A 56439-nucleotide genomic window follows, 5' to 3' on the forward strand; every position below is an offset into this window, starting at 1 on the left:
GCCGCCGCGATCGTTCATCGACGGTATCGGCACGCGGCCGCTGCGCGCCGCCGTGGCATGCCGGACGCCTGCAGCACGACGCGCGACACGCGCGTGCCGCGTGTGAGGACTTCAGAGAATGTAGCGGCTCAGGTCCGGGTCCTGCACCAGTTCGCCCAGGTGCGCATCGACGTAGGCGCGGTCGATGGTGACCTGGCTGCCGTCCTTGTCGGGGGCTTCGTAGCTGAGCGTATCGAGCAGCCGTTCGAGCACGGTGTGCAGCCGGCGGGCGCCGATGTTCTCCTGGCGCTCGTTGACCTGGGCGGCGATCTCGGCCAGCCGGTCGACGGCGTCGTCCGCGAACGCCAGCTGCACGCCCTCGGTGCGCAGCAGCTCGACGTACTGACGGGTCAGCGCGGCCTTCGGCTCGGTGAGGATGCGCACGAAATCGTCCTTGCTCAGGGCCGACAGCTCCACCCGGATCGGGAACCGGCCCTGCATCTCCGGGATCAGGTCGCTGGGCTTGGCGAGGTGGAACGCGCCCGAGGCGATGAACAGGATGTGGTCGGTGCGCACTGGGCCGTAGCGGGTGTTGACCGTCGAGCCTTCCACCAGCGGCAGCAGGTCGCGCTGCACGCCCTCGCGGCTGACGTCGGCGCCCATGCCCTCGCTGCGCTTGGCGACCTTGTCGATCTCGTCGATGAACACGATGCCGTGCTGTTCGCAGGCCTCGATCGCCGCCTCGCGCACGTCCTCCTCGTTGACCAGGCGCGCGGCCTCCTCCTCGACCAGCTGCGGACGCGCGGCCTTGATCGTCAGCTTGCGCGCCTGGGTCTTGCCGCCGCCGAGGTTGGCGAACATCTGCCGCAGCTGCTGGCCCATCTCCTCCATGCCGGGCGGGGTCATGATGTCGACGTGGCCCGGATTGGCGGACAGTTCGAGCTCGATCTCGCGCTCGTCGAGCTCGCCGGCGCGCAACTGGCGGCGCAGCTTCTGCCGCGTCTCCGACTCTCTCGACGACGGCTCGGCGCCGATGTCGACCGTGGCCTGGGTGCCGAACCCGAACGCGGGCGGGGATGTCTCGCGCCGCGGCAGCAGCGCATCGAGGATGCGGTCCTCGGCGCGCTCCTCGGCCTGGGTGCGCACCTTGCGCTTGGCCTGCTCGCGGTGCTGCTTGACCGCGGTGTCGGCCAGGTCGCGGATGATCTGCTCGACGTCCTTGCCCACGTAGCCGACCTCGGTGAAGCGCGTCGCCTCGACCTTGACGAAGGGCGCGTTGGCGAGCGTCGCCAGCCGGCGCGCGATCTCGGTCTTGCCCACGCCGGTCGGCCCGATCATCAGGATGTTCTTGGGCATTACCTCGTTGCGCAGTTCGTCGGCGAGCTGGGCACGACGCCAGCGGTTGCGCAGTGCGATCGCCACCGCGCGCTTGGCCGACTGCTGGCCGACGATATGGCGGTCGAGCTCCTGCACGATCTCGCGCGGGGTCATGGTGGACGAGGACTGGCTGGAGCTGGCGGGCATGGATCGGTTCCTGGAAGGCTGCGCCCGGTCCGCACGGGGTCGGATCCGGGCCTGTGGCGATGGCGGTCGGGAACGGTGCGCGACACGGCCGCAACCGACCACTTGCGCGGCCGGATGCGACGCGCGATCAGAGTTCCTCGACCACCACGTTGCGGTTGGTGTAGATGCAGATGTCGCCGGCGATGTTCAACGCCTCGGTGGCGATGGTGCACGCGTCGAGCGTGGTGTGGGCGAGCAGCGCGCGTGCCGCGGACAGCGCGTAGGAGCCGCCGGAGCCGATGGCGATCAGGCCGTCCTCGGGCTCGATCACGTCGCCCGTGCCGCTGATCACCAGCGAGGTGTCCTTGTCGGCGACGGCCAGCAGGGCCTCGAGCTTGCCGAAGCGGCGTTCGGTGCGCCAGTCCTTGGCCATTTCCACCGCGGCGCGCTGCAGCTGGCCGTGCTTCTCGAGCTTGGACTCGAACAGTTCGAACAGGGTGAACGCGTCGGCCGCGGCGCCGGCGAAGCCGGCCAGTACCTGGCCGTCCGTGCCCAGGCGCCGCACCTTGCGCGCGTTGCCCTTCATCACCGTGTGGCCGAGCGTCACCTGGCCGTCGCCGGCCACGGCGACCTTGCCATCGCGACGTACCGACAGGATGGTGGTGGCGTGGAACACGTTGGGGTTCTGGCTGGGGTCCATGCGGCCTCCGGGGCGGGAAACCACGAGATGAGGCCGTCCGCGCCCCGATCAACCCCTGCGCCTGCGCCGGGTCAGGCCCGGTGCGCCGCGCAGGAGAAACAGCCCCGCCGGGCATTGTGCAGGTGCACGTAGGCCACGGCGGGATCGTCGAACATGCGCGCGAGTTCGCGCGCCGCATCGACGCCGTCGCAGACCTCCGCGTCCACCATCCAGTGCCCGGCGGAGTAGGCGCGCAGCGACATCAGCCGGCGGGTCACGTAGGGCGGCACGACCCCGGGCGCCAGTTCCGCCCGCCGCGCATCCCGGCGGACGTAGATCGGCCCGCTGGCGCGGTAGGGCGTCTCCGCCGGCTGGTGCGCGTAGGGCAGCAGGAGCAGTTCGTCGCCGACGCGCGCATCGGCCAGGCTGACGCGGCAGGGAAAGCCGCTGTCGCGATCGGCGCGACAGCGCGCGAGGCCGCGCTGCGCGAGGGCATCTTCGTCCAGTTCGAACAGGGCGGCGAAGGGCGCGGGATCGATCCCGCACAGTCGAAAAGGCATGGCGCGACTCCGGTGGGAAAGCCGCAGCTTGCGCGCAGGATCGCCCCGGAACTCGCCGGATCCGGACATCGCATTGGGAACCGGGATCGTCGCCTGCGGCGCGGTACCGGCTAGTCGTCGCTGCGTCGCTTCGCACGCGGATGCGCGGCGTCGTACACCCGGGCCAGGTGCTGGAAATCGAGATGGGTGTAGATCTGGGTGGTGGCGATGTCGGCGTGTCCGAGCAGTTCCTGCACGCCGCGCAGGTCGCCGGAGGACTCCAGCACGTGGCTGGCGAACGAGTGCCGGAGCAGGTGCGGATGCACGCGCTTGAACAGGCCCTGCCGCTGCGCCAGCTGGCGCAGGCGCACCTGTACCGCGCGCGCCCCGATCGGCCCGCCGCCGCGGCCGGGGAACACCGGCGCGTCCTCGTCGCCCCCGCGCTCGACGCGCCACTCGCGCAGCGCGTTGCGCGCGTGCGAGCCGACCGGCACGATCCGCTGCCGCGCGCCCTTGCCCAGCACCGTGACCAGGCCTTCGTCGAGCTGCAGGTCGCGCCAGCGCAGCGCGCACAGTTCGGACAGGCGCAGCCCGGAGGAATAGAACAGCTCCAGCATCGCGCGGTCGCGCAGGCCCAGCGGCGCGGCGGTGTCGACTTCGACCAGGGTCTTGGCCTCGTCGGGGTCGAGCACCTGCGGCAGCTTGCGCGCCGCCTTCGGTGCGCGGATGCCGGCGGCCGGGTTCGCCGCCACGCGTCCATGCCGCAGCAGCCAGTGGTAAAAGCCGCGCACCGCCGACAGCCGCCGCTGCAGGCTCTTGGGCGACAGGCCACGGCGATGTTCGGACGCCACGAAGGCGCGCACGTCGGCCTCACCCAGGGCCAGGGGATCGAGCGCCGCATGCCCGCAGAACGCGGCGAGCGCGTCGAGGTCCCGTCGATAGCCGTCGAGCGTGTGCGGCGACATCCGCCGCTCGACCTGCAGGTGCGCGAGGTAGTCCGCGATCATCGCGTCGCCCGCGCCCGTGGTGCCGCCCGCGGATGCCGCGCGCGCCGTGACCGCGCGCACGCCACCCGACGCGGGCCGGCGCGACTCAGCCATCGAACCGGCGCAGCGCGACGTCGAACGCCTCGCCCATCATGCGCAGGAACAGCGTGCCCATGCCGGGATAGAAACGGTTGGCATCGCTGCTGCCCACGGCCACCAGGCCGGTGCCCTCGATCGCCAGCAGCGCGCTCGACTGCACCTCGTCCACGCGCGCGCCGTAGAGCAGCGCCTGCTTGTCCGGATGCAGGCGACCGCACAGCGGCTCGCCGCCCTTGAGCGCGTCCGCGAACGGCGACAGCACCGGGTCGTCGCGCTCGATCACCTGCAGCCAGGGTTCGCCGCCGAGCCCGTCCACCGGATGGAACAGCACGATGCGCACCAGGTCGCCGGCGAAATCCTCCTCCAGCGTCGCCGCCATCGCCCGCACCACCCCGGCGCGATCGGGCTGGCGCATCAGTGCCAGCGTCAGCTGGTGGGTGCGCACGGCGAGGCGTTCGTTCTCCTGCGAGATCGCGAACAGGTCGTGCAGGCGGCGCGAGAGTTCGCGGTTCTTGTCGCGCAGCACCTCGAGCTGGTAGCTCGCCAGCGATGCCGCGGGTCCGTCCTCGCGCGGTACCACCAGGCTCAGCGCCAGGTCCGGGAACTGCTGCAGGAACTTCGGCTGGCGTCGCAGCCAGGCCGCCACTTCATGGGCGCCGAGGCGCTCGGGATTGCTCATCCGGTCCATTCCCCTTCGAATACGAAAGCCGTCGGCCCCGCCATCGCGACCTGCGCCGCGTCGTCGGGCCAGGCGATGTGCAGCTCGCCGCCGGGCAGCGACACCGCGACCTCGCGCTCCACGCGCCCACGCCGGACCAGCACCGCCACCGCCGCGCACGCGCCGCTGCCGCAGGCCAGGGTCTCGCCCGCGCCGCGCTCGTACACGCGCAGCCGGATCCGCCCGCGGTCGATCACCTGCGCGAAGCCGATGTTCGCCGACTGCGGGAACAGGCCGCTGTCCTGCAGCGCCGGGCCCAGCGTGGCGACGGGCGCGGCCTCGATGTCGTCGACCTCGAGTACCGCGTGCGGGTTCCCCATCGACACCGCGCCGAAGCGCACGCGCCCGATGCCGGCCAGCGTCGCCTCGTAGTCGTCTGCCGCCGGCCCGTCGACCGCCAGCGGTACCTGGCCGGGCGCGAACCGCGGCACGCCCATGGCCACCCGGAAGCGCCCCTCGCCGAGCACGTCCACCGCATGGGTGCCGGCCGGACTGTCGAGCGCGAAACGCGCCTCGCCAGCGGCGCCATCGCGCACCAGCCAGGCCGCGACGCAGCGCGCGCCGTTGCCGCACTGGGACGACGGCGAGCCGTCCGCGTTCCAGATTCCGTACGCGGCCAGCGCGCCGGGCGTGCGCGCCGATTCGATGGTGAGGATCTGGTCGCAGCCCACGCCCGCGTGGCGGTCGGCCAGCGCGCGGCACAGCTCGGGCGACGGTGGCGGGGTGCCATCGCGCAGGTCGAGCAGCACGAAATCGTTGCCCGCGCCGTGCATCTTGCTGAAGCGCAGCCGCTCCTGCAGGGAGACGCGCTGGATCGGGTGCGGAGCGGTCACGGCCACGCGCTCAGCCGTCGCCGTCATCCGCGGCGGGAACCGGCTCCGGGTCGTCCTCGCCTTCCTGTCCGGCATCAGCGTCGTCGACGGCATCGGTCTCGATCACCGGGTCGACGTCTCCTTCGCTGCCGTCGACCGGATCCACGATCGGTGGCACCGGCTGGACGGCCGGGTCGACCGACCCTTCGGCGGGTGCCGTATCCGCCTCGAGGTCGGCCTCGACATCCGCGTCTTCGACGGGCGGGCGCACCAGCGGCCCCTTGTTGCCGCAGGCGGCGAGGTTGAGGGCGAGGATCAGCGCCAGCGGCGCGAACAGGAGCGGGAATCTGCGCATGGCGGCAGTGTAGCCCGGGCCACGCGCGAGGAGGAGCCTCGACAGCCGCCGCCTCAGTCGGCTTTCACCGACGCGCCCGCCGGCGGCGGCTCGGGCCGCCGCCAGAGCCAGGCGCCGACCGCCACCATGCAGCCGATCGGCAGCGCGATCATCCACCAGCGATGCCCGCCGCTGAGGGCCATCACCGCCACCAGGACGATCGCGGAGACCAGCATCATCGTGGTCGCCATCCACTTCGCGCGGCGGCTCACCGCGCCATGCGCTTCCCAGTCGCGGATCGCCGGGCCGAAGCGCGCATGCGCATGCAGGCGACGGTGGAGCCGCTCCGAACCGCGCGCGGCCGCCCACGCGGCGATGAGCACGAAGACCGTGGTCGGCATCACCGGCAGGAACGCGCCGACAACGCCGAGGCCGAGGCTGACGTAGGCCAGCAGCCACCAGGCCCAGCGATGGCGGGGGGTCGGACGCATCGGCGCATGATATCGGCGCCGCGTCGCGGCGCCGTGCGCGTGGCGCGGTGCACGCACGCCGGGCCTCAGGCGTGACCAGCGGCCCGGGATGTGCCCGCAACGCCGCCGGCCACCCTACCGCCCCCAGATGGCCGAACCCGGCTCCGCGGAGCGGCGGCGCCAGGCGTTACTTCACGCCCAGCTGGTCGAGCATGAACGCGTACATCTCCGCCTGCTCGCGGAAGCGGCGGAAGCGGCCCGACTTGCCGCCGTGCCCGGCCTCCATGTTGGTGCGGAACACGACCGGGCCATTGCCGGTATCCACGTCGCGCAGGCGCGCCACGTACTTGGCCGGCTCCCAGTACTGCACCTGCGAGTCCCACAGCCCGGTGCCGACGAACATCGCCGGATAGGCCTGGGCCTTGAGGTTGTCGTAGGGCGAGTACGACAGCATGTAGTCGTAGAACTGCCGCTGCTCCGGGTTCCCCCACTCGTCGTACTCGTTGGTCGTCAGCGGAATGCTGGCGTCGAGCATCGTGGTGACCACGTCGACGAACGGCACCTGCGACAGGATCACGCGGTAGCGGTCCGGCGCCATGTTCGACACCGCGCCCATCAGCAGCCCGCCGGCGCTGCCGCCGGCCGCGGCCACCCGGTCCTTTGCCGCATAGCCCTGCGCGACGAGGTGGTCGGTGACGTCGATGAAGTCGGTGAAGGTGTTGATCTTGTTGAGCAGCTTGCCGTCGTCGTACCAGCGCCGGCCCATTTCCTGGCCGCCGCGGATGTGCGCCAGCGCGTACACCATCCCGCGGTCGAGCAGGCTCACGGTGGTGACGCTGAAGCCCGGATCCATCGACATGCCGTAGCTGCCGTAGGCGTACTGCAGCATCGCCGCGGTGCCGTCGCGTTCGAAGCCCTTGCGGTAGACCAGCGAGACGGGAATCCGCTCGCCGTCGCGCGCGGTCGCCCAGACGCGTTCGGTCACGTACCGCGACGGGTCGTAGCCGAGCACCGGCTGCTGCTTGAGCAGGACCCGCTCGCCGGTGGCGGTGTCGAGTTCGTACGTGGTCGCCGGCGTCGTCAGCGAGGTATAGGTGTAGCGCAGCTTCGTGGTGTCCGGCTCGGTGTTGGCCGACAGGCCCATCGAATACGCCGGCTCGTCGGCCGCGACGTACTCGTCCTCGCGCCCGGGACGCAGGATGCGCACGCGCTCGAGCGCCTCGGACCGCTCGCCCAGCGCGACGAACCCGTCGAACAGTTCGAACGTCTCCAGCAGCACGTTCTCGTCGTGGGCGACGACGTCGGTCCAGTCCTTGCGCGAGGTCGAACCGCTCGGCGCCTGGACCAGCTTGAAGTTCTTCGCCCCGTCGGCATTGGTCAGGATCACCCAGCGGTCGTCGAGGTGGTCGGCCTGGTACTCCAGGTCGCGCTCGCGCCCGGCGAGCACGGTGAAGGCCTGCGGATCGGCGGCCGGCGCGTAGCGGATCTCGTCGGACACGGTGCTGCTCACGCCGATGACGATGTAGCGGTCGTCGCGGGTGCGGTCGATGCCCATGTAGAAGCTGTCGTCCGCCTCCTCGTAGACCACCACGTCCTGTGCCGGATCGGTGCCGATCACGTGACGCTTCACGCGCTTGGTCAGCAGCGTCTCCGGGTCGTTCTCGATGTAGAACACGGTGCGATTGTCGTCGGCGAACACCAGGTCGCCGGAGGTGCCGCGCAGCTCCTCCGGATACGCCTTGCCGGTGGCCAGGTCGCGGAACCGGAACGTGTACTGGCGGCGGCCGTTGGTATCGTCGGCCCAGGCCAGCATGGTGTTGTCCTGGCTGACCTCGTAGGCGCCGACGGCGTAATAGTCCTTGCCCTCGGCCAGGGCGTTGACGTCGAGCAGCACCTCCTCACCCGCGAAATCGCCGCGCTCGTTGGCCTGCTGGATCGCCAGCGCATCGACGCCCGGGCCGTCCTTGCGCCGGGCGTGGATCGGGTAGTCCTTGCCGGTCTCGTAGCGGGCGTAGTACCACCAGCCGCGCTCGCGCGCGGGAATCGAACTGTCGTCCTGCTTGATGCGGCCGACGATTTCCTCGTACAGCGCGTTCTCGAGCGGCTCCAGCGGCGCCATCACCTGGTCGGCGTAGGCGTTCTCGGCCTCGAGGTAGGCCAGCATCGCCTTGTCCTCGCGTTCGTCGTCGCGCAGCCAGTAGTACTCGTCGTTGCGTTCGGCCCCGTGGGGGGCTTTAACCACGTGCGGGCGCTTTTCGGCGTCGGGTGGCGTGGCGTCGGCGGCGGTGGTGGAAGCGGTGGAAAGCGTCATCAGGATCGTCGTCGCGAGAAGGAGTGCCGTCTTCATGGAATATCCCGGCGTGAATGGAAGGACGGGCGGCGGTCAGGGTGCGGGCGCGGGCGCGCCCGGTTCGCCGGCCAGCTGCTGCCAGAGGAAGGTCAGGTACAGCGCGTCCATGTGCGCCGCCTGGCGGTTGTCGGCTGCGCCGCCGTGGCCGCCCTCGATGTTCTCGTAGTAGCGCACGTCCTGCCCGGACTCGAGCATTTTCGCCATCATCTTGCGGGCGTGGCCGGGATGCACGCGGTCGTCGCGGGTCGAGGTCAACAGGATGGTCGGCGGATACTTCTGTTCCGGATCGAACAGGTGGTAGGGAGAGAACGTCCGGATGAACGCCCACTCCTCCGGCTTGTCGGGATCGCCGTACTCGGCCATCCACGACGCACCGGCGAGCAGCTTGTTGTAGCGCTGCATGTCGAGCAGCGGCACCTGGATCACCACCGCGCCGAACAGCTCCGGATATTGCACCAGCATGTTGCCCGTGAGCAGGCCGCCGTTGCTGCCGCCGCGGATGCCCAGGTGGGCGGGCGAAGTGATCTTGCGGTCGATCAGGTCCTGCGCGACCGCGGCGAAGTCCTCGTAGGCCTTGTGGCGGTTCGCCTTGAGCGCCGCCTGGTGCCAGCGCGGGCCGTACTCGCCGCCGCCGCGGATGTTGGCGACCGCGTAGGTGCCGCCCTTCTCCAGCCAGCCCTTGCCGACGCCGCCCGAATAGCCCGGCGTGAGCGAGATTTCGAAGCCGCCGTAGCCGTACAGCAGGGTCGGGTTGCGGCCGTCGGGTTTCGCGTCCTTCGGACGCACCAGGAAGTACGGGACCCGGGTGCCGTCCTTGGAGGTGGCGAAGTGCTGCTCGACCACGTGCTTCGAAGCATCGAAGAACGTCGGCATCGTCTTGAGGACTTCAGGCGCCGGCGCGTCGGGGGCCGCATCGCCGAGCATCAGCGTGGTCGGGGTCAGGTAGTCGGTAACGGTCAGCCACAGGGCATCCGACTCCTCATCGTCCACGGCCGAGGCGCTGACGGTGCCGAACTCGGGCAGGCCGGCCAGCGGCCGCCGCGCCCAGCCGTCCGCGCCGGGCGTGAGCACCCACAGCTTGCTCTTCACGTCCTCGAGCACATTGAGGACCAGGTGGTTGCGGGTCCACGAGGACCCGGCCAGCGAAGTGGTGTCCGTCGGCTCGAACAGCACCTGGAACTCGCGCTCGCCGGCCATGAACGCGTCGAAATCGGATGCCAGCAGCGAACCTGCCGGGTAGGTCCTGCCGGCCACCTCCCAGGGTTCGCGCAGCTCCAGCGTCAGCCACTGCCGGTGCACGCCCTTGTTTGCCGAATTCGGCGCATCGATCTTCGTCAGCGCGCCGTCGGCGGCGACCAGATACAGCTCGTCGTTGTAGAACGCGAGCGTGCGGCTGACGAAGTCACGCTCGAAACCGGGCGTATGGTCGTGCATCGCCGCGATGTACATGTCGTCCGGCTTGCCTTCGTACACCGGAACCGCCGACACCAGCGGCGTGCCACGCTGCCAGCGCTTGACCACGCGCGGATACCCCGACTCGGTCAGCGATCCGGGGCCGAAGTCGCTGTAGACATACACGGTGTCGGCATCGATCCAGGACAGCGCACCCTTGGCTTCCTCGCGGAAGAAGCCGCCTTCGACCCAGGACTTGTTCTCAAGGTCGAACTCCCGGGTCACATCGGCATCCGCGCCGCCGCGCGAGAGCGCGACCAGGCAGCGCCGGTAGTCCGGCCGCAGGCAGTCGGCGCCGTGCCAGATCCAGTTCTCGCCCTCGGCCTTGTTCAGTGCGTCGAGGTCGATCAGCACCTCCCACTGCGGCCTGGGCTTGCGGTACTCCTCCAGCGTCGTGCGCCGCCACAGGCCGCGCGGGTTCTGCTTGTCCTTCCAGAAGTTGTAGTACCACTCGCCCTGCTTGTAGACGCCGGGAATCTTGTCGTCGGAGTCGTAGATCGCGAGCAGTTCGGCCTCGAGCTGCGCGAACTGCGGGGTGCTGGCCAGTTCCGCCTCGGCCTTCGCATTCTGGGCCTTCACCCAGTCGAGGGCCTTCGCGTCTTCGACGCCTTCCAGCCACTGGTGCGGATCCGACACCACGTTCTCCTCGTTGCCATGGGCCGTGCCTGCGGACAGGCCGATCGCCAGCGCCAGCGCTGCCGCGGCGGGGAAGCATTTCGACATGCGGGACATCCGTCTGGAAAAAGTGCACGAACGCTAGCACACGCCTCGGCCCGGGCCCGAGTGCCGGAAGTCGAGCGGCTTGCGACCGGCAAGTGGAAAGCCCTCGTGGCGGCCCCAGCCGCGCAACGCACGTTTCAGGCACCGCGGATTCCGCCGACGATCGCGAGCATTTCCAGCACGCAAAGAAAAACCCCCAGCCGGAGCTGGGGGTTTTGGGTAAAGACCCTGGCGATGACCTACTCTCGCATGCGGATGCACACTACCATCGGCGCGTTTGCGTTTCACTTCCGAGTTCGGAATGGGATCGGGTGGTTCCACAAAGCTATTGTCACCAGGGAGACCGTGGAGGGTCGCCAGTCCCGCCGGCGGAATGATCCGCACGGACGAGCAGCGCTCACGCTCTCATTGGGTAGGGAAGTAGCGAACTGGTTTGGTCCGAACGTCCGCGACATGTCGCAGAGTCCAAGGCCACTTGAGGTTATATGGTCAAGCCGCACGGATCATTAGTACTGGTTAGCTCAACGCATTACTGCGCTTACACACCCAGCCTATCAACCACCTGGTCTTGATGGTTCCTTTAGGGGACTTGTGTCCCGGGAGATCTCATCTTGAGGCGCGCTTCCCGCTTAGATGCTTTCAGCGGTTATCGCTTCCGAACATAGCTACCCGGCAATGCCACTGGCGTGACAACCGGAACACCAGAGGTTCGTCCACTCCGGTCCTCTCGTACTAGGAGCAGCCCCTCTCAAATCTCCAACGCCCATGGCAGATAGGGACCGAACTGTCTCACGACGTTCTGAACCCAGCTCGCGTACCACTTTAAATGGCGAACAGCCATACCCTTGGGACCGACTACAGCCCCAGGATGTGATGAGCCGACATCGAGGTGCCAAACACCGCCGTCGCTATGGACGCTTGGGCGGTATCAGCCTGTTATCCCCGGAGTACCTTTTATCCGTTGAGCGATGGCCCTTCCATACAGAACCACCGGATCACTAAGTCCTACTTTCGTACCTGCTTGATCCGTCGATCTTGCAGTCAAGCACGCTTATGCCTTTGCACACAGTGCGCGATGTCCGACCGCGCTGAGCGTACCTTCGAGCTCCTCCGTTACTCTTTGGGAGGAGACCGCCCCAGTCAAACTACCCACCATACACGGTCCCCGACCCGGATTACGGGCCCAGGTTAGAACGTCAAGCACGACAGGGTGGTATTTCAAGGATGGCTCCACCCCAGCTAGCGCCAGGGTTTCACAGCCTCCCACCTATCCTACACAGACGAACTCAACGTTCAGTGTAAAGCTATAGTAAAGGTTCACGGGGTCTTTCCGTCTTGCCACGGGAACGCTGCATCTTCACAGCGATTTCAATTTCACTGAGTCTCGGGTGGAGACAGCGCCGCTGTCGTTACGCCATTCGTGCAGGTCGGAACTTACCCGACAAGGAATTTCGCTACCTTAGGACCGTTATAGTTACGGCCGCCGTTTACCGGGGCTTCGATCAAGAGCTTCGCCTTGCGGCTGACCCCATCAATTAACCTTCCGGCACCGGGCAGGCGTCACACCCTATACGTCCACTTTCGTGTTTGCAGAGTGCTGTGTTTTTGATAAACAGTCGCAGCGGCCTGGTCACTTCGGCCTCCCCCAGCTATTCACCAGAAGAGGCGCACCTTCTCCCGAAGTTACGGTGCTATTTTGCCTAGTTCCTTCACCCGAGTTCTCTCAAGCGCCTGAGAATTCTCATCCTACCCACCTGTGTCGGTTTACGGTACGGTCTGCGTAAGCTGAAGCTTAGGAGCTTTTCCTGGAAGCGTGATATCAGCAGCTTCGTCCTAATGGACTCGTCCTTAGTCTCAACGTTGCGCCCCCGGATTTGCCTAAGGGCACCGCCTCAACTCTCTCACCGGGACAACCAACGCCCGGCCTGCCTAACCTTCTCCGTCCCTCCATCGCACTTACGCGAGGTGCTGGAATATTAACCAGCTTCCCATCGACTACGCATTTCTGCCTCGCCTTAGGGGCCGACTCACCCTGCGTCGATTAACGTTGCGCAAGGAAACCTTGGGCTTTCGGCGTGCGGGCTTTTCACCCGCATTATCGTTACTCATGTCAGCATTCGCACTTCCGATACCTCCAGCAGACTTCTCAATCCACCTTCGCAGGCTTACGGAACGCTCCTCTACCGCGCATCACAAGTGATGCACCCCAAGCTTCGGTTCTGTGCTTAGCCCCGTTAAATCTTCCGCGCAGACCGACTCGACCAGTGAGCTATTACGCTTTCTTTAAAGGGTGGCTGCTTCTAAGCCAACCTCCTGGCTGTCTGTGCCTTTCCACATCGTTTCCCACTTAGCACAAAATTTGGGACCTTAGCTGTGGGTCTGGGTTGTTTCCCTTTTCACGACGGACGTTAGCACCCGCCGTGTGTCTCCCATGCAGTCCGTCTCGGTATTCGGAGTTTGCAATGGTTTGGTAAGTCGCAATGACCCCCTAGCCATGACAGTGCTCTACCCCCGAGAGGATTCACATGAGGCGCTACCTAAATAGCTTTCGAGGAGAACCAGCTATCTCCGGGTTCGATTAGCTTTTCACTCCTAATCACACCTCATCCCCTACCTTTGCAACGGGAGTGGGTTCGGGCCTCCAGTACCTGTTACGGTACCTTCACCCTGGGCATGACTAGATCACCCGGTTTCGGGTCTATTGCCTGCGACTATGCGCCCTTATCAGACTCGGTTTCCCTTCGCCTCCCCTATACGGTTAAGCTCGCCACAGACAATAAGTCGCTGACCCATTATACAAAAGGTACGCAGTCACCCCGAAGGGCTCCTACTGCTTGTACGCACACGGTTTCAGGGTCTATTTCACTCCCTTCACCAGGGTTCTTTTCGCCTTTCCCTCACGGTACTGGTTCACTATCGGTCGGTCAGGAGTATTTAGCCTTGGAGGATGGTCCCCCCATGTTCAGACAGGGTTTCTCGTGCCCCGCCCTACTCAATTTCATCGAAATGGCCCTTTCGCATACAGGGCTGTCACCTTCTATGGCCGGCCTTTCCAGGCCGTTTTGCTAAAACCAAATCGACTTTTGGGCTAGTCCCCGTTCGCTCGTCACTACTAAGGGAATCTCGGTTGATTTCTTTTCCTACGGTTACTTAGATATTTCAGTTCACCGCGTTCGCCTCCAGCAGCTATGTATTCACTGCAGGATACCCATTGCTGGGTGGGTTTCCCCATTCGGACATTGCCGGATCAAAGCTTGTTGCCAGCTCCCCGACACTTTTCGCAGGCTGCCACGTCCTTCATCGCCTCTGACCGCCAAGGCATCCACCGTGTGCGCTTATTCGCTTGACCATATAACCCCAAGTCGCCTCGGGGTTGCAGTGCCCGTGGTTACAAGCCACGGACGCGAATATTGCAACGACTCAAATAAGGAATCTTTCGATTCCCGCCTTAGCCTCATACGACACGTCTGGACGGATTCGTCTCAAACGCTCGCTACTTCCCTATTTTTCAAAGAACATGCACCGACTTCAGCGTCGATGCATTTCTGATCTTAGTGTGCGCGCAATCCGGTGCAGAACAGAGGCTGGTGGAGCCTGTCGGGATCGAACCGACGACCCCCTGCTTGCAAAGCAGGTGCTCTCCCAGCTGAGCTAAGGCCCCAAGTGGTGGGTCTGGGAGGACTCGAACCACCGGCCTCACCCTTATCAGGGGTGCGCTCTAACCACCTGAGCTACAGACCCAGTCTGTTGTGCGGATTGTGCAGGTTACTTGTGCGGACGTCTGACAGGCAATTAGCTGTCTTTAGTCTCAAAAGGAGGTGATCCAGCCGCACCTTCCGATACGGCTACCTTGTTACGACTTCACCCCAGTCATCGGCCACACCGTGGCAAGCGCCCTCCTTGCGGTTAGGCTACCTGCTTCTGGTGCAACAAACTCCCATGGTGTGACGGGCGGTGTGTACAAGGCCCGGGAACGTATTCACCGCAGCAATGCTGATCTGCGATTACTAGCGATTCCGACTTCACGGAGTCGAGTTGCAGACTCCGATCCGGACTGAGAGAAGGTTTCTGGGATTGGCTCGCCCTCGCGGGTTTGCAGCCCTCTGTCCTTCCCATTGTAGTACGTGTGTAGCCCTGGCCGTAAGGGCCATGATGACTTGACGTCATCCCCACCTTCCTCCGGTTTGTCACCGGCGGTCTCCTTAGAGTTCCCACCATTACGTGCTGGCAACTAAGGACAAGGGTTGCGCTCGTTGCGGGACTTAACCCAACATCTCACGACACGAGCTGACGACAGCCATGCAGCACCTGTCTCACGGTTCCCGAAGGCACCAATCCATCTCTGGAAAGTTCCGTGGATGTCAAGGCCAGGTAAGGTTCTTCGCGTTGCATCGAATTAAACCACATACTCCACCGCTTGTGCGGGCCCCCGTCAATTCCTTTGAGTTTCAGTCTTGCGACCGTACTCCCCAGGCGGCGAACTTAACGCGTTAGCTTCGATACTGAGTTCCTAGTTGAACCCAACATCCAGTTCGCATCGTTTAGGGCGTGGACTACCAGGGTATCTAATCCTGTTTGCTCCCCACGCTTTCGTGCCTCAGTGTCAGTACTGGTCCAGGTAGTCGCCTTCGCCACGGATGTTCCTCCTGATCTCTACGCATTTCACTGCTACACCAGGAATTCCACTACCCTCTACCGTACTCTAGCCCGCCAGTATCCAATGCAATTCCCAGGTTGAGCCCAGGGCTTTCACATCAGACTTAACGAACCACCTACGCACGCTTTACGCCCAGTAATTCCGAGTAACGCTTGCACCCTTCGTATTACCGCGGCTGCTGGCACGAAGTTAGCCGGTGCTTATTCTTTGGGTACCGTCATTCTCTCCGAGTATTAATCGGAAAGTTTTCTTTCCCAACAAAAGGGCTTTACAACCCGAAGGCCTTCTTCACCCACGCGGCATGGCTGGATCAGGCTTGCGCCCATTGTCCAATATTCCCCACTGCTGCCTCCCGTAGGAGTCTGGACCGTGTCTCAGTTCCAGTGTGGCTGATCATCCTCTCAGACCAGCTACGGATCGTCGCCTTGGTGGGCCTTTACCCCGCCAACTAGCTAATCCGACGTCGGCTCATCTATCTGCGTGAGGCCTTGCGGTCCCCCACTTTCACCCGAAGGTCGTATGCGGTATTAGCGTAAGTTTCCCTACGTTATCCCCCACAAAAAGGCAGATTCCGACGTATTCCTCACCCGTCCGCCACTCGCCACCCAGGGAGCAAGCTCCCCTGTGCTGCCGTTCGACTTGCATGTGTTAGGCCTGCCGCCAGCGTTCACTCTGAGCCAGGATCAAACTCTTCACTTAAAGTTTTCTGGACTTGCGTCCAAATATTTCGAGTGCAGTCGTCGTCCCGAGCTCCAAATTACTCGCTTGCATTACTGCATTTGAATTGACTTGTTGCTCTGTTACGAACGTCTGCAAGATGGACAGTCATCCACCCGCCAGACGCCCGCACAAGTCACCTGCGCACACTGTCAAAGATCTTGGAAACAGGCCTCAGCGCCTCGCTTCCGTACCCGTTGGCGTTTCGCCTCAGGGAGCCGCACATGATAGCGCGGTTTTTGCTTTCGTCAACACCCCGTGAAGGGGTTTTTGACTTCCCTTCAGCTTGCCGCCCGGCTGGGCGTTTCGTCGAAGGGAGCCGCACATTCTAGCCCGTTTTTTCCGTCCGTCAACACCCTGTGAGGGGGAATTTTTCGGTCCGGAGAGCCTTGCCGCGTTGCCGCCGCGTGGCCCCGGTGATGCGGGGCGCGCATTCTGCACAATCGCCGCGGGCTTGCATAGCCCCCTCCCGCATCGGCACGCCTTGACTCGCCACCGCGGCCTGCACGATGTTGCGGGCTGGCACGCCCACGGAGCCCGCCATGCCCCTGATATTCCGCCTCGCCGCGCTCGCGCTGTCGTTCGGCCTGTCCGCCTGTGCGAGCGCGGACCCCAACTGGGTGGAGGTTGGCGGGGAACGCTACGTGGTGGAGATCGCGGACGATGCCGAGGAACGCGCGCGCGGCCTCATGTTTCGCGACACGCTGGCCGAAGGCACCGGCATGCTGTTCGTGCACGAGCAGGAGGAGCCCCAGGCGTACTGGATGAAGAACACGCGCATCGCGCTCGACATCCTGTACTTCGACGACGCGCTGACGCTCGTGTCCCAGCAGCGCGACGTGCCACCGTGTTCCGGCGGCAATGCATGCCCCTCGTATCCGAGCGACGCCCCCGCGCGCTACGTGCTCGAACTCAATGCGGGCGAAGCCGCGCGGCTTGGACTGGAGGACGGAGCGCGGATGCGCCTGTCGCCCGCGCTGCAGCCCGCACCCTGACCCCGTCGGCGACGTCTTGCACACCGTGCGCGGCCGGCGCAGTCTTGCAGCCATGGATGCGACCAATCCCCTTCCCCGCTGGGAAGCGCTGGCGGAGCTGGACGACGACGCGCTGCCGCTGCTGGGCGTGGCCCTGCTGATCGCGCGCGACGAGTATCCGGACCTCGAACCCCGGCGCTACGCGCTGCAGGTCCAGGGCCATGCATCGCACATCCGCGGCGCGATCGACCGCGAATCGCATCCGGCGCTGAAGATGCGCGCGATCAACCAGTATCTGTTCGAGGAAGTCGGCTACGCCGGCGACCACGACGAGTACTACGATCCGCGCAACAGTTACATCAACCAGGTGTTCGAGCGCCGACTGGGCAATCCGATTTCCCTGGCGCTGGTGCAGATGGCGGTGGCGCGCGAGGTGGGCTTGCCGCTGGACGGTGTGTCGTTCCCCGGCCACTTCCTGGTGCGGCTGCCGGTGGACGACGGCCTGCTGGTGATGGATCCGTTCAACCGCGGTCGCCCGCTGGACGTCGACGAGCTGCGCCAGCGCGCGCGTACGCACATGGGTGGCGAAATGCCGGACGACGACGCCCTCTCGCAGATCCTGTATCCGGCGTCGAACCGGGCGATCCTGGTGCGCGTGCTGCGCAACCTGCACGGTGTCTACAGCGAGTGCGGCGACTGGGAACGGGCCACCCGCAGCGCCGACCGCGTGCTGCGCCTGCTGCCGGACAACCCCGAGGCGCTGCGCGACCGCGGCCTGGGCTACCTCGAGCTCGGACACCTGGCGGGCGCACGCGAGGATCTGCACCGCTACCTGCTGCGGCAGCCGCGCGCCGACGACGCGTCGCAGGTGCGGCTGCGGCTGATCGAGGCCGGCGCGCGCACCGCACGCCTGCACTGACGTGCGCACGCCGGGGCGTACCACGCCGGGGCGTGCCGGAAGCGCGAGCGCGCGCGAAGCTACAGCGTGACCATCTCGAAGTCGTCCTTGGTGACGCCGCAGTCCGGACACGTCCATGTCTCGGGCACGTCCTCCCAGCGCGTCCCGGGCGCGATGCCGTCGTCCGGCAGGCCCGCCGCCTCGTCGTAGACGAAGCCGCAGACCACGCACATCCAGCTGCGGTAGGGCGTGTCGTTCATCGGATAATGCGCTCGAAGGTTCAGGAGGAGACATGCCATTGTCCCATTCCACGCGTGAGGACGAAACGAGCATCGGTGCCCGTGCGGCGCGCGGGCTGTACCCGGTCACGCCCGATCTCGACGACACCCGCGCGCTCGTGTCTCTGGTGACGCGCGTGCTGCCGCATGCCACCTGGCTGCAGTACCGGCACAAGACCGCCACGCCGGCGTTGCGACGCGCGCAGGTCGCGGCGCTGCTGCCCGCGTGCCGCGCCGCCGGCGTGCCGCTGATCGTGAACGACGACTGGCTGCTGGCGGCCGAGAGCGGCGCCGACGGCGCGCACCTGGGCGAAGGCGACGGCGCGCTCGAGGCGGCGCGCCTGGCGCTGGGCCCGTCCGCCATCCTCGGCGCGTCCTGCTACGACGAGATCGAACGCGCGCGACGCGCCGTCGACGCGGGCGCGAGCTATGTCGCGTTCGGCGCCTTCTTCCCGACCACGACCAAGGCCGCCACGCGCCGCGCCACCCCCGGTCTGCTGCGCGCGGCGCGCGGGCTGGGCGTCCCGCGGGTGGCGATCGGCGGCATCACGGCCGACAATGCACCGGCACTGGTCGAGGCCGGCGCCGACCTGCTGGCCGTGGTCAGCGGCGTGTTCGCGGCCCCCGACCCCGCCTTCGCGGCGCAGGCCTGCCTGGCCGCATTCCGGCACCCGCCCGCTGCCGCCGGCGGCTGACTCCGCCGCGGCACCGCCCGCGCCCCACGCTTCCATGGACACCCGGACCCGATGACCCACGCCCAGTCCCATGCCCTGTTCGAGCGCGCCCGCGCGCGCCTGCCCGGCGGCGTCAATTCGCCCGTGCGCGCGTTCAAGTCGGTGGGCGGCGAACCGTTCTTCGTCGCCCGCGCCGACGGCCCGTACCTGTACGACGTCGACGGCCACCGCTACATCGACTACGTCGGGTCCTGGGGGCCGATGATCGCCGGCCACAACCATCCGCGCGTCCGCGAGGCGGTGCAGCGCGCGATCGGCGACGGGCTGTCGTTCGGCGCCCCCTGCCCGGCAGAGGTGACCATGGCCGAGACCCTGGCGCGACTGGTGCCGTCGTGCGAGATGGTGCGGATGGTGAATTCCGGCACCGAGGCGACGCTGTCGGCGATCCGCCTGGCGCGGGGCGCCACCGGGCGCAGCCGGATCGTGAAGTTCGAGGGCTGCTACCACGGCCATGGCGACTCGTTCCTGGTCAAGGCCGGCAGCGGCGCGCTCACCTTCGGCGTGCCCACCTCGCCTGGCGTGCCCAAGGCGCTGGCCGACCTCACCCTGACCCTGCCCTACAACGACTTCGGGGCCGCCACCGCCCTGTTCGATACCGCCGGCGACGACATCGCAGCGCTGATCATCGAACCAGTCGTGGGCAACGCCAACTGCCTGCCGCCGCGCGAGGGCTACCTGCAGCACCTGCGCGCGCTGTGCACGCGCCATGGCGCGCTGCTGATCTTCGACGAGGTGATGACCGGATTCCGCGTGGCGCTGGGTGGCGCCCAGGCGCGCTACGGCGTGACGCCCGACCTGAGCGCGTTCGGCAAGATCATCGGCGGCGGCATGCCGGTGGGCGCCTACGGCGGACGACGCGAACTGATGGAGCAGGTCGCCCCGGCCGGACCGGTGTACCAGGCGGGCACGCTGAGCGGCAACCCGGTGGCGATGGCGGCGGGCCTGGCGATGCTGGAACTGGTATCCGAGCCCGGCTTCCACGACCGCCTCGAGGCCACCACCCACGCGCTGTGCGACGGGCTGGAAGCGGCCGCGCGCGACGCCGGCGTGGCCTTCACCACGACCCGCGTCGGCGCCATGTTCGGCCTGTTCTTCACCAGCGAGCCGACGGTCGACACGTATGCGCAGGCGGTGGCCTGCGACACGGCCACCTTCAACCGCTTCTTCCACGCGATGCTGGCGCGCGGCGTGTTCCTCGCACCGTCTGCGTTCGAGGCCGGGTTCGTGTCGGCCGCGCACGACGACGCGGTAGTGGATGCGACCGTCGCGGCCGCGCGCGAGGCATTCGGGAGCCTGGCCGATGACCGCGCCGGCTGAGTCCGGCGACCCGGTTCCGGGCCGGGGGACCGACCGGGACCCGGCCGGCAGCCTGTTCGAGAAGGAGTACCTGCCGGCCTCCACCGAGGGCGCGCGCTACCTCTGGTTCCGCCGCATCTTCCACCACGACGCGCCGGACGAGCGCAACTTCGACCTGGTGCTGATCGCGGTGATCCTCGCCAGCGTGGCGGTGGTGCTGCTCGACAGCGTGCCGTCGATCAAGGCGCGCTGGCACGCCTGGCTGTACGCGGCCGAGTGGGCGTTCACCCTGGCGTTCACCGTCGAGTACGCGGTGCGGCTGTGGGTGGTCAAGCGCCCGCTGCGCTACGCCCGCAGCTTCTACGGCGTCATCGACCTGCTCGCGATCCTGCCGACCTTCCTATCGCTGCTGTTCCCGGCCAGCACCTCGTTCGCGGTGATTCGCGCGCTGCGGCTGCTGCGCGTGTTCCGGGTGCTGAAGCTGGTCGAGTACTCCAGCGAGGCGGGCGTGCTGATCCAGGCGCTGCTGCGCAGCCGGCGCAAGATCTTCGTGTTCCTCGCCACCCTGGTGACGATCATCGTCATCTTCGGCGCGCTGATGTACGTGGTCGAAGGCCCCGACCACGGATTCACCAGCATCCCGACGGGCATGTACTGGGCGATCGTGACCGTGGCCACGGTGGGGTTCGGCGACATCGCGCCGGGGACGCCGTTCGGCCGCTTCGTGACCTCGGTGCTGGTGATGATCGGCTACAGCATCATCGCCGTGCCCACCGGCATCTATACCGCCGAACTGGCGCGCTCGCTGCAGCCGCGACGACGCCAGGTCCGCTGCACCGAATGCGGGCTGCCCGACCACGAAGCCGATGCCTGGCACTGCCGCAAGTGCGGGCGCGCCCTGCCGCACGAATAGGCGGCGGGGGCCGGTTCAGCGCAGCGCCGCGGCCAGCCGCTGCAGGCCGTCGGCAAGCGTCGCGTCGTCGATGTTGAGCGGCGGCACGAAGCGCAGCACGTCGGGGCCGGCCTGCAGCAGCAGCAGGCCCTGCACCGCGGCGCGGTCGAGCAGTTCGCCGGCGCGCCCGGCGTGCGCCGGTGCCAGCACCGCGCCGAGCATCAGGCCGCGCCCACGCACCTCCGAGAACAGGCCCAGTTCACCGTTCAGCGCTTCCAGCCCCGCACGCAGCGCGCCGGACTGGCGCGAGACGTTGGCCAGCAGCGACGGCGACGACAGCTTGCGCAGCGCCACGCGCGCCACCGCCGCCGCGAGCGGGTTGCCGCCGAAGGTGGTGCCGTGGTCGCCGAACTGCATCGCCCGGGCCACCTTCGGCCCGGCCAGCAGGACGCCGACCGGAAAGCCGCCGCCCAGCGCCTTGGCCAGGGTGACGATGTCCGGCACCACCTGGTCCTGCCAGTGCGCGAACAGGGTGCCGGTGCGACCCATGCCGCACTGGATCTCGTCCAGCACCAGCAGCGCGCGATGGTGGTCGCACAGCTCGCGCACGCCGCGCAGGAAGCCAGGCGCGGCCGGCATCACCCCGCCCTCGCCCTGCACCGGTTCGACCAGCACCGCGGCGACGTCGCCCGCGGCCATGGCCACTTCCAGCGCGGTGGCGTCGTTGAAGTCGACGTAGCGGAAGCCGCCGGGCAGCGGCTCGTAGCCGGCCTGGTACTTCGGCTGCGCGGTGGCGGTGACCGCCGCCAGCGTGCGGCCGTGGAAACTGCCGCGGAAGCTGACGATCACCCGGCGCGCGGGCTCGCGCCCCTGTGCCGCGGCCCACTTGCGCACCAGCTTGATCGCCGCCTCGTTGGCCTCGGCGCCGGAGTTGCACAGGAACACGCGTTCGGCGAAGCGCGAGGCTTCCGCCAGTTCCGCGGCCAGGCGCAGCGGCGGCTCGCTGTGAAACACGTTGCTGGTGTGCCACAGGCGCCCGGCCTGCTCGGCGAGCGCGGCGACGAGGTCGGGATCGGCATGGCCCAAGCTGCAGACCGCGATGCCGGCGGCGAAGTCGACGTAGTCGCGGCCGTCGATGTCCCACAGCCGCGCGCCCTGGCCGCGGTCGAGCACCATCGAGCGCTGGCGGTAGACCGGAAGGTAGCGCTCCTGCCCGAGGGCGACGAGGTCGGCGGTTCGGCTGGACGGGATCATGCGCGTGTCGGGCTGCGGACGGGGCCGGTCATTGTGCCGCGTCCGCCGCGGCCACGCGCAGGCCGCGGCTGCCGGGCTACCAGCTGCCGGTATTGGGCATCGACGCCCAGGGTTCGGCCGGCGCCAGCGCCGCGCCCTTCTGCAGCAGCTCGATCGAGATCAGGTCCGGCGTGCGCACGAAGGCCATGCGCCCGTCGCGCGGCGGCCGCAGGATGGTCACGCCCTGCGACTGCAGGTGCGCGCACAGCGCGTAGATGTCGTCGACGGCGAAGGCGAGGTGGCCGAAATTGCGCGCGCTGCCGTAGTCCTCGGGGGGCGAGCCGTCGGCCGGCGGCCAGTTGTAGGTCAGCTCGATCTCCGCTTCCGGGTTCTCGGGTGCGCCGAAATAGACCAGGGTGAAGCGGCCGGCCTCGTTGTCCATGCGCCGGGTCTGGCGCAGGCCCAGGCCCTCGGTGAAGAAGCGGCTGGTGGCGTCCAGGTCGTGGACGCGGATCATGGCGTGCAGGTATTTCATGGCGGGGGCTCGTGGAAGGCGGGGCCACGCGGCCGGCGTGGGGATGCGGGCGTGCGCCTGCATCCGGCCGACGCTGCGGTCATGCCGCCCAAGATCGCCGCGCCGGTCCGGAATGGCAAGGCCGTGCCGGCGGCGCGCCGGCTTCAGTCCAGGAACAGATCCGGCAGCAGCGGCTGCGCGGGATCGACCGCGTAGCCGGACAGGTCGGTGACGCCCGCCTCGCGCAGCACCTCGTCGTCGATCAGGAAGCGGCCGGTGAAGCCCGCTGCCGGGCGCGAGAGCACCGCGTGCGCGGCATCGGCCATGATCGCCGGCGACCGCGCGTTGGCGGCCGACACGCCCGGGATCATCGCCAGCGCGTCGGTGGCGATCAGGGTGCGCGGCCACAGCGCGTTGATGGCGATGCCGCGATCGGCGAACTCGGCCGCCAGCCCCAGCGTGACCAGACTCATGCCCATTTTCGCCAGCGTGTAGCCGGTGTGCGGCGCCCACCACTTCGGATCCAGCGAGGGCGGCGGGCACAGGGTGAGGATGTGCGGGTTCTCGGCCTGCAGCAGGTGCGGCAGGCAGGCCTGCGCGCACAGGAACGTGCCACGGGCGTTGACCTGCTGCATCAGGTCGAACCGCTTGAGCGGCGTGTCCAGCGCGCCGCGCAGCCAGATCGCGCTGGCGTTGTTGACCAGGATGTCGAGCCCGCCGAACGTCTCCACGGTGCGGGCCACCGCGTCGCGCACCTGCGCCTCCTCGCGGATGTCGCAGCGGATCGCCAGGGCGCGTCCGCCGGCGGCCTCGACCTCGCGCGCGGCGGTGTGGATGGTCCCCGGCAGCTTCGGGTTGGGAACGTCCGATTTCGCGGCGATCACGACGTTGGCGCCGTCGCGCGCGGCGCGCAGCGCGATCGCCAGGCCGATACCGCGCGACGCGCCGGTGATGAACAGGGTCTTGCCGGTCAATGCGGGCATCGGCGGTCCGGGCAGGCGTGTGCGCAGAGCCTACTCCACCGGTGCGCAGGACAGACCGGCCACGATGGCACGCCCCCTCGCCGTGCGGTCAGGGCTTGGGACCCTGGCCTTCGTTGTCCTCCCACTTGAGCAGGCGACGGGTGACGAACCGGTAGACCGGCTTGCCGGTGCGGAACCACAGGTCCCGCACCCAGGAATTGCGCCTAAGCACCCGGCGCTCCACCGGGGTGAGCGATTCGCGGCAGTACATGCGCTTGTGCTTGAGCAGGTGGCGCAGGTCCTCGCGCGCCAGCAGCCGCATCCAGCGCGACCGGGGGTCGCCGAGGGTGGCCAGCTGGAAATCGATCAGCGCCGGCCGTCCGTCCTCGAGCACCAGCCAGTTCGCTTCCTTGGCCAGGTCGTTGTGGGCCACGCCGCGGCGGTGCAGGGACTGCAGCAGGCGGCGGGCACTGCGGAAATAGGCCAGGTCGCCGCGCGGCGGGCGCTGGTACATCGCATCGCCGGCCATGAAGCTGCGGTCGAGCCTGCGACCGTCCCAGGCCAGCAGCTGCGGCACGTCGGCCATGCCGGCCACGCGCTGCAGCGCGCGCGCCTCGCGCCGCGCCAGCCACCACGCGGGCAGCCGCAGCCACCACGGCACGTGGCCGAGATCGCGGCGCACGAACGCACCATCCGCTCCCTGCATCAGCGAGATCCGGCCGAAGCTGTCGGCCTTCAGCGCGCGAGTTTCGGTGGCGTCGCGATCCATCCGCACAGTGTAGGCGAGCAGTCAGCGGCGGCTGTCATAATTCGCCGATGGACTCCGGCTGGTTCGACGCCACGCTCGCCTGGATCAGCGCGCACCCCGTCGCGGCCGGCGGCGTGATCTTCCTGATCGCGTTCTGCGATGCGGTGGTGGTGCTCGGCATCCTGGTGCCGGCGCTGCCGCTGCTGTTCGCGATCGGCGCGTTGATCGGCCTGGGCCACATCGACGGCACGTACGCGGTGACCTGCGCCGCCCTGGGCGCCTTCTTCGGCGACGGCATCGGTTACTGGGTCGGCCACCGCTGGGGGCCGCAGCTGCGCGAACACTGGCCGTTCCGCCGCTACCCGCAGCTGCTCGACCGCGGCGAGCTGGTGTTCCGCCGCCACGGCATCAAGGGCATCCTGATCGCGCGCTTCGTCGGCGCGATCCGCGCGTTCGTGCCGGCCATCGCCGGCATGCTGCACATGCCGCTGCGGCGCTACGTGCCGATGAGCCTGCTCGCCTGCTTCCTCTGGGCCGGGATCTTCCTTGCGCCCGGCTGGATCTTCGGGGCGTCCTACGACGCGGTGGCCGCGGTCGCCGACCGGCTGGTGCTGGTGCTGGGCGGACTGCTGCTGGTACTGGCGCTGGCCTGGGCGGGCGTGCTCTACACCTACCGCTGGTTCGACCGCCACGCCAACGACCTGCTCGCCCGCGCCCTGCGCTGGACCCGCGCGCACCCGCGCCTGGGCCGTTACGCAGCGGCGCTGATCGACCCCAACCGGCCCGAATCGGCCTCGCTGGCGATCCTGGCCGCGTGCCTGCTGGCGATCGGCTGGGCGTGGTTCGCGCTGCTGGGCACGGTATGGATGCGCGGCGAGCCGCTGGCGCTGGACCTGACCGTGTTCGGCGCGATGTACGAACTGCGCAATCCGCTGGCCGACCGGCTGATGGCCGGGCTGGCCTCGATCGGCGACTGGGAGGTGCTGCTGCCGGTGGCGACGCTCGCACTGGGCTGGCTGCTGTGGCGGCGGCGCTGGATCGCCGCGGCGCACTGGGTGGCGGCGCTCACCTTCGGCCTGGTGCTGACCACGGGCCTGGCCAAGCTGATCGACATGCCGCTGCCACCGACCGCGCACAGCGGTTTCGGCTTCCCGTCGGTGTCGGTGACGATGACCACGATCGCGTTCGGCTTCTTCGCCGTGCTGATCGCTCGCGAGCTGCCGGGCCGGTCCCGGGTCTGGCCGTACATGGTCGCCGGCCTGGTCGGCGCGGTGCTGGGGTTCGCGCGGCTGTACCTGGGGGCGCATTGGCTCAGCGACGTGGTCGGCGGGATGCTGCTGGGGATCGTGTGGCTGCTGGTGCTGGGCATCGCCTACCGGCGCCACGTGGCGCGCTCGTTCTGGATGCGGCCGCTGGCGGCGATCTTCTATGTCAGCTTCGCGGTCGCGGCGCTGTGGCATGCGCCCAAGGCGGTCGACCCGCTGCTGGCGCGGTTCTCGGTGCCGGAGCCCGCGAAGGTGCTGGAACCCGGGGCCTGGTGGGCGCACGACTGGGCACGGCTGCCCGCCCAGCGCCGCGAACGCGACGCCAGCCGCCGCTGGGCGCTGGACGTGCAGGTGGCCGGCCCGCTGGAACCGCTGCGCGGGCACCTGCGCAGCCTCGGCTGGCGCGCGCAGCCGCAGGCGGACTGGACCGCGACCCTCGGCCTGCTCGACGACGACGCCCCGCCCGGCCTGCAGCCGGTGCTGCCGGCCACGCTCGGGTCCGAGGCGGAGGCGCTGCTGCTGCGCCGCCCCGCCGGCGACGGTCGGCTGCAGACGCTGCGGCTGTGGCGCGCCCCGGCGCGACTGTCGGACGGCACGCCGCTGTGGATCGGCGTGAGCCAGACGCTCGAATACCAGCGGCCGCTGTCGGGCCTGTTCGGCATCTGGCTGCCGGTGGTCGACGACGATGCGGCCTTCGTCGCCCTGCGCCGTTCGCTCACCGGCTTCCCCCTGCGCGAATCGCCGCATCCGCATACCGGCGCGCCGGTGCTGCGGTTGCGCACCGATGCGGCCGGCTCAGGACAGCAGCCGTAGCAGCTCGTCCAGGCGCAGGTCGGGGTCGTCCTCCTGCAGCAGCTGCTGGCGCTGGGGCAGGCTGAGCGGCAGCAGTTCGGCCAGGCGCCAGCCGACCCAGGCGGCATCGTCGAACCGGGGCTCGGGAATCCGCACGTCGGCCTCGCCGAGGCGATCGAAGATCCGGCGCAGCACCTCGCCCAGCAGCGCGTGCTGCGGCTGCAGTTCGGCCGACGGATCGGGGTCCCGCCAGTCCACGTCGGCCACGACAAGCCCGCTGTCGCGGACCCGGGTGCGGAGAACACGGAACCGCCGTTCGCCACGCAGCCGCAGGTGCAGCAGGCCGTCCGGGCCAGTGTCGAAATCCTCGATCCGGGCCTCGGTGCCCCAGGCCATCGGCATCGCCGCGCGCCCGGCCTCTTCGCCTTCGGCGATCAGACACACGCCGAAGCCGCTGCCGCTGCGGCCGCAGTCGCGCACCAGGTCGAGGTAGCGCGGCTCGAAGATGCGCAGGCCCAGCGCGGCGCCGGGCACCAGCACCGCATGCAGCGGGAACAGGGGCAACGATTCGGACATGGCGCCAGTCTAGGCGCTGCCGCCCGACCGGCGCACGGGCGGCAGGATGGAAGCGGCGCCCGCGCGGCGCGCCTCAGCCCGCCTGCAGCTGCGCCAGGAAGCGGCGCGGCGCGGCGTCGAACCCGCCGTTGGACATGAACACCACGTGGTCGCCCTCGCGCGCGAGCGCGCCGAGCGCCGCCAGCAGGGCGTCGGCGTCGGCCACCGCGCGCGCCTGTCCGCGCACTCCCGCCACCACCGCCGCGGCATCCCACGGCAGTTCCGGCCGCGCCAGGAACACCACCGCGTCGGCCTCGTGCAGCGACGGGGCCAGCGCCGCGGCATGCGCGCCGAGCCGCATCGAATTGCTGCGTGGCTCCATCGCCACCACGATGCGCGCCGCACCCACCTTCGCCCGCAGGCCTGCGAGCGTGGTCGCGATCGCGGTCGGGTGGTGGGCGAAATCGTCGTACACCGCGATCCCGCGCGCCTGCCCCAGCCGTTCCATCCGGCGCTTCACGCTGCGGAACCGCGACAGCGCCGGAAGCACGGCCGCCACGTCCACCCCGACCGCGGCACACGCCGCCAGCGCCGCGAGTCCGTTGAGCACGTTGTGGTCGCCGAGCAGCGGCCATTCCACCGTGCCCACCGCCTGCCCGCCGCGCGTGACCTCGAACGCGCTGCCGTCCTCGCGCAGTTTGCGCGCGCTCCACTCGAAGCCGGGATCGAAGCCGAAGCGTTCCACCGGCGTCCAGCAGCCCATCTCCAGCACTTCGCGCAGGCGCGCGTCGTGGCCGTTGACGATCAGCCGGCCGCGCCCGGGCACGGTGCGCACCAGGTGGTGGAACTGGCGCTGGATCGCGGCCACGTCGGGGAAGATGTCGGCGTGGTCGTATTCGAGGTTGTTGAGGATCGCCACCCGTGGCCGGTAGTGCACGAACTTGCTGCGCTTGTCGAAGAATGCGGTGTCGTACTCGTCGGCCTCGACCACGAACAGCGGCCGCGCCCGGGTGCCGGGAGGGCCACCCGGCGCCGGCGCGGCCGCGCCGCCGAGCCGCGCCGACACCCCGAAGTCCTCCGCCACGCCGCCGATCAGGAAGCCCGGCTCGCGCCCGGCCGCCTGCAGCAGGAAGGCCAGGATCGTGCTGGTGGTGGTCTTGCCGTGGGTGCCGGCGACGGCGAGCACGTCGCGGCCGGGCAGCACGTGCTCGCGCAGCCATTCGGCGCCGGAGGTATAGGCGCGGCCGCTGTCGAGCACCGCCTCCACCGCCGGGTTGCCGCGCGAGAGCGCGTTGCCGACCACCACCGTGTCGCAGTCCGGCGAGATGTGCGCCGGGTCGTAGCCCTGGGACAGGGCGATGCCGAGCGTCTCGAGCTGGGTCGACATCGGCGGGTACACCGCCTGGTCGCTGCCCTCGACCGCGTGCCCGAGTTCGCGCGCCAGGGCGGCGACGCCGCCCATGAACGTACCGGCGATGCCGAGGATGTGCAGTTTCAAGGCGGAACCCGCGTGCGTCGTGACAGCCGCGCACTTTACCCAAACACGCCACGGCATGATCCCGGTCGCAGCGACGCGGACCCCGGGGCCGCTAGACTGGGCGCGGATCCCGCCGAGCCCCGCCGATGCGCCCTGCCCTGTCCGTTGCCCTTCTCGTCCCCGCCCTGCTGCTGGGCGGCGATGCCCTGGCCGCCCGCCCGGCTCCGGCTGCGGACGCCGCGCCCGCAGCGGCGGTCGGCGCGCCGCTGCTGACGGTGCACAAGCACCCCAGCTGCGGCTGCTGCGGGGTGTGGATCGAGCACATGCGGCAGGCGGGCTTCCGGGTGGAGGCGCGCGATACCGCGCAGATGTCGCCGGTGAAGGCCGCCGCGGGCGTGCCGGAAGCGCTGGCCTCGTGCCACACCGCCGAGGTCGACGGCTACTTCATCGAGGGTCACGTGCCGGCGGCCGATGTCGCCCGGCTGCTGCGCGAGCGGCCCGCCGCGCGCGGACTGGCCGTGCCGGGCATGCCGCTCGGATCACCCGGGATGGAACACCCCGAGGGCATCGAACAGCCCTATACCGTGGAGCTGGTGCTGGAAGACGGCAGCACGCGGCCGTTCAACCGTTACCCGCAGGACTGAGCCGCCGCACGGCGACACGCCCTGATCCCGGACCGGCGCCACCGCGGATCGCCCGCCAGCGGCGCGGCCATGCGCGCCCTCAGCCGACCGCCTTCTCCGGCGCGATCGCCTCGACGATGCGGTTGAACACCGCCTCCAGCGAGCCCACGCCGTCGACCACGGTCAGCTGGCCGTGCTGGCGGTAGAACTCGATCACCGGTGCGGTCTGCTGGTCGTAGACCTGCAGGCGCTTGCGCACGGAATCGGGGGCGTCGTCGGCGCGGCCCTCGGCCTTGGCGCGGCCGGCCAGGCGCTCGACGATCTGCTCGTTGTCCACCGTCAGCTGCACCGCGGCGTCGAACTTCTGCCCGAGGCTGGCGAGCAGTTCGTCGAGGGCGGCGGCCTGGGCCAGGTTGCGCGGGTAGCCGTCGAGGATGAAGCCGGCGCGGGTGTCGTCGCGCGAGAAGCGGTCGCGCAGCATGCCCAGCAGGATCTCGTCGCTGACCAGGTCGCCGCGGGCCATGACTTCCTTGGCCTGCAGCCCGAGCGGGCTGCCGGCCGCCACCTCGGCGCGCAGCAGGTCGCCGGTCGAGATGTGGGGTACCTGCAGGTACTCCTTCAGCCTGGCCGCCTGCGTACCCTTGCCCGAGCCGGGCGCTCCCAACAACACCAATCGCATCGAGGACTCCCCACCAGATCGACACCGGAGGCGGTCGCGGGCGGTTGCTACACTCCGGCCGGACCGCGGATTCAGCCGCCAGCTTAACCCATCGACCCGACCCACCGACCTCATCCCAAGGGCGCATATGGCTTCCGGAACCCTGCTCTACTCCCAGTCCGGCGGTGTCACCGCCGTCATCAACGCCACCGCTTCGGGCGTGATCGCCGAGGCCCGCGCGCGCAAGGTGAAAGTGCTGGCGGCGCGCAACGGCATCCTCGGCGCCCTGCGCGAGGAACTGGTGGACACCTCGAAGGAGAGCGCCGCGTCCATCCGCGGCCTGGCCCACACCCCGGGCGGCGCATTCGGCTCGTGCCGCTACAAGCTCAAGTCGCTCGAGGCCGACCGCGCCAGGTACGAGCGCCTGCTGGACGTGTTCCGGGCGCACGACGTGCGCTGGTTCCTCTACAACGGCGGCAACGATTCGGCCGATACGGCCAACAAGGTGTCGAAGCTGGCGGCCGAGTTCGGCTATCCGCTGACCTGCATCGGCGTGCCCAAGACCATCGACAACGACCTGGCGGTGACCGACTGCTGCCCGGGCTTCGGCTCGGCGGCGAAATACACCGCGGTGTCGGTGCGCGAGGCGGCGCTGGACGTGGCCGCGATGGCCGACACCTCGACCAAGGTGTTCGTCTACGAGGCCATGGGCCGCCACGCCGGCTGGCTGGCCGCCGCCGCGGGCCTGGCCGGAAACGGCCCGGACGAGGCGCCGCACCTGATCCTGTTCCCCGAGCGCGCCTACGACGAGGCGGACTTCCTGAAGAACGTGAAGAAGGTCGTCGACCGCGTCGGCTACTGCGTGGTGGTGGCCAGCGAGGGCATCCAGACCGCCGACGGGCGCTTCGTGGCAGAGTCCGGCGGCGGCACCGATTCGTTCGGCCATACCCAGCTGGGCGGCGTCGCGTCCTACCTGGCCGGCAAGGTCAAGGACCAGCTCGGCTTTAAGGTGCACTGGACCCTGCCCGACTACCTGCAGCGCAGCGCCCGCCACCTGGCCTCCAGGACCGACGTCGACCAGGCGATCGCAGTCGGCCGCGCGGCGGTGAAGTTCGCGCTGGAAGGCCGCAACGCGACCATGCCGGTGATCGAACGCACCTCCGACGCGCCGTACCGCTGGAAGATCGGCAGCGCGCCGCTGGACAAAGTGGCGAACCACGAAAAGAAGTTCCCCAAGAATTTCATCCGCCGCGACGGCTACGGCATCACCGACAAGGCCCGGACCTATCTCGAGCCGCTGATCCGCGGCGAGGCGCCGCCGCCCTACGGCCGCGACGGCATTCCCGCCTACGTCTCGCTCAAGCACGTAGCGGTGAAGAAGAAGCTTCCGGCCTGGGAAGGCTAGCCCGTCGACCGCAGCCCTCGTCCTGTAGCCCGGGTAAGCAGAGCGCACCCGGGATGACGTCGCGCAACACCCCGGGTGCGCTTCGCTTACCCGGGCTACGCCTGTCGGGACCTGCGATATCGCGTCTCCAGCCCCGGGCGCCCCACACCACCGGATGCGGTTCGCGCTTGCGCGATACGCGTGTCGGATCCGCGCGCCGCCCCGCCTCCGCGATGCGACGCGCTCAACCCGCCTCCAGCAGCTCCAGGTTGCGCACCGCGCCCTTGTCGGCGCTGGTGGCCAGCAGCGCGTAGGCCTTCAGCGCCCCGCTGACCTTGCGCGGGCGCGGCGACGCGGGCGCCCAGCCCTTGGCGTCCTGCTGCGCGCGGCGCGTCGCGAGTTCGCCGTCGGCGACCAGCAGTTCGATCGATCGCGCGGGAATGTCGATGCGGATGCGGTCGCCGTCGCGCACCAGGCCGATCGCCCCGCCCGCCGCGGCTTCCGGCGAGACGTGGCCGATCGACAGGCCCGACGTGCCGCCGGAGAAGCGGCCGTCGGTCAGCAGCGCGCACCGTTTGCCCAGTCCCTTGGACTTCAGGTAGCTGGTCGGGTACAGCATCTCCTGCATGCCGGGTCCGCCGCGCGGGCCTTCGTAGCGGATCACCACCACTTCGCCCGGCAACACCTCGTCGGCGAGGATGCCCTGCACCGCCGCGTCCTGGCTCTCGTACACGCGCGCGCTGCCCTCGAACACGTGGATCGACTCGTCGACCCCCGCGGTCTTGACCACGCAGCCGTCCGGCGCGACGTTGCCGCGCAGCACCGCCAGCCCGCCTTCCTGCGAATAGGCGTGGGCGACGTCGCGGATGCAGCCGTCCGCGCGGTCGTCGTCCAGCGTCGGCCAGCGCGTGGCCTGGCTGAAGGCGACCTGCGTCGGAATTCCACCCGGGCCGGCGCGATAGAACGTGGCCACCGATTCGTCACCGGACTGGGTGACGTCCCAGCGCGCGATCGCCTCGCCCAGGCTCGGCGCGTGCACGGTGGGCACGTGCGTATGCAGCAGGCCGCCGCGCGCGAGCTCGCCCAGGATCGCCATGATCCCGCCGGCGCGATGCACGTCCTCGATGTGGTACTTCTGCGTGTTCGGCGCCACCTTGCACAGCTGCGGCACGCGCCGCGAGAGGCGGTCGATGTCGCGCAGGGTGAAATCGACGCCGGCCTCGCGCGCCGCCGCCAGCAGGTGCAGGATGGTGTTGGTCGACCCGCCCATGGCGATGTCGAGCGTCATCGCGTTCTCGAACGCCTCGAAGGTGGCGATGCCGCGCGGCAGCGCGGCCGGATCCTCGCCGCCGTACCAGCGGTGGCACAGTTCCACCGCGGTGCGGCCGGCGCGCAGGAACAGCTGCTCGCGATCGGCATGCGTGGCCAGCACCGTGCCGTTGCCCGGCAGCGACAGGCCCAGCGCCTCGGTCAGGCAGTTCATCGAGTTGGCGGTGAACATGCCGCTGCACGAGCCGCAGGTCGGGCACGCGCTGCGCTCGACCGCGGCCACCTGCTCGTCGCTCGCCGACGGATCGGCCGCCATCACCATCGCGTCGACCAGGTCGAGCTTGTGGTCCGCCAGCGCGGTCTTGCCCGCTTCCATCGGCCCGCCGGAGACGAACACCGTCGGCACGTTGAGCCGCAGCGCCGCCATCAGCATGCCGGGCGTGATCTTGTCGCAATTGGAGATGCACACCAGCGCGTCCGCGCAATGCGCGTTGACCATGTACTCGACCGAGTCGGCGATGATCTCGCGGCTGGGCAGCGAATACAGCATGCCGTCGTGGCCCATCGCGATGCCGTCGTCGACCGCGATGGTGCTGAACTCCTTGGCCACGCCGCCGACGCGTTCGATCTCGCGCGCGACCAGCTGGCCGAGGTCCTTCAGGTGCACGTGTCCGGGCACGAACTGGGTGAACGAGTTGGCGATCGCGACGATGGGCTTGTGGAAGTCCTCGTCGCGCATGCCGGTGGCGCGCCACAGCGCGCGCGCGCCGGCCATGTTGCGGCCATGGGTGGAGGTTTTCGAACGGTATTCGGGCATGGAACTTCGCGGGGGAAATGACGCAACGCGTCAAAGCGGCATTCTGGGGAGTTTTCGCCGTTACAGTTGCAACGATTTCGGGGGCAACGGATCAAGTGGCGACAGCGCTTGACAAGCCGTGAAAGCGCGGTTTAGTTTGGCCCAATGCTGCAACGCCACACCCCTGCCGGGAACCCCCACGACGCCAGCGCGTCGTCGATTCTCGTACTCGTCCTTATTACCTCGCCAACCGGTGCGGGACGATCGGGCGCGTAAGCAGGAAGCGCCGAATCGCAAAACCCCGCACCGCAAGGGCGGGGTTTTTTGTTGCCCATACCAACCGTTTTCCAACCAACACGCCACTGCAGAGACCCTGACATGACCCAGTCCTCCCTTCCCAAGCCCAGTATCGCCATCGTCGGCTACGGCAGCCAGGGCCGCGCGCACGCGCTGAACCTGCGCGATTCCGGCTTCGACGTGACCGTCGGGCTGCGCCCGGGCGGCCCCACCGAAGCCAAGGCGAAGGCCGACGGCTTCAACGTGAAGGCGCCCGCCGAGGCGGTGAAGGAGGTCGACCTGGTCGCCGTGCTCACCCCCGACATGGTGCAGCGGCAGGTGTACGAGGACGCGATCGCGCCGAACATGAAGCAGGGCGCCTGCCTGCTGTTCGCCCACGGGCTGAACGTGCATTTCGGCATGATCGCCCCGCGCGAGGATCTCGACGTGATCCTGGTGGCGCCCAAGGGCCCGGGCGCGCTGGTGCGCCGCGAGTACGAGATCGGCCGCGGCGTGCCCTGCATCTGGGCGGTGCACCAGGACCGCAGCGGCAAGGCGAAGCAGCTGGCGCTGGCCTACGCCGACGGCCTCGGCGGCGCGCGCGCCAACCTGATCGAGACCACGTTCAAGGAAGAGACCGAGACCGACCTGTTCGGCGAGCAGGCCGTGCTGTGCGGCGGCGCCTCGTCGCTGGTGCAGGCCGGCTTCGAGGTGCTGGTGGAAGCCGGCTACCAGCCGGAGATCGCCTATTACGAAGTGCTGCACGAGCTGAAGCTGATCGTCGACCTGTTCTACGAAGGCGGCATCACCCGCATGCTCGAATTCGTGTCCGAGACCGCGCAGTACGGCGACTACGTCAGCGGCCCGCGCGTGATCGACGCCGGCACCAAGGAGCGCATGCGCGACGTGCTCAAGGACATCCAGGACGGCACGTTCACCAGGAACTGGGTGGCCGAGCACGCCGCCGGGCTGCCGAACTACAACCGCTACAAGCAGGCCGACCTCGACCACCCGATCGAGGTCGTGGGCAAGAAGCTGCGCGAGAAGATGGTGTGGCTGGACAACTCCCCGAAGGAACAGAAAGAGGCCGCGTGATGAACGGTGCGCACTGGCTGGTGCAGGCCCTGGAAGCCGAAGGCGTCGACGCGCTGTTCGGCTATCCCGGCGGAACGATCATGCCGTTCTACGACGCGCTCCACGGCGCGTCGCTCAAGCACGTACTGGTGCGCCACGAGCAGGGCGCCGCGTTCGCCGCCAACGGCTACGCGCGCGCCAGCGGCCGCGTCGGCGTGTGTGTGGCCACCTCCGGCCCGGGCGCGTCGAACCTGGTCACGGGCATCGCCGACGCGATGTTCGACTCGGTGCCGATGGTGGTCCTCACCGGCCAGGTGCCCACCTTCCTGATGGGCACCGACGCGTTCCAGGAGCTGGACGTGTTCGGCATGACCCTGCCGATCGTCAAGCACAGCTTCCTGCCGCGCAGCGTGGACGAGCTGCCGCGGGTGTTCGCCGAGGCGTTCCGCATCGCCCGCAGCGGACGTCCCGGGCCGGTGCTGATCGACCTGCCCAAGGACGTGCAGATGGCCGATGCCTCGCACCTGCCGGTGCACTCGCCGCTGCCGGTCGAGCCGGTGCCGGGCCCGCCCGACGCCGCGCTGCACGAGGCGGCGGCGCTGGTCTCGCAGTGCCGCAAGCCGGTGGTGTACGCCGGTGGCGGCGTGGTGCTGGGCGACGCGGTCGAGGCGTTCCGCGAGTTCGTCGACCTCACCGGCCTGCCCACCGTGCTCACGCTCAAGGCGCTGGGCGCGCTGCCGGCCGGGCATCCTTCGAACCTGGGCATGCTCGGCATGCACGGCAGCCGCGCGGCGAACATGGCGGTGCAGGAATGCGACCTGCTGTTCGTGGTCGGCGCACGCTTCGACGACCGCGCCACCGGCAAGCTGGCCGAGTTCGCGCCCAACGCACGCGTGGTGCACCTGGACGGCGACGGCTGCGAGATCGGCAAGCTGCGCGCGGCCGACGTGGCGGTGCCCGGCAACCTGTCGCAGAGCCTGTCGCGCCTGGCCGCGCCGCTGGCCGCGCAGATGGAAGGCCGCCACGCCGCCGCGCGCAAGGCCTGGCGCGACACCTGCCTGGAGCGCCGCTCGCGCCACGCCGCGCGCTACGACGCCCCCGGCGACAAGGTCTACGCACCCGCCCTGCTCAAGCGCCTGAGCGAACTGGCACCGAATGCGGTGGTGGCCTGCGACGTCGGCCAGCACCAGATGTGGGTGGCCCAGCACTGGCGCTTCAACCACCCGCGCCAGCACCTGACCAGCGGCTCGCTCGGCGCCATGGGCTTCGGCCTGCCGGCGGCGATGGGCGCGCAGATGGAGTCGCCCGACGCGCAGGTGGTGTGCGTCAGCGGCGACGGCTCGTTCATGATGAACATCCAGGAGCTGGCGACCATCCGCCGCTACCGGCTGCCGGTGAAGATCGTGCTGCTGGACAACTCCGCGCTGGGCATGGTGCGGCAGTGGCAGGAGCTGTTCTTCGAGAAGCGCTATTCGGAGATCGACCTGTCCGACAACCCCGACTTCGCCGAGGTCGCGCGCGCGTTCGGCATCCAGGCCCTGCACGTGGACAAGGCGGCGAACGTGGACGACGCCCTGCGCGCGCTGCTGGCCGCCGACGGCCCGACCCTGCTGCACGTGGCGATCGACACCGCCGCCAACGTCTGGCCGCTGGTGCCGCCGAACCACAACAACGCGCAGATGATGGATCCCGACGACGCCGGCACGCTGGATACCGGCGAACCGGTGCCGGTGCAGCCGCCGTCCGCCTCGTCCGCTTCCGAGGAGCCGAACAATGCGCTACCAGCTTGACCTGACCCTGCGCAGCGCCGAAGGCGTGCTGGCGCGCGTGATCGGCGCCACCGAGCGGCGCGGCTTCCGGCCGCTGGCGCTCGATGGCCAGGCCGAGCCCGGCGAAGACCGGTGGCAGCTGCGCGTGACGGTGGAAGGCGACCGTTCGGACGCCTCGCTGCAGCAGCAGTTGGCGAAGATGTACGACTGCCTGTCGGTATCGGTACAGCCCTGCCCGTGACGCGGCTTCGCCGCACGACGCCAGATCGCTGACCCCACTTTCCGGATACCGACCCTATGAGCGCCACCGTCACCCCCATCGCCGACGCCCACGCCCGCCACGCCGCGGATGCCGCGCGGCCGGCATCCGCCCCCGCACCCGCCCCGCTCGCCTGGTTCGACGGCGCGCTGGTGCCGGGCGACACCCTCCAGGCCGGCCTGACCACGCACGCGATGCACTACGGCAGCGGGGTGTTCGAAGGCGTCCGCGCCTACGCCACCGACTTCGGCGCCGCCGTGTTCCGCCTGCCCGAGCACCTGGAGCGCATGCGCCGCGGCGCCGACATGTTCGGCCTGCCGTTCGATCCCGCGCAGGCGACCGACGCTGTGCTGGCGACCCTGCGCGCCAACGGCCACCGCGACGCCTACATCCGGCCGCTGGCCTGGTTCGGCGAAGGCGGCTTCGGGCTGGATGTGGAAGGTCACGTGCCGCACATGATGGTCGCGTCCACCGCCACCCACGTGCACCTCAACGGCGCGCGTGCGCGCCTGGGCGTGTCGCGCTGGCGCCGCAACCCGGCCGACTCGCTGCCGCCGCTGAAGCTGTGCGGCGGGTACGTCAATTCGATCCTGGCCAAGCGCGAGGCCAAGGCGCGCGGCTTCGACGAGGCGCTGTTCACCGACCGCGAGGGCCGCGTGGTGGAGTGCACCGGCGCCAACGTGTTCATGGTGCAGGGCGGCGCACTCACCGCCGTGGCCCACCCCGATGCGCTCGACGGCATCACCCGCGACACGCTGCTGCAGCTGACCGGCGCGCAGGCGCGCGCGGTGTCGCTGGAGGAGCTGCTGCAGGCCGACGAGGTGTTCGCCTGCGGCACCGCGGCCGAGGTCGCGCCGGTGGCGCAGATCGAGGACCGCCACTACGGCGACAATCCGGTCACGCGCGAGCTGCAGGCGCTGTACGGGCGCATCGTGCGCGGCCGCGAGCCCGCCTGGCGCCACTGGCTGACCGCGGTCTGATGGACCCGGCCGTAGCCAGCACCATCGACGTGACCGCAAGCGACGTGCTGGCGGCCCAGGCGCGGCTGCGCAGGTACCTCGACGTCACGCCCACCCATTACGCGGAGCGCTTCGGCACCTGGCTGAAGCTGGAGAACCTGCAGCGCACCGGCTCGTACAAGGTGCGCGGCGCGCTCAACGCGCTGCTGGCCGCGCGCGAACGCGGCGACGACCGCTACGTGATCACCGCCTCGGCCGGCAACCACGCCCAGGGCATGGCCTGGGCCGCGTACCGGCTGGGCATCCCGGCGATCACGGTGATGCCCAGGACCGCGCCGGACACCAAGGTCGCCGGCGTCGCCCACTGGGGCGCGACCGTGCGCCTGCACGGCGAGACCTACGACGAGGCCAAGGCGTTCGCCAAGGAGCTCGCGGCCCAGAACGGCTTCCGCCTGCTGTCGGCCTTCGACGATCCGGACGTGATCGCCGGCCAGGGCACGGTGGGGCTGGAGATCGCCGCGGCCATGAACCCGGACGTGGTGCTGGTGCCGATCGGCGGCGGCGGGCTGGCGTCCGGGGTGGCACTGGCGCTGAAGTCGCAGGGCGTGCGCATCGTCGGCGCCCAGGTCGAGGGCGTGGACGCGATGTGCCGCGCGCTGAAGGGCGACCGCTCGCTGGTCGACCCCTGCGCGACCCTGGCCGACGGCGTGCGGGTGAAGGAGCCGGGCTACCTCACCGAACGCCTGCTGCGCGACCTGCTCGACGACGTGGTGATCGTTCGCGAGGCCGAGCTGCGCGAGACCCTGGTGCGGCTGGCGCTGGAAGAGCACGTGATCGCCGAGGGCGCCGGCGCGCTCGCGCTGGCCGCCGGCAAGCGCGTGGCCGGCAGGCGCAAGTGCGCGGTGGTCTCCGGCGGCAACGTCGACGCCGGGGTGCTGGCGCGTCTGCTGTCGGAAGTGCGCCCGCGTCCACCACGCAAGCCGCGCCGCCGCGCCCGCGAGCGACTTCCGCAGCCGGCGGCGACGCGCGACCCGCGTCCCGCCGGCCTGCTCCCGTCCCGTGATGCAGCGCACCCGCGGCCGACGGCCGCAACAGGTACCATCGACCGCGATATTCCCGAGGAACTCCTCGCATGAACACCACCCCCGAGTTCGTACGCATCTTCGACACCACCCTGCGCGACGGCGAGCAGTCCCCGGGCTGCAGCATGACCCCGCAGCAGAAGGTGGTGATGGCGCGGGCGCTGGCGGAGCTCGGCGTCGACATCATCGAGACCGGCTTCCCCGCCAGTTCCCAGTCCGACCGCGAGGCCACCGCCCAGATCGCGCGCGAACTGCGCAACACCACCCTGGCGGTGCTGTCCCGCTGCCTGCCCGGCGACATCGAAGCCTCGGCGCGCGCGCTCGAAGGCGCCGCGAAGCCGCGCATCCACGTGTTCCTCTCCACCAGCCCGCTGCACCGCGAGCACAAGCTGCGGATGAGCAAGGCCCAGGTGCTCGAGTCGATCGGCACCCACGTGGCGATGGCGCGCCGGTACGTGGCCGACATCGAGTTCTCGCCCGAGGACGGCACCCGCACCGAGGAGGACTTCCTGCACGAGGCGGTCGCGGTCGCGATCCAGGCCGGCGCCACCACGATCAACGTGCCCGACACCCTGGGCTACACCACGCCCGAGGAGATCCGCGGCCTGTTCGAGCGCATGATCGCGAACATCCCCGGCGCGAAGGACGTGATTTTCAGCGCCCACTGCCACAACGACCTCGGCCTGGCGGTGGCCAACTCGCTGGCGGCGATGGAGGGCGGCGCGCGCCAGATCGAGTGCACCATCAACGGCATCGGCGAGCGCGCCGGCAACGCCGCGCTCGAGGAACTGGTGATGGCGCTGAAGGTACGCAACGCCTTCTACAACATCGACAGCCGCGTCGACACCCGCCGCCTGGTGCCCACCTCGCAGCTGCTGCAGCGCCTGATCGGCATGCCGGTGCAGCGCAACAAGGCGATCGTCGGCCAGAACGCGTTCGCGCACGAATCCGGCATCCACCAGCACGGCATGCTGCGCAACCGCAGCACCTACGAGATCATGAATCCCTCCGACGTCGGCTGGCCGGACACCAAGATGGTGCTGGGCCGCCACAGTGGCCGCGCCGCCGTCGGCCACCGCCTGCGTGCGCTCGGCTACACGATGGAGGACGAGCAGCTGGACCAGGTATTCGCCCAGTTCAAGGCGCTGTGCGAGCAGCAGCGGGTGGTCGAGGACGACGACCTGGAGCGCCTGATCGACGGCGGCGTGGTCGGCCAGGGCTACCGGCTGTCGTCGATGACCATCAGCGACCGCGGCCAGCGCGCCAGCGCGCAGGTGGAACTGTCCAACCCGGAAGGCCGCAAGGTCAGCGAAAGCGCGCTCGGCGACGGCCCGGTGGACGCGCTGTTCGCCGCGCTGTCCAACGCCACCGGCGTGAAGCTGTCGCTGGAGAGCTACAGCGTGCACAGCGTCGGCCTGGGCACGGACGCGCAGGGCGAAGCCTCGCTCAGCGTCCACCACGAGGGCGTGGAATACCAGGGCACCGGCACCAGCCGCGACATCATCGAGGCCAGCGCGCTGGCCTGGCTGGACGTCGCCAACCGCATCCTGCGCCGCAGCCCGACCGGCACGCCCACGCTCGACGCGCGCGCCACCGCCTGAGCGGGACGGCCTGCCGCTGCGCGCTCGCGCGTCCGCGCGCATGCTTCTCGTTTCACTCCGCCGGAGCGGCCCCCGCGCCGCCCCGCCCGTCTTCCTCGCACCTGTCCAGAGTCCATGCACGCTGACATCGTCGTACTGCCCGGAGACGGCATCGGTCCCGAGATCGTCGCCGCCACCCTGCCCGTCCTCGAAGCCGTCGCCTCGCGCTTCGGCCATGCCTTCTCGTTCGCCGAGCACGACATCGGCGGCATCGCCATCGACCGCCACGGGGTGCCGCTGCCCGACGCGACCCTGGAGGCCGCGCGCGCCGCGGACGCGGTACTGCTGGGCGCCGTCGGCGGCCCGAAGTGGTCGGACCCGAAGGCGAAAGTGCGCCCGGAGCAGGGCCTGCTGGCGATCCGCAAGGCGCTGGGCCTGTTCGCCAACCTGCGTCCGGTGCGTCCGCACGCGGCCGCCCTGGACGCCTCGCCGATCAAGGCCGAGCTGCTGGCCGGCGTGGACATCGTGGTGGTGCGCGAGCTGACCGGCGGCATCTATTTCGGCGACAAGACCCGCAGCGACACCGACGCCACCGACCTGTGCCGCTACAGCGTGGCCGAGGTCGAGCGCGTGGTGCGCCGCGCCGCGGCGCTCGCGCGCCAGCGCCGCGGCCACCTGACCTCGGTCGACAAGGCCAACGTGCTGGAGACCTCGCGCCTGTGGCGCGACGTGGCCACGCGGGTGATGCGCGAGGAATTCCCCGACGTCACCCTCGAACACCAGTTGGTCGACTCGATGGCGATGCACCTGCTCTCGAAGCCGCGCGCCTACGACGTGATCGTGACCGAGAACATGTTCGGCGACATCCTGACCGACGAGGCCTCGATGCTGGCCGGCTCGCTGGGGCTGCTCGCGTCGGCCTCGCTCGGCGACGGCAAGGTCGGGATCTACGAGCCGATCCACGGCTCGGCGCCGGACATCGCCGGCAAGGGCATCGCCAACCCCTACGCGACGATCCTCAGCGCGGCGATGCTGCTGCGCCATTCGCTGGGGCTGGAGGCCGAAGCGGCAGCGATCGAAGCGGCGGTGTCGGCGGCCCTCGACGCGCGCGTGTTCACCGCCGACCTGGCGCCGTCCGGGCAATCGGTCGGCACCACGCAGGCGGCGCAGGCGGTCATCGACCGGCTCGGCTGAGCGGGCGCGCAGCGCGCGGACCCGTCCGCCGGCAGCGCCTGCCGTCGACCATCGCGCATGCGAAGACGCCGCCCTCGGGCGGCGTCCTCGTCTCGGCAGGGGAACAGGGGCTTGGATCAGGGCCCGGCGCCGAACAGCCACGGCTGCGCCGCGCGGTGGCGCACCTCGAACGCAGCGATCGCCGCGTGCTCCTGCAGGGTCAGGCCGATGTCGTCCAGCCCGTTGAGCAGGCAGTGCTTGCGGAAGTCGTCGATCTCGAACCCGTGCCGCGTGCCGTCGGGCGTGGTCACGGCCTGCGCGGCCAGGTCGACGGTCAGCGAGTAGCCCTCGGTGGCCTCGCATTGCGCGAACAGCGCATCGACCACCGCGTCGGGCAGCACGATCGGCAGCAGGCCGTTCTTGAAGCTGTTGTTGTAGAAGATGTCGGCGAAGCTGGGCGCCACGATGGCGCGGAAGCCGTACTCTTCCAGCGCCCAGGGCGCGTGCTCGCGCGAGGAGCCGCAGCCGAAGTTCTCGCGCGCCAGCAGCACGCTGGCGCCGCGGTAGCGCGGAAAGTTCAGCACGAAGTCCGGATTGAGCGGCCGGTTCGAACTGTCCTGACCGGGCTCGCCGACGTCGAGGTAGCGCCACTCGTCGAACAGGTTCGGGCCGAAGCCGGTGCGCCGGATCGACTTCAGGAACTGCTTGGGAATGATCTGGTCGGTGTCGACGTTGGCGCGGTCCAGCGGGGCGACCAGGCCGGTGTGGGTGGTGAAGGGGGTCATGATCGGCTCCGCTCAGGCTGGCGACAGGGTGCGCACGTCGACGAAGTGGCCGGCGACCGCGGCCGCCGCGGCCATCGCCGGGCTGACCAGGTGGGTGCGCCCGCCGGCGCCCTGGCGGCCTTCGAAGTTGCGGTTGGAGGTCGAGGCGCAGTGCTCGCCGCTGCCCAGCTTGTCCGGGTTCATCGCCAGGCACATCGAGCAGCCCGGCTCGCGCCATTCGAACCCGGCGTCGAGGAAGATCCGGTCCAGCCCTTCGGCTTCCGCCTGCGCCTTGACCAGGCCCGAGCCCGGCACCACCAGCGCCTGCTTCACCGTCGCCGCGACCCTGCGGCCCTTCGCCACCGCCGCCGCCGCGCGCAGGTCCTCGATGCGCGAGTTGGTGCACGAACCGATGAACACGCGGTCGAGCCGGATCGAGGTGATCGGCTGGTTCGGCTGCAGGCCCATGTACCTGAGCGCGCGCCGGATCGAATCCTGCTTCACCGGGTCCGGCTCGCGCTCGGGATCCGGTACCGCCTCGTCCACCGCCAGCACCATCTCCGGCGAGGTGCCCCAGCTGACCTGCGGGCGGATGTCCTCGGCGCGCAGTTCGACCACGGTGTCGAAGTGGGCGTCCGCATCGGACACCAGCGTCCTCCACACCGCGACCGCGGCCTCCCAGTCGGCGCCCTTCGGCGCGAACGGGCGACCCTGCACGTAGGCGATGGTCTTCTCGTCCACCGCGACCATGCCCACGCGCGCGCCGGCCTCGATCGCCATGTTGCAGATCGTCATCCGCCCTTCCATCGACAGCGCGCGGATCGCGCTGCCGGCGAACTCCAGCGCGTGGCCGTTGCCGCCCGCGGTGCCGATGCGGCCGATGACCGCCAGCACGATGTCCTTGGCGGTCACCCCGGGTCCGGGCGTGCCCTCCACGCGTACCTGCATGTTCTTCATCTTCTTCGCCACCAGGCACTGGGTGGCCAGCACGTGCTCGACCTCGGAGGTGCCGATGCCGTGCGCCAGCGCGCCGAACGCGCCGTGGGTGGAGGTGTGCGAGTCGCCGCAGACCACGGTCATGCCCGGCAGCGTGGCGCCCTGTTCGGGGCCGACCACGTGCACGATGCCCTGGCGCACGTCGTCCATCCGGAATTCGAGGATGCCGAAGTCGTCGCAGTTCTCGTCGAGGGTCTGCACCTGCACCCGCGAGACCGGGTCGGCGATCGCCATCAGGCCGCCGGCGCGCTCGGCGCGCGTGGTGGGCACGTTGTGGTCTGGCGTGGCGAGGTTGGTGTCCACGCGCCAGGGCTTGCGCCCGGCCAGGCGCAGGCCCTCGAAGGCCTGGGGCGAGGTGACCTCGTGCAGGATGTGGCGGTCGATGTAGATCAGCGAGGAGCCGTCGTCGCGACGCTTGACCTCGTGCATGTCCCAGAGCTTGTCGTACAGCGTCTTGCCTGCCATCGGCGGGTCCCGCGTCGGTGGGTGGAAGCGCCGGGCGGCGTGGCGACCGGGCGTGGACCGATCCTAGGCGCTTGCGTTCGATAACTCCAATTCATATTTTTCATCCATCGCATAACCGGACCGACTCGATGGACCTCGCCAGCCTCGAGGCCTTCCTCGCCATCGCCGACAGCGGCTCCTTCTCCGGCGCCGGCGCGCGGCTGCATCTCACCCAGCCGGCGGTGAGCAAGCGCATCGCGGCGCTGGAAGCGCAGCTCGGGCGGCGGCTGTTCGACCGCATCGGGCGCGAGGTGGCGCTGACCGAGGCCGGGCACGCGCTGCTGCCGCGTGCGCGCCGGATCCTGTCCGAACTCGACGATACCCGGCGCGCGCTCGACAACCTCGACGCCCGTATCGACGGGCGCCTGAGCCTGGCCACCAGCCACCACATCGGCCTGCACCGCCTGCCGCCACTGCTGCGCGTCTTCAGCCGGGCCCATCCGGGTGCCGCGCTGGACCTGCGCTTCGTCGATTCCGAACAGGCCTGGGCGCAGGTGCTGCACGGACAGGCCGAGCTGGCGCTGACCACGCTGGGGCCGGCGGCGGCGCCGCTGCGCACGGTGCCGGTCTGGGACGACCCGCTCGAATTCGTGGTCGCGCCGGATCATCCGCTGGCCGCGCGCGGCGAGGTCGGGCTCGACGAACTGGCCCGGCACCCGGCGGTGCTGCCCGACGCGGACACCTTCACCCACCGCATCGTCGCCGGGCACTTCGCCGCCGCGGGCCTGGCGCCGACCCTGCGCATGACCACCAACGCGATGGAGACGCTGAAGATGCTGGCCAGCGTGGGCCTGGCGTGGACCGTGCTGCCGCACACGATGCTCGATGCGCAGACCACCGTGCTGCGCGTGCCGGGCCTGCGCCTGGCGCGGCAGCTGGGGCACGTGACCCACGCCGGGCGCACGCTGTCGAACGCGGCGCGCGCGTTCCTGGCCGTGCTGGACGGCGCGACCGGCTAGGCGGGCGGCGCGGCGGCGGGCAACGGGCCGGCATCGCCGGCGCCGGGGTGCCCGGGGCCGGGGCGTCCGGGCTCGTCGCGCCGCACCTTGAACCACGCCGCGTACAGTGCCGGCAGGAACACCAGCGTGAGTACCGTGGCCACGGTGAGCCCGCCCATGATCGCCACCGCCATCGGTCCGAAGAACACCGAGCGCGACAGCGGCATCATCGCCAGGATCGCCGCCAGCGCGGTCAGCACGATCGGGCGGAAGCGGCGCACTGTGGCGTCGACCACCGCGTCCCAGCGTGGATGCCCGGCGGCGATGTCCTGCTCGATCTGGTCCACCAGGATCACCGAATTGCGCATGATCATGCCCGCCAGGGCAATCGTGCCGAGCATGGCCACGAAGCCGAACGGCACCCGGAACACCAGCAGGAACAGGGTCACGCCGACCAGCCCCAGCGGCGCGGTCAGCAGCACCAGCGCGGTGCGCGAGAGGCTGCGCAGCTGCAGCATCAGCAGCGTCACCACCACGAACAGGAACAGCGGCAGCCCGGCCTTGATCGAGTCCTGGCCGCGCGCCGAATCCTCCACCGTTCCGCCGGTCTCCAGCCGGTAGCCGGGCGGCAGCGCCGCGCGGATGTCGTCGAGCGTCGGCAGGATCTGCGCGACCACGCTCGGGGGCGTGGTCGCGTCGCGGATGTCGGCGCGCACGGTCACCGTCGGCAGCCGGTCGCGGTGCCAGATGATGCCGTCCTCGAACGCGTATTCGAGCGTGGCGACCTGCGACAGCGGCACCGGCTGGCCGCCCGCGCCCGGGATCGCCAGGCTGCCGAGCAGGTCCAGCCGCGCGCGCTCGTCCTCGGGGCCGCGCAGCAGGATGCCGATCAGCTCGTTGTCCTCGCGGTAGGTGCTCACCTGCAGCCCGCTCAGCGAGCCGGACAGGAACTGCGCCACCTGCTGCGAGCTGATGCCGAGCGCGCGCGCCCGATCCTGGTCGATCACCAGCCGCACCACCTTGCTCGGCTCGCTCCAGTCCAGGTTGACGTTGGCCGCGTGCGGGTTTTCGCGCACCTGCGCCGCCACCTCGCCGGCGATCGCGCGCACGCGCTCGACGTGTTCGCCGGACACGCGGAACTGCACCGGATAGCCCACCGGCGGCCCGTTCTCCAGCCGCGTCACGCGCAGCTGCAGGTCCGGGAACCGGGGCGCGACTTCGTCGATCAGCCAGGTCCGCAGCGTCTCGCGCGCCTCCAGGTCGCCGGCGCGCACCACGAACTGGGCGAAGTTCGCCTGCGGCAGCTGCTGGTCCAGCGGCAGGTAGAAGCGCGGCGAGCCGGTGCCGATGTAGGCGACGTGGTTGTCGATGTCCTCGCGCGTGGCGAGCATCGTCTCCAGCCGTCGCGCCTGGACTTCGGTGGCGCGCAGCGAGCTGCCTTCGGCCAGCTCCATGTCGACCATGAGTTCCGGCCGCACCGAGTCGGGGAAGAACTGCTGCGGCACGAACCGGAACATCGCCAGCGAGAGCACGAACGCGGCGGCGGTCGCGCCGATCACCCAGCCGCGGTGCACCAGGGTCCAGTCGAGCAGGCCGCGGAAGCGCCGGTAGAAGCGCGTCTGGTACGGATCGTGCGGCGCGTGCAGGTTCGGCGGCGCCGATGCGCCCGTGGACGCTTCGGCGGGCGGAAGCGCCTGCTGCGCCGCCGTCTCGCGCGGCTCCGTCGCGCGCGCCGTGCGCCCGACCTCCGCATGCGGGCTGCGCGCGCCACCGCGTGCACGCAGGCGCGCCAGCCGCGCGGCCAGACGCTGCAACAGCGGCGGCGTCGCCTCGCGTCCGGCCATGTCCGGCAGCATGCGGTCGCCCAGCCAGGGGATGAACAGCACCGCGGCGATCCACGACACCAGCAGCGCGATCGTCACCACCTGGAACAGCGAGCGCGTGTATTCGCCGGTACTCGACGCGGCGGTCGCGATCGGCAGGAAGCCGGCGGCCGTGACCAGGGTGCCGGTGAGCATGGGGAAGGCGGTATTGGTCCAGGCGAAGCCGGCGGCGCGGAAGCGGTCGTAGCCCTGCTCCATCTTGATCGCCATCATCTCCACCGCGATGATCGCGTCGTCGACCATCAGCCCCAGCGCCAGCACCAGCGCGCCGAGCGAGATCTTGTGCAGGCCGACGCCGAACCAGTCCATCGCGACGAACGTCATCGCCAGCACCAGCGGGATCGACACCGCCACCACCAGGCCGGTGCGGAAGCCGAGCGAGAAGAAGCTCACCAGCAGCACGATCGCCACCGCCTCGGCCAGCACCCGCACGAACTCGCCGATCGACTCGTCCACCGCCGCGGGCTGGTCGGCCACCTTGCGCAGCGACATGCCGGCCGGCAGGCCTTCCTGCAGCCGCGCGAACTCGCGCTCGAGGGTCTGGCCGAGGCGCAGGATGTCGCCGCCCGCGTGCATCGACACGCCGATGCCGATCGCGTCCTCGCCCATGAACCGCATCTTCGGCGCCGCCGGGTCGGCGAAGCCGCGCTGCACCGTGGCGATGTCGCCCAGGCGGATGGTTCGGTCGCCGGCGCGGATCGGGAACCCGCGGATCCGGTCGACCGAATCGAACGCGCCGTCCACGCGCAACTGGACGCGATCGGTCGGCGTCTCGAAGAAGCCGGCGGGCACCACCGCGTTCTGCTGCGCCAGCGCCTCGCGCACCGCCTGCAGCGGGATGCCCAGCGTGGCCAGGCGGGTGTTGTCGACCTCGATCCAGATCTTCTCGTCCTGCAGGCCGATCAGTTCGACCTTGCCGACGTCGTCCAGCCGCTGCAGTTCCAGCTGGATGCGGTCGGCGTAATCCTTGAGCACCGCGTAGTCGAAGCCCTCGCCGGTGAGGGCATAGATGTTGCCGAAGGTGTCGCCGAACTCGTCGTTGAAGAACGGGCCGACCACGCCCTCGGGCAGGGTCTGGCGGATGTCGCCGACCTTCTTGCGCACCTGGTACCACAGGTCCGGGATCTCGCCCGAACGCATCGAGTCGCGCGCGGCGAAGATCACCTGCGACTCGCCCGGCCGCGAGTAGGCGCGGATGTACTCGTAGTCGCCGGTCTCCATCAGCGTCTTCTCGATCCGCTCGGTGACCTGCCGCGCGACCTCGTCGGCGGTCGCGCCGGGCCACAGCGTGCGCACCACCATCGCCTTGAAGGTGAACGGCGGATCCTCCGAGCGGCCGAGCTGCAGGTACGACAGCGCGCCCGCCAGCGCGACCACGATCATCGCGTACAGCACCAGGCTGCGGTTGCGCAGCGCCCACTCGGACAGGTTGAAGCGCATCGCTCAGCCTCCCACGGCGCGACCGGCGGACCGGACGCGGCAAGTTGCCGCGGGGATCACTGCGCCTGCTCCGCGGCTGCGCCGTCCAACGGCACCGGCCGATTGTCGCGGTCGACTGGCGCCACCGCCTCGCCTTCGCGCAGCAGATGGCCACCGGCCACGACCACCCAGTCGTCCGGCGCCAGGCCCGACACCACCGTGACGTGGCGCTCTCCGAACGCGCCCAGCCGCACCGGCACGGAACGCAGGGTGGAGGTCCCCGGTTCGACCACCCAGACCGCGTGCCCGCCACCGGGTCCCGGCTGCAGCGCGGCCAGCGGCACGCTCAGGGCGGCCGCATCGACGGCATCGCGGATGTAGACCCGCGCGCTCTGGCCCAGTTCGACCTGGTCGGCGTCGCCGGCGCGCAGCGCGACGCGGGCCGCATAGGTGCGGGTCTGGGGATCGGCGGCCGCGGCGATCTCGCGCAGCGTGCCGGGCAGGCGCCGGCCGGGCGCGCTCCACAGCTCCACCTCGGCGGCCTGGCCGATGGCGAAGTCGCGGATGTGCGATTCGGGCAGCGCGATGGACACCTCGCGGCCGTCGTCCCCGGCCAGGGTGAAGACCGCCTGTCCCGCGGCGACCACCTGCCCGGCCTCGGCCTGGCGGCTGGCGATCACGCCATCGCGCGGCGCGCGCAGCTGCGAGTATCCGGCCTGGTTGCGCGCCACCTCGAACTGCGCGCGGGCCGCGCGGGCCTGTTCGTCGGCGGCCTTCCAGGCCGCTTCCTGGGCGTCCATGGTCGAGGCGCTCACCAGCCGGTCGCGCGCCAGCGTGGCGTAGCGCGCGCGGTCGGCGCGCGCGCGCCCGAGTTCGGCCTCCGCGGCGGCCAGCTGCGCCTGCGCGGCGCTGGCCTGCAGCTGCTGGTCGCCGGGATCGAGTTCCGCCAGCACCTGTCCCTGGCGCACCGCGTCGCCGGCGTCGACGTGGCGGCGCACCAGATTGCCGCCGATGCGGAAGGCCAGCGGACTCTCCGCGCGCGCGCGCACCTCGCCGGGGAAGGCCGACTCCACGGCTTCCGCGGCATCGCCGGCGCGCGCCACCAGCACCGGGCGGGACCCGCTGCCGGAGATCGGTGCCTCGCCACAGGCCGACAGCAGGACCGCGGCTGCCGCGGCCGCCAGGATCCATCCCGGAAGTGTTCGCCTGACGTGCATCGGAGGGTGCCAGATTAATGAACCGGCGCGTATAGTATAAATAGAGTACCGATTAGTCTAGTATTAGCCGATGCCTTCCAAGCCCCTGTCCAGCTCCGCGGCGACGTCGCCGCGTGCCACGCCCGGACCCGGCCGCCCCAAGGATCTCGCCAAGCGCGCCGCGATCCTGGATGCGGCCGCGCGCATGTTCACTCAGCACGGGTTCGAGGGCGCGAGCATGGACCAGATCGCGGCCGAGGCCGGCGTGTCCAAGCTCACCGTGTACAGCCATTTCGGCGACAAGGAGGCGCTGTTCGGCGAGGCGGTGCGCGTGGTGTGCGCCTCGCTGATGCCCGATGACCTGTTCGTGCCCGACACCGGCGCGCCGCTGCGCCTGCAGCTGACCGGAATCGCGCGCGCCTTCTTCGCCATGATCACCAGCGACGAGGCCCTGGCCACGCACCGGATGATGATGAGTCCGGGTGGCGACGAGCGCGTGCGCCAGATGTTCTGGCAGGCCGGGCCGGAGCGGACCCAGCGCGCCTTCGCCGCGTTCCTGGACGCGCGCGCCGCCCAGGGCGAACTCGAACTGCCGGACGTGCCGCGCGCGGCCCGCCAGTTCTTCGCCCTGCTCAAGGGCGACCTGCATACGCGCATGGCCTGCGGACTGTGCGACCGGCCAGAGGAGGCCGCGGTGGAGGCGCACCTGGAGGCGACCGTCGACATGTTCCTGCGCGCCTACGCGCGCAACGTGCCGGCCGCGCGTTGACCACGCCCGGCGCCATCGGTCGCGGTGACTTCCGGCACTCAGCCGTGCGCCGGCCGCTGGCGATCATGGCCCCGGGAAATCGGCCGGCCCGGCCAGTAGAATCGCGTTCCTTCCCCTTTCCGATCCGGACCGCACGATGACGTTCGATTACGCCAAGGCCCGCGAGACCATGGTCGAGCAGCAGATCCGCCCCTGGGAGGTGCTGGATCCGCGCGTGCTCGAGGTGCTGGCGCGGCTGCCGCGCGAGGCCTTCGTCGCCGAGCGCCATCGCGCCCTGGCCTACGCCGATCTCGAACTGCCGCTGGGCCATGGCGAAACCATGCTCAAGCCGGTGCTCGAGGGGCGTGCGCTGCAGGCGCTGGCGCTGGAAGGATCCGAGTCGGTGCTGGAGATCGGCACCGGCAGCGGCTTCCTGACCGCCTGCCTGGCGACGCTGTCGCGCGAGGCGACCAGCCTCGAGCGCCACGCCGACCTGGCCGACGCCGCGCGCGGCCGGCTGCAGTCGCAGGGCCTGGGCAATGTCGAAGTGGCCACCGCCGATGCGTTCGTGTGGGAGCCGGGTCGCCAGTTCGATGCGATCTGCGTGACCGGCGCGGTGGATGCGGTGCCGTCACGTTTCGTGGGCTGGCTGCGTCCCGGTGGACGGATGTTCGTCGTCCACGGCCGGGTCCCCGCGATGGAGGCGGCGCTGCTGCGCAACGACGTCAACGGTCATCGCATCGAATCGTTGTTCGAGACCGAACTGCCCTACCTCGCCGGCGCCGAGCCGCGACCCGAATTCAAGTTCTGACACACCCCGGATTCATTCGCCAAGGATTCCCGATGCTCCGCCGCCCCCTGGTTCTCTCCCTCGCCCTCGCGCTGTCGTCCGCTCCGGTGTTCGCCGAAGACCTGATGCAGACCTACGAGCTGGCGCGGACCAACGACCCGCAACTGTCGATCGCCGAATCGCAGCGGCTGTCGACGCGGGAGAACGCGGTCCAGGCGCGCGCCGCGCTGCTGCCGCAGATCAACGGTTCGGCCGAACTGAACCGCTCGCACGAAGCCGGCACCACCGGATCCGCGCGCAGCCGCAGCTACCGCGCCACGCTGGGCCAGGCGGTGGTCGACCTCGGCGCGATCTCGAACCTGCGCGCGCAGCGCCAGTACAGCACCGCGGCGGACTACGACCTCGAAGCGGCCGGCGACGAGCTGATCGCGCGCACCGCCAATGCGTATTTCGACGTCCTGGTCGCGCTGGAGACGCTGGCCGCGGCCGAAGCGGCCGAAGAGGCGTTCCAGAAGCAGTTCGACTACGCCGACAAGCGCCTGGAGGTCGGCCTGGCGCCGATCACCGACGTGCACGAGGCGCGCGCCCAGTACGACGGTGCGCGCGCGAACACGATCCTGGTGCGCAACGCGCTGCAGGACGCCTACCAGGCGCTGGCCGAGATCACCGGCAGCCCGATCAACGCGCTCAAGGCGCTGCCCGAGGACTTCCGGCCCGAGCTGCCGTCCACCGGCGACGCCGACTCGTGGGTGCAGCGCGCGCTCGATGCCAACCCCAGCCTGCAGGCGGCCCGCTATTCGGTCCAGGGCGCCGAATACGGCGTGTCGACGGCGCGGGCCGGGCACCTGCCCACGCTGGACCTGGGCGTGAGCTACAACAACGGTGCGAACTGGTATTCGCCCGGGACCGTGGTTCCGCCCGATGCCGAAGGCTTCGGCAACGGCGAGGGCCACTCCTTCGGCCTCACGCTGACCGTGCCGATCTTCTCCGGCGGCGCGACCCAGTCGCGCGTGCGCCAGGCGATCGCCAGTCGCGACATCGCCCAGGACCAGTTCGAACAGGGCCGGCGCGCGATCGAGCGCAACACCCGCTCCGCCTACCAGGCACTGGTGGCGGGCATCAGCGAGGTCGAGGCACGGCGGCTTGCGCTGGTCTCGGCGCAGAGCGCGTACGACGCCTCGCAGGTCGGCCTGGAGGTCGGTACCCGCACCGTGATCGACGTGCTGATCAACCAGCAGAACCTGTTCAGCGCGCGCCAGGCCTACGCCTCGGCCAAGTACAACTACCTGCGCAACCGGCTGCTGCTCGAGCAGGCCGCCGGCACGCTCGATGCCGCCACCGTGCAGGACGTCAACCGCCTGCTGACCATCGACGCGACCGCGCCGGCCGACATCCGGCAGTAGCCGCCGCCGCGCGTTCCGTCCGCGCCGCTCAGGCGGCGCGCGTCGGCAGGTCGGCGTCGATCAGCGCCAGCGTGCGCTGCACCGCGCCGCGGCCATCGCGCACCAGCGCCAGTCCCGCCTCGCGCATCGCCAGGCGTTCCGCCTCGTCCGCCAGCAGCGCCGCCAGCGCCTGCTCGACGCCGGCCGCATCGTTGCCGACCCGCATCGCGCCGGCCTGCTGCATCCGCCGCGCGATGTCGGCGAAGTTGTGCAGGTGCGGACCGGTGACCACCGGCGTGCCCACCGCCGCGGGCTCGAGCAGGTTGTGCCCGCCGATGTCCTGCAGGCTGCCGCCGACGAAAGCCACGTCGGCGCAGGCGTAGAACTGCTGCAGTTCGCCCAGGGTGTCGAGCACGAACACCGCGTCGTCGGGATCGGGCAGGCGCGTGAGCTTGCGCGTGGCGACCCGCCAGCCGGCGTCGAGCGCCTGCTGGGCGACGCCGCGGAAGCGCTCGGGATGCCGCGGCGCCCACAGCAGCAGGAGGTCCGGCCAGCGCGTCCGCAGCTGCCGGTGGATGGCGAGCATCGCCGCCTCTTCTTCCGGGTGCGTGCTGGCGGCGATCCACACGGGGCGCGTGCCGGTGCGCTCGCGGAACCCGCGCGCGGCGCGCTCAATCGCGTCGGCGTCGATGTCGATGTCGTACTTCAGGTTGCCGCTCACCGTGATCGCCGCCTCAGGCGCACCGAGAGCGGCGAAGCGGCGCGCGTCGTCGGACGACTGCGCGGCCACCCGTCGCAGCGTCGCCAGCACGCGCGCCAGCAGCGGCCGCAGCACCCGGTAGCCACGCAGCGAACGCTCCGACAGCCGCGCGTTCACCAGATACGCGGGAATGCCCGCATCGCGGCAGCACAGCAGCAGGTTGGGCCACAGCTCGGTCTCGACCACAAGTGCGATCCCCGGGCGGAAATGCGCCAGGAAGCGGCTCACCGCGCCGGACAGGTCGTAGGGCAGGTAGACGTGCTCCACGCGCTCGCCCCACAGCGCACGCACGCGCGCAGAGCCGGTGGGGGTGATGGTGGTGACCAGCAGTCGCAGGTCGGGCCGTGCCTGCATCAGGGCCTGCACCAGCGGCGCGACCGCGTTGACCTCGCCTACCGACACCGCGTGCACCCAGATCGGGGTCGGTGGCGCCGGGCCCGCATAGCGCGCGTAGCGCTCGCTCCAGCGTTCGAAATACGCCTCCTGGCGGAAGCCGCGCCAGATCAGGTGGTACACGGTCACCGGCACCAGCAGGTACAGCGCCGCCGAATACAGGCCGCGCAGCAGGCGTTCGGTGGTGTCGGCGGACATCGGCACAGGATAGCGGGGGAAACGCGGCGCGGGTGTCGCCGCCACACCACCGGGCCGCGACAGGACCACCGACTACAATCGGCCCATGGCATCCGCGCAACCGACCTCCGCCCCACCGCCGCTGTCGCCGCGCCAGTGGCCGACCTGGATCGGCATCGCCGCGATGGCACTGGCGGCGCGGCTGCCGTGGCCGTGGCAGCGCGCGATCGGTCGCGGCATCGGCACGCTGCTGCGCGCGTCGCTGCGCGAACGCCGCGAGGTGGCGGCGCGCAACCTCGCGCTGTGCTTCCCGGAGCTGGACCCCGCCGCGCGAGCGCGCCTGCTGCGCGCGCACTTCGCCGCGCTGGGCATCGGCCTGTTCGAGTTCGCGCGCGCATGGTGGGGCTCGGTGGCGCCGATGCGCCGCGGCCTGGTGGTCGAGGGTCTGGAACACCTCGAAGCCGCGCGCGCGGGCGGACGCGGGGTGATCGTGGTGTCGGGCCACTTCAGCACGCTGGAGATGTGCGGCCGGCTGATGTGCGACCACGCGCCGCTGGCCGGCATGTACCGGCCGCATGCGCAGCCGGCGATGGAATGGGCGGTCCGGCGCGGTCGCGCCCGCTACGCGGCGGCGATGTTCCCGAAGCAGGACGTGCGCGGCGCCGTGCGCCACCTGAAGAAGGGCGGCCTGCTCTGGTACGCACCCGACCAGGACCCCAGCCGCGGCGATGCGGTCTACGTACCGTTCTTCGGCCAGCCCGCGCACAGCCTGACCTCGACCCATTCGCTCGCGCGCCTGTCCGGCGCGGCGGTCGTGCTGTACCAGCACCGGCGGCGCGAGGATGGCGGCTACACCCTGACCCTGTGGCCGGCGCTGGACCACTTTCCCTCCGACGATCCGGTGGCCGACACCGCGCGCGTGATTGCCGGCATCGAGACCATGGCGCGTGCCGCGCCCGACCAGTACCTGTGGATCCACCGCCGCTTCAAGCGGCAACCCGACGGCAGTTCGCCCTATGCCGATCTCTGAGCGGGCGCCCCGGCGACCCGGCTGGACCTGATGCAGGTCGCCGGGCGGCCGGACAACCCAGCGTGCAAGGCCCGCTGGATACGGACGCAGACACCGGGGCCCACACCGGCCTCGCCCGCCGGACGCGACCGGCGGATCCGGCGACTGTCCGGCCGGCCCGACACGCAGGCGCGAGCGAGTGGACCCGGACCCGCTACGCCGCGGACGCGGCGGCGTCCGCGGGCGGCGCCGGCGTGCGCCCGGCGAGCAGGCTGCCGGCGTACAGCGCCGCGAGCAGCAGGGTCAGCCCGCCCCAGAACGTGGAATAGAACGCGAGGTGGGTATTGAACGGGAACACCGTGACCGCGAGCGCAAGCACCGCCGGACGCGCGCGCGTGCGCGCCTGCGCATCCGCGTAGCGCCACGCGCGCCACGCCAGCGCGGCGCCGGCCAGCCACAGCAGCAGGCCGATGCCGCCGGTCTCGCTGAGGATCTCGAGCACGATCTGGTGGGCATGGAAGGCCGGCCCCTCGCCCCAGGCCGCGGGCTCGCCGGGCGCGGGATCGCAGGCGGGAAACGCCTGCCGGAAGCCGCGCGCGCCGACGCCATTGACCGGATGCTCGCGCGCCATGCACAGCGCCGCGCCCCAGATCCGCGTGCGCCCGGACAGCGCGGTGTCGACACCGCTGTCGCCTTCCGCGGTCCAGGCCTGGGCCGTCCGCTGGACCCGCTCCTGCACCTGCGGCGAGAAGTAGGTGAGCCCGGCGAGCGACAGCGCGCCGGCCACGAACACGCCGGCCAGCCGTTTCCAGCCCAGCAGGCTCCAGCCGCTGAACAGCAGCACCAGGGCGAAGGTGATCCACGACGCGCGCGAGCCGGCGAACAGCACCACCACGCCGATCAGCAGCGCCGCCGCGATCCAGCCGCCGCTGCCCAGCCGCCGGCCGGCGGCGTACAGCGCGAACGGCGACAGGCTCGCCAGCACCACGCCTAGCTTGAGGTTGCACGGACCGAGCACGCCGCCGAGGCGGTCGGCCAGCATCAGCTGTTCGGCGCTGCACATCGGCCGGCCGCTGATCGCCTGCTTGAGCGTATCGATGCTCCAGAACAGCGGACTGGTGCCCGACACCACCTGCACCAGGGCATCCAGCGTCCACACCGCGACGATCACCGCCAGGCCGCCGAACGTGATCCTGCGCCCGCGCGGACTCGCGACCGCGGACGCGGCCAGCCACAGGAACGGCAGGTAGCGCAGGTCGACCAGCGATTCACGCAGCGCGCGCCCCTGGTCGACCGCATCGAAGGACGAGACCAGTTGCGGCAGCCAGTAGGCGCAGAACAGCACGCTGGTCAGCGCCCAGGCCTGCAGGCTCAGCAGGCGCATGCCGCCGCGGAAGCGGCCGACGAGCAGGTGCACGATCGCCGCCAGCGCGCCGAGCACCATCACGCCTTCGGCATAGCCCGGCGCCGGCCACAGCGCCACGAACGCCAGCACCCAGTGCGGCGCCCAGCGCCAGCCGGCGCGTGGCTCAGCGGGCGGTGTCGCGAGGGTCGCGGAGTTCGTCATAGACCGAGAGCGTGGCGTCCTGCATCGCCTGCAAGGTAAACGGAATCGTCGCGGGAAGCGACGGCGGTTGCGCGAGCATCGTCCGCGCCGCGTGCAGCAACGCGGCGGCATCGAACGGGGCGACTGCGCCGTCCGGCTGCAGCGCGTGCAGCAGTTCGCCCACGCCGCCGTGATCCCAGCCGAGCACGGGCCGGCCGACCGACAGGGCCTCGACCACCGTGCGCCCGAACGACTCGGGCTTGCGCGAAAGCTGCAGCACCAGGTCGCTGGCGGCATAGGCCTCGGCGATCGCGTCGGTGGCCGGGCCGAGTTCGAGCGCGGCTTCGACGCCGGACGCGCGGGCGCCGGCACGCAACTGCTCGAGATACGCCTCGCGCC

At 70.0% G+C, this 56439-nt stretch carries 46 protein-coding genes, 2 tRNA genes and 3 rRNA genes (1 of these 51 running past the window's edge); 20 read left to right on the plus strand and 31 right to left on the minus strand.

Going from position 1 to position 56439, the window contains the following annotated elements; all coding sequences use genetic code 11:
* Positions 1-111: 111 nt before the first annotated feature.
* The 15 genes from hslU to QFW80_RS08200 form a co-directional block, all read right to left on the minus strand.
* Positions 112-1470: an ATP-dependent protease ATPase subunit HslU gene (hslU, locus tag QFW80_RS08130; protein ID WP_425603528.1), complete on the minus strand. Its 1359-nt coding sequence runs from the start codon at positions 1468-1470 to the stop codon at positions 112-114.
* Between the two features lie 160 nt (positions 1471-1630).
* A complete protein-coding gene (gene hslV, locus QFW80_RS08135; protein ID WP_280601166.1) occupies positions 1631-2182 on the minus strand; it encodes an ATP-dependent protease subunit HslV in 552 nt (183 codons plus the stop codon).
* A gap of 71 nt (positions 2183-2253) precedes the next feature.
* Positions 2254-2721 carry a DUF1203 domain-containing protein gene (locus QFW80_RS08140; RefSeq protein ID WP_280601167.1) on the minus strand — a complete coding sequence of 156 codons (468 nt, stop codon included), beginning with the start codon at positions 2719-2721 and terminating at the stop codon, positions 2254-2256.
* Between the two features lie 110 nt (positions 2722-2831).
* Positions 2832-3800, minus strand: coding sequence for a tyrosine recombinase XerC (gene xerC, locus QFW80_RS08145; RefSeq protein WP_425603520.1), 969 nt, complete (start codon positions 3798-3800; stop codon positions 2832-2834).
* Entirely contained in the window at positions 3793-4473 is a 681-nt protein-coding gene (locus tag QFW80_RS08150; RefSeq protein ID WP_280601169.1) for a DUF484 family protein, read from the minus strand. The genes xerC and QFW80_RS08150 overlap by 8 nt, the downstream gene beginning before the upstream one ends.
* Positions 4461-5276 (minus strand): diaminopimelate epimerase, encoded by an 816-nt coding sequence (gene dapF / locus QFW80_RS08155; protein ID WP_280601387.1) that lies wholly within the window; start codon positions 5274-5276, stop codon positions 4461-4463. Before dapF ends, QFW80_RS08150 begins: the two co-directional genes overlap by 13 nt.
* 70 nt (positions 5277-5346) lie before the next feature.
* Positions 5347-5670, minus strand: coding sequence for an LPS translocon maturation chaperone LptM (gene lptM / locus QFW80_RS08160; protein ID WP_280601171.1), 324 nt, complete (start codon positions 5668-5670; stop codon positions 5347-5349).
* 53 nt (positions 5671-5723) lie between these two features.
* On the minus strand, positions 5724-6140 hold the full coding sequence (locus QFW80_RS08165; RefSeq protein ID WP_280601172.1) for a YbaN family protein: 417 nt from the start codon (positions 6138-6140) through the stop codon (positions 5724-5726).
* A gap of 166 nt (positions 6141-6306) precedes the next feature.
* Positions 6307-8466 carry a S9 family peptidase gene (locus tag QFW80_RS08170; RefSeq protein ID WP_280601173.1) on the minus strand — a complete coding sequence of 720 codons (2160 nt, stop codon included), beginning with the start codon at positions 8464-8466 and terminating at the stop codon, positions 6307-6309.
* Between the two features lie 36 nt (positions 8467-8502).
* Positions 8503-10644: a prolyl oligopeptidase family serine peptidase gene (locus tag QFW80_RS08175; RefSeq protein WP_280601174.1), complete on the minus strand. Its 2142-nt coding sequence runs from the start codon at positions 10642-10644 to the stop codon at positions 8503-8505.
* 223 nt (positions 10645-10867) lie between these two features.
* Positions 10868-10980: ribosomal RNA gene (gene rrf, locus QFW80_RS08180) — 5S ribosomal RNA — on the minus strand.
* A 146-nt stretch (positions 10981-11126) separates the two neighbouring features.
* Positions 11127-13990 (minus strand): 23S ribosomal RNA (locus QFW80_RS08185).
* A 236-nt stretch (positions 13991-14226) separates the two neighbouring features.
* Positions 14227-14302, minus strand: a tRNA-Ala gene (locus QFW80_RS08190).
* Between the two features lie 3 nt (positions 14303-14305).
* A tRNA-Ile gene (locus tag QFW80_RS08195) sits at positions 14306-14382 on the minus strand.
* Positions 14383-14452: 70 nt separating this feature from the next.
* Positions 14453-15997 (minus strand): 16S ribosomal RNA (locus QFW80_RS08200).
* The 16S, 23S and 5S rRNA genes sit together here with 2 tRNA genes alongside, the layout of an rRNA operon.
* Before the next feature lie 560 nt (positions 15998-16557).
* On the opposite strand from QFW80_RS08200, the gene QFW80_RS08205 reads away from it, so the two are divergent.
* Both QFW80_RS08205 and QFW80_RS08210 read left to right on the plus strand, forming a co-directional pair.
* A complete protein-coding gene (locus QFW80_RS08205; protein ID WP_280601175.1) occupies positions 16558-17010 on the plus strand; it encodes a DUF192 domain-containing protein in 453 nt (150 codons plus the stop codon).
* Positions 17011-17062: 52 nt separating this feature from the next.
* Complete coding sequence (locus QFW80_RS08210) at positions 17063-17908, plus strand: SirB1 family protein (protein ID WP_280601176.1); 846 nt, start codon at positions 17063-17065, stop codon at positions 17906-17908.
* Positions 17909-17967: 59 nt separating this feature from the next.
* Here QFW80_RS08210 and QFW80_RS08215 read toward each other — a convergent pair whose 3' ends face one another.
* Positions 17968-18186 (minus strand): rubredoxin, encoded by a 219-nt coding sequence (locus tag QFW80_RS08215; RefSeq protein WP_280601178.1) that lies wholly within the window; start codon positions 18184-18186, stop codon positions 17968-17970.
* Between QFW80_RS08215 and thiE the strand changes: the two genes are divergently transcribed.
* From thiE to QFW80_RS08230, 3 genes are read left to right on the plus strand one after another with little or no spacing between them, the layout of a single operon-like run.
* Positions 18180-18860: a thiamine phosphate synthase gene (gene thiE, locus QFW80_RS08220; RefSeq protein WP_280601180.1), complete on the plus strand. Its 681-nt coding sequence runs from the start codon at positions 18180-18182 to the stop codon at positions 18858-18860. The two genes, QFW80_RS08215 and thiE, sit on opposite strands and share 7 nt — an antisense overlap.
* A gap of 51 nt (positions 18861-18911) precedes the next feature.
* Positions 18912-20216, plus strand: a complete 1305-nt coding sequence (hemL, locus tag QFW80_RS08225; RefSeq protein WP_280601181.1) for a glutamate-1-semialdehyde 2,1-aminomutase — start codon at positions 18912-18914, stop codon at positions 20214-20216.
* Positions 20200-21108, plus strand: coding sequence for an ion transporter (locus QFW80_RS08230; RefSeq protein ID WP_280601183.1), 909 nt, complete (start codon positions 20200-20202; stop codon positions 21106-21108). Before hemL ends, QFW80_RS08230 begins: the two co-directional genes overlap by 17 nt.
* A gap of 15 nt (positions 21109-21123) precedes the next feature.
* On the opposite strand, the gene QFW80_RS08235 is transcribed toward QFW80_RS08230, so the two are convergent.
* From QFW80_RS08235 to QFW80_RS08250, 4 genes are all read right to left on the minus strand, one after another.
* Positions 21124-22341, minus strand: a complete 1218-nt coding sequence (locus QFW80_RS08235; RefSeq protein ID WP_280601184.1) for an acetylornithine transaminase — start codon at positions 22339-22341, stop codon at positions 21124-21126.
* Between the two features lie 76 nt (positions 22342-22417).
* Entirely contained in the window at positions 22418-22855 is a 438-nt protein-coding gene (locus tag QFW80_RS08240) for a VOC family protein (RefSeq protein ID WP_280601185.1), read from the minus strand.
* A 143-nt stretch (positions 22856-22998) separates the two neighbouring features.
* Complete coding sequence (locus tag QFW80_RS08245; RefSeq protein ID WP_280601186.1) at positions 22999-23817, minus strand: SDR family oxidoreductase; 819 nt, start codon at positions 23815-23817, stop codon at positions 22999-23001.
* An 88-nt stretch (positions 23818-23905) separates the two neighbouring features.
* Complete coding sequence (locus QFW80_RS08250; RefSeq protein WP_280601187.1) at positions 23906-24565, minus strand: protein kinase family protein; 660 nt, start codon at positions 24563-24565, stop codon at positions 23906-23908.
* A 47-nt stretch (positions 24566-24612) separates the two neighbouring features.
* Between QFW80_RS08250 and QFW80_RS08255 the strand changes: the two genes are divergently transcribed.
* Positions 24613-26622, plus strand: a complete 2010-nt coding sequence (locus QFW80_RS08255) for a bifunctional DedA family/phosphatase PAP2 family protein (RefSeq protein WP_280601189.1) — start codon at positions 24613-24615, stop codon at positions 26620-26622.
* Here the strand turns inward: QFW80_RS08255 and QFW80_RS08260 are convergent.
* Both QFW80_RS08260 and mpl read right to left on the minus strand, forming a co-directional pair.
* The gene (locus tag QFW80_RS08260) at positions 26605-27177 is read right to left on the minus strand and encodes an LON peptidase substrate-binding domain-containing protein (protein ID WP_280601191.1); all 573 of its coding nucleotides are present in this window, start codon (positions 27175-27177) and stop codon (positions 26605-26607) included. The genes QFW80_RS08255 and QFW80_RS08260 overlap by 18 nt on opposite strands.
* A gap of 73 nt (positions 27178-27250) precedes the next feature.
* Positions 27251-28711 (minus strand): UDP-N-acetylmuramate:L-alanyl-gamma-D-glutamyl-meso-diaminopimelate ligase, encoded by a 1461-nt coding sequence (gene mpl, locus QFW80_RS08265; protein WP_425603522.1) that lies wholly within the window; start codon positions 28709-28711, stop codon positions 27251-27253.
* A gap of 68 nt (positions 28712-28779) precedes the next feature.
* On the opposite strand from mpl, the gene QFW80_RS08270 reads away from it, so the two are divergent.
* A complete protein-coding gene (locus QFW80_RS08270) occupies positions 28780-29277 on the plus strand; it encodes a DUF411 domain-containing protein (protein ID WP_280601195.1) in 498 nt (165 codons plus the stop codon).
* A 79-nt stretch (positions 29278-29356) separates the two neighbouring features.
* On the opposite strand, the gene QFW80_RS08275 is transcribed toward QFW80_RS08270, so the two are convergent.
* The gene (locus QFW80_RS08275; RefSeq protein WP_280601197.1) at positions 29357-29935 is read right to left on the minus strand and encodes an adenylate kinase; all 579 of its coding nucleotides are present in this window, start codon (positions 29933-29935) and stop codon (positions 29357-29359) included.
* 127 nt (positions 29936-30062) lie between these two features.
* On the opposite strand from QFW80_RS08275, the gene QFW80_RS08280 reads away from it, so the two are divergent.
* Positions 30063-31319, plus strand: coding sequence for a 6-phosphofructokinase (locus QFW80_RS08280; RefSeq protein WP_280601199.1), 1257 nt, complete (start codon positions 30063-30065; stop codon positions 31317-31319).
* A gap of 223 nt (positions 31320-31542) precedes the next feature.
* Here QFW80_RS08280 and ilvD read toward each other — a convergent pair whose 3' ends face one another.
* Entirely contained in the window at positions 31543-33384 is a 1842-nt protein-coding gene (gene ilvD / locus QFW80_RS08285; RefSeq protein WP_280601200.1) for a dihydroxy-acid dehydratase, read from the minus strand.
* 357 nt (positions 33385-33741) lie between these two features.
* Here ilvD and ilvC point away from each other — a divergent pair, with 357 nt between their 5' ends.
* From ilvC to leuB, 7 genes are all read left to right on the plus strand, one after another.
* Positions 33742-34734, plus strand: coding sequence for a ketol-acid reductoisomerase (gene ilvC / locus QFW80_RS08290; RefSeq protein WP_280601201.1), 993 nt, complete (start codon positions 33742-33744; stop codon positions 34732-34734).
* Positions 34734-36503, plus strand: coding sequence for an acetolactate synthase 2 catalytic subunit (gene ilvG / locus QFW80_RS08295; protein ID WP_280601202.1), 1770 nt, complete (start codon positions 34734-34736; stop codon positions 36501-36503). The genes ilvC and ilvG overlap by 1 nt, the downstream gene beginning before the upstream one ends.
* Complete coding sequence (locus QFW80_RS08300) at positions 36487-36723, plus strand: ACT domain-containing protein (protein ID WP_280601204.1); 237 nt, start codon at positions 36487-36489, stop codon at positions 36721-36723. The genes ilvG and QFW80_RS08300 overlap by 17 nt, the downstream gene beginning before the upstream one ends.
* 56 nt (positions 36724-36779) lie before the next feature.
* The gene (locus QFW80_RS08305; protein ID WP_280601205.1) at positions 36780-37721 is read left to right on the plus strand and encodes an aminotransferase class IV; all 942 of its coding nucleotides are present in this window, start codon (positions 36780-36782) and stop codon (positions 37719-37721) included.
* Positions 37721-38836 carry a threonine dehydratase gene (locus QFW80_RS08310; RefSeq protein ID WP_331488492.1) on the plus strand — a complete coding sequence of 372 codons (1116 nt, stop codon included), beginning with the start codon at positions 37721-37723 and terminating at the stop codon, positions 38834-38836. Before QFW80_RS08305 ends, QFW80_RS08310 begins: the two co-directional genes overlap by 1 nt.
* Positions 38833-40383, plus strand: coding sequence for a 2-isopropylmalate synthase (locus tag QFW80_RS08315; protein ID WP_280601207.1), 1551 nt, complete (start codon positions 38833-38835; stop codon positions 40381-40383). Before QFW80_RS08310 ends, QFW80_RS08315 begins: the two co-directional genes overlap by 4 nt.
* 114 nt (positions 40384-40497) lie before the next feature.
* On the plus strand, positions 40498-41556 hold the full coding sequence (gene leuB, locus QFW80_RS08320; RefSeq protein ID WP_280601208.1) for a 3-isopropylmalate dehydrogenase: 1059 nt from the start codon (positions 40498-40500) through the stop codon (positions 41554-41556).
* Between the two features lie 116 nt (positions 41557-41672).
* Here leuB and leuD read toward each other — a convergent pair whose 3' ends face one another.
* Positions 41673-42320 carry a 3-isopropylmalate dehydratase small subunit gene (leuD, locus tag QFW80_RS08325; protein ID WP_280601210.1) on the minus strand — a complete coding sequence of 216 codons (648 nt, stop codon included), beginning with the start codon at positions 42318-42320 and terminating at the stop codon, positions 41673-41675.
* A 12-nt stretch (positions 42321-42332) separates the two neighbouring features.
* Positions 42333-43760: a 3-isopropylmalate dehydratase large subunit gene (leuC, locus tag QFW80_RS08330; RefSeq protein ID WP_280601212.1), complete on the minus strand. Its 1428-nt coding sequence runs from the start codon at positions 43758-43760 to the stop codon at positions 42333-42335.
* A gap of 128 nt (positions 43761-43888) precedes the next feature.
* Here leuC and QFW80_RS08335 point away from each other — a divergent pair, with 128 nt between their 5' ends.
* Positions 43889-44758, plus strand: coding sequence for a LysR family transcriptional regulator (locus tag QFW80_RS08335; RefSeq protein WP_280601214.1), 870 nt, complete (start codon positions 43889-43891; stop codon positions 44756-44758).
* On the opposite strand, the gene QFW80_RS08340 is transcribed toward QFW80_RS08335, so the two are convergent.
* Positions 44755-48060: an efflux RND transporter permease subunit gene (locus QFW80_RS08340; protein ID WP_280601215.1), complete on the minus strand. Its 3306-nt coding sequence runs from the start codon at positions 48058-48060 to the stop codon at positions 44755-44757. The two genes, QFW80_RS08335 and QFW80_RS08340, sit on opposite strands and share 4 nt — an antisense overlap.
* A 56-nt stretch (positions 48061-48116) precedes the next feature.
* Positions 48117-49256, minus strand: a complete 1140-nt coding sequence (locus QFW80_RS08345) for an efflux RND transporter periplasmic adaptor subunit (RefSeq protein WP_280601216.1) — start codon at positions 49254-49256, stop codon at positions 48117-48119.
* A gap of 70 nt (positions 49257-49326) precedes the next feature.
* On the opposite strand from QFW80_RS08345, the gene QFW80_RS08350 reads away from it, so the two are divergent.
* From QFW80_RS08350 to QFW80_RS08360, 3 genes are all read left to right on the plus strand, one after another.
* Positions 49327-50004, plus strand: coding sequence for a TetR/AcrR family transcriptional regulator (locus QFW80_RS08350; protein WP_425603523.1), 678 nt, complete (start codon positions 49327-49329; stop codon positions 50002-50004).
* A 136-nt stretch (positions 50005-50140) separates the two neighbouring features.
* Entirely contained in the window at positions 50141-50794 is a 654-nt protein-coding gene (locus QFW80_RS08355; RefSeq protein ID WP_280601218.1) for a protein-L-isoaspartate O-methyltransferase family protein, read from the plus strand.
* 32 nt (positions 50795-50826) lie between these two features.
* Entirely contained in the window at positions 50827-52176 is a 1350-nt protein-coding gene (locus QFW80_RS08360) for a TolC family outer membrane protein (RefSeq protein ID WP_280601219.1), read from the plus strand.
* A 28-nt stretch (positions 52177-52204) separates the two neighbouring features.
* Here QFW80_RS08360 and waaA read toward each other — a convergent pair whose 3' ends face one another.
* Positions 52205-53506, minus strand: a complete 1302-nt coding sequence (gene waaA / locus QFW80_RS08365; RefSeq protein ID WP_280601221.1) for a lipid IV(A) 3-deoxy-D-manno-octulosonic acid transferase — start codon at positions 53504-53506, stop codon at positions 52205-52207.
* A gap of 85 nt (positions 53507-53591) precedes the next feature.
* Here waaA and lpxL point away from each other — a divergent pair, with 85 nt between their 5' ends.
* Entirely contained in the window at positions 53592-54515 is a 924-nt protein-coding gene (gene lpxL, locus QFW80_RS08370; RefSeq protein ID WP_280601222.1) for an LpxL/LpxP family Kdo(2)-lipid IV(A) lauroyl/palmitoleoyl acyltransferase, read from the plus strand.
* Positions 54516-54708: 193 nt separating this feature from the next.
* Here the strand turns inward: lpxL and QFW80_RS08375 are convergent, their stop codons facing one another.
* Both QFW80_RS08375 and QFW80_RS08380 read right to left on the minus strand, forming a co-directional pair.
* On the minus strand, positions 54709-56061 hold the full coding sequence (locus QFW80_RS08375; protein WP_280601224.1) for an O-antigen ligase family protein: 1353 nt from the start codon (positions 56059-56061) through the stop codon (positions 54709-54711).
* On the minus strand, positions 56024-56439 hold the final stretch of the coding sequence (locus tag QFW80_RS08380; protein ID WP_280601226.1) for a glycosyltransferase. Its footprint extends 718 nt past the window's final position; 416 of the gene's 1134 nt are visible here — the last part of the coding sequence; the start codon falls outside the window, past its right edge; it ends in the stop codon at positions 56024-56026. Before QFW80_RS08380 ends, QFW80_RS08375 begins: the two co-directional genes overlap by 38 nt.

This window comes from Luteimonas rhizosphaericola, from assembly GCF_029888045.1.
Taxonomy (GTDB): Bacteria; Pseudomonadota; Gammaproteobacteria; order Xanthomonadales; family Xanthomonadaceae; genus Luteimonas; species Luteimonas rhizosphaericola.

Excerpts from the sequence above, each read along its gene's own strand:
- QFW80_RS08175 (WP_280601174.1), bottom strand. The coding sequence starts at position 10,644 with ATGTCGAAATGCTTCCCCGCCGCGGCAGCGCTGGCGCTGGCGATCGGC.
- mpl (WP_425603522.1), bottom strand. The coding sequence starts at position 28,711 with ATGCCGTGGCGTGTTTGGGTAAAGTGCGCGGCTGTCACGACGCACGCG.
- QFW80_RS08255 (WP_280601189.1), top strand. The coding sequence starts at position 24,613 with ATGGACTCCGGCTGGTTCGACGCCACGCTCGCCTGGATCAGCGCGCAC.
- QFW80_RS08310 (WP_331488492.1), top strand. The coding sequence starts at position 37,721 with ATGGACCCGGCCGTAGCCAGCACCATCGACGTGACCGCAAGCGACGTG.
- QFW80_RS08275 (WP_280601197.1), bottom strand. The coding sequence starts at position 29,935 with ATGCGATTGGTGTTGTTGGGAGCGCCCGGCTCGGGCAAGGGTACGCAG.
- lpxL (WP_280601222.1), top strand. The coding sequence starts at position 53,592 with ATGGCATCCGCGCAACCGACCTCCGCCCCACCGCCGCTGTCGCCGCGC.
- QFW80_RS08210 (WP_280601176.1), top strand. The coding sequence starts at position 17,063 with ATGGATGCGACCAATCCCCTTCCCCGCTGGGAAGCGCTGGCGGAGCTG.
- QFW80_RS08205 (WP_280601175.1), top strand. The coding sequence starts at position 16,558 with ATGCCCCTGATATTCCGCCTCGCCGCGCTCGCGCTGTCGTTCGGCCTG.
- QFW80_RS08235 (WP_280601184.1), bottom strand. The coding sequence starts at position 22,341 with ATGATCCCGTCCAGCCGAACCGCCGACCTCGTCGCCCTCGGGCAGGAG.
- QFW80_RS08170 (WP_280601173.1), bottom strand. The coding sequence starts at position 8,466 with ATGAAGACGGCACTCCTTCTCGCGACGACGATCCTGATGACGCTTTCC.
- QFW80_RS08335 (WP_280601214.1), top strand. The coding sequence starts at position 43,889 with ATGGACCTCGCCAGCCTCGAGGCCTTCCTCGCCATCGCCGACAGCGGC.
- QFW80_RS08270 (WP_280601195.1), top strand. The coding sequence starts at position 28,780 with ATGCGCCCTGCCCTGTCCGTTGCCCTTCTCGTCCCCGCCCTGCTGCTG.
- QFW80_RS08150 (WP_280601169.1), bottom strand. The coding sequence starts at position 4,473 with ATGGACCGGATGAGCAATCCCGAGCGCCTCGGCGCCCATGAAGTGGCG.
- ilvC (WP_280601201.1), top strand. The coding sequence starts at position 33,742 with ATGACCCAGTCCTCCCTTCCCAAGCCCAGTATCGCCATCGTCGGCTAC.
- leuD (WP_280601210.1), bottom strand. The coding sequence starts at position 42,320 with ATGACCCCCTTCACCACCCACACCGGCCTGGTCGCCCCGCTGGACCGC.
- ilvG (WP_280601202.1), top strand. The coding sequence starts at position 34,734 with ATGAACGGTGCGCACTGGCTGGTGCAGGCCCTGGAAGCCGAAGGCGTC.
- QFW80_RS08245 (WP_280601186.1), bottom strand. The coding sequence starts at position 23,817 with ATGCCCGCATTGACCGGCAAGACCCTGTTCATCACCGGCGCGTCGCGC.
- ilvD (WP_280601200.1), bottom strand. The coding sequence starts at position 33,384 with ATGCCCGAATACCGTTCGAAAACCTCCACCCATGGCCGCAACATGGCC.
- QFW80_RS08315 (WP_280601207.1), top strand. The coding sequence starts at position 38,833 with ATGAACACCACCCCCGAGTTCGTACGCATCTTCGACACCACCCTGCGC.
- QFW80_RS08165 (WP_280601172.1), bottom strand. The coding sequence starts at position 6,140 with ATGCGTCCGACCCCCCGCCATCGCTGGGCCTGGTGGCTGCTGGCCTAC.
- QFW80_RS08360 (WP_280601219.1), top strand. The coding sequence starts at position 50,827 with ATGCTCCGCCGCCCCCTGGTTCTCTCCCTCGCCCTCGCGCTGTCGTCC.
- thiE (WP_280601180.1), top strand. The coding sequence starts at position 18,180 with ATGCCATTGTCCCATTCCACGCGTGAGGACGAAACGAGCATCGGTGCC.
- QFW80_RS08140 (WP_280601167.1), bottom strand. The coding sequence starts at position 2,721 with ATGCCTTTTCGACTGTGCGGGATCGATCCCGCGCCCTTCGCCGCCCTG.
- QFW80_RS08345 (WP_280601216.1), bottom strand. The coding sequence starts at position 49,256 with ATGCACGTCAGGCGAACACTTCCGGGATGGATCCTGGCGGCCGCGGCA.
- leuB (WP_280601208.1), top strand. The coding sequence starts at position 40,498 with ATGCACGCTGACATCGTCGTACTGCCCGGAGACGGCATCGGTCCCGAG.
- hslV (WP_280601166.1), bottom strand. The coding sequence starts at position 2,182 with ATGGACCCCAGCCAGAACCCCAACGTGTTCCACGCCACCACCATCCTG.
- QFW80_RS08250 (WP_280601187.1), bottom strand. The coding sequence starts at position 24,565 with ATGGATCGCGACGCCACCGAAACTCGCGCGCTGAAGGCCGACAGCTTC.
- QFW80_RS08260 (WP_280601191.1), bottom strand. The coding sequence starts at position 27,177 with ATGTCCGAATCGTTGCCCCTGTTCCCGCTGCATGCGGTGCTGGTGCCC.
- lptM (WP_280601171.1), bottom strand. The coding sequence starts at position 5,670 with ATGCGCAGATTCCCGCTCCTGTTCGCGCCGCTGGCGCTGATCCTCGCC.
- QFW80_RS08300 (WP_280601204.1), top strand. The coding sequence starts at position 36,487 with ATGCGCTACCAGCTTGACCTGACCCTGCGCAGCGCCGAAGGCGTGCTG.
- leuC (WP_280601212.1), bottom strand. The coding sequence starts at position 43,760 with ATGGCAGGCAAGACGCTGTACGACAAGCTCTGGGACATGCACGAGGTC.
- QFW80_RS08240 (WP_280601185.1), bottom strand. The coding sequence starts at position 22,855 with ATGAAATACCTGCACGCCATGATCCGCGTCCACGACCTGGACGCCACC.
- QFW80_RS08305 (WP_280601205.1), top strand. The coding sequence starts at position 36,780 with ATGAGCGCCACCGTCACCCCCATCGCCGACGCCCACGCCCGCCACGCC.
- xerC (WP_425603520.1), bottom strand. The coding sequence starts at position 3,800 with ATGGCTGAGTCGCGCCGGCCCGCGTCGGGTGGCGTGCGCGCGGTCACG.
- hemL (WP_280601181.1), top strand. The coding sequence starts at position 18,912 with ATGACCCACGCCCAGTCCCATGCCCTGTTCGAGCGCGCCCGCGCGCGC.
- QFW80_RS08340 (WP_280601215.1), bottom strand. The coding sequence starts at position 48,060 with ATGCGCTTCAACCTGTCCGAGTGGGCGCTGCGCAACCGCAGCCTGGTG.
- waaA (WP_280601221.1), bottom strand. The coding sequence starts at position 53,506 with ATGTCCGCCGACACCACCGAACGCCTGCTGCGCGGCCTGTATTCGGCG.
- QFW80_RS08215 (WP_280601178.1), bottom strand. The coding sequence starts at position 18,186 with ATGGCATGTCTCCTCCTGAACCTTCGAGCGCATTATCCGATGAACGAC.
- hslU (WP_425603528.1), bottom strand. The coding sequence starts at position 1,470 with ATGACCCCGCGCGAGATCGTGCAGGAGCTCGACCGCCATATCGTCGGC.
- dapF (WP_280601387.1), bottom strand. The coding sequence starts at position 5,276 with ATGCACGGCGCGGGCAACGATTTCGTGCTGCTCGACCTGCGCGATGGC.
- QFW80_RS08375 (WP_280601224.1), bottom strand. The coding sequence starts at position 56,061 with ATGACGAACTCCGCGACCCTCGCGACACCGCCCGCTGAGCCACGCGCC.
- QFW80_RS08230 (WP_280601183.1), top strand. The coding sequence starts at position 20,200 with ATGACCGCGCCGGCTGAGTCCGGCGACCCGGTTCCGGGCCGGGGGACC.
- QFW80_RS08350 (WP_425603523.1), top strand. The coding sequence starts at position 49,327 with ATGCCTTCCAAGCCCCTGTCCAGCTCCGCGGCGACGTCGCCGCGTGCC.
- QFW80_RS08280 (WP_280601199.1), top strand. The coding sequence starts at position 30,063 with ATGGCTTCCGGAACCCTGCTCTACTCCCAGTCCGGCGGTGTCACCGCC.
- QFW80_RS08355 (WP_280601218.1), top strand. The coding sequence starts at position 50,141 with ATGACGTTCGATTACGCCAAGGCCCGCGAGACCATGGTCGAGCAGCAG.